The sequence below is a fragment of the Blautia sp. MSJ-36 genome (assembly GCF_018917985.1).
Taxonomy (GTDB): Bacteria; Bacillota; Clostridia; order Lachnospirales; family Lachnospiraceae; genus Blautia_A.
This window is the reverse complement of the sequence record NZ_JAHLPQ010000003.1, coordinates 115,343-173,013: the sequence shown is the minus strand read 5'-3', so window position 1 is coordinate 173,013 and position 57,671 is coordinate 115,343. Positions and strand designations below refer to the sequence as shown.

Genomic DNA, 57,671 nt, shown 5'->3' with positions numbered 1-57,671 from the left:
ATAAGGAGAAAATGCAATATACCCCGCTTCTTTTCCATCCACAGAAGCCTTCATAACCGGTGCGCGGAACAGATTTGCCCGTACATTTACTTCTCCGCCTTTGCTGATAAATGGAATTTTATATGTCACATTTCCACCATAGAACGGATAACCCTGAACGGTAAGGTCACTGAAGGCTGCCTTGTGGCTCACTGCATCCAGCACCTGGTCTCTTCCCACAGCTTTCACGGAAAACTCTCCCAGCAGGAACATTGCTTCAATATTCACTTTGGAATTATAAGGAATCTCCACAACCAGCTCATGTTCTCCTGCTTCCATCTGCGGAAGCGGAACTTTGCGGATACAGTGATCTACATACCATCCTTCCGCGCGGTTTTCCACAGTTTTCCCATCCAGGAATATTTTTGTTTTCTCATCATTTTCCATGGCAAGGAAAGTTCCTTCCATCAGAGCTTCTGTATGAATATGGAAGCGCAGGGACAAAGTATGTTCGAATCCTTCCACCCTGTCATTGGTCCATGGCTGTGCAAACGCCTCCATACGAAGTGGATATCCCAGCTTCTCACGGAACTGATTGTCAATGCGGAGAATCTCTTCCTCCGACTGCCACTCCCCGCCGTCAAAAGCATATTCAGCCAGATCCAGAATACTTACATTCGGTTCACTGCGGACAATCTCCACCTGATCTGAGATCGGAAGTTCATGGATTACTGTTTTCTCTGTGCTGTCCGTTTTTTCGGACTCTGTTTTTTCATCTGCAGATTCCAGCCACAGAAGCAGGCTGTCATGGTCAAACATGCTTTGCTTCAGAATGGTGTCCCCTTTATGGTACTCTGCTTTCACCGGATAAATTTCACCGGTCATTGCATCATATACGGTCACATTCCATGTTCCACAGATACGGATGCGGAGTTTTTCCTCCCTTGGAAGATCCTGACTTTTCTTACGTTCCTGCAGCTCGTTGATAATAATGCAGGCATCGGAAACTTTTTCCGTGCGGTTTACATGGCAGAGGAACAGCCATCTGTTTTTGCCTTCTTCCCTCATCTGATAAATCAGATTCGTGGAAGGTTTTCCGTCGGCCTCCAGAACCTCTATATCTCTTGCATCCTTTACTGCCTCCAGCAGACGGTACTTACTGAATGCCACAGTCTCACACTTCTCTGCCAGCTTCGCACCTCTCTGTCTGACGGATAGGCATCTGCATATTTCGGAAGCTGTCCTGCAAAGATCACCCGGCCGCCTCTTTCCTTAAATTTCTCAAGGATCTCCAAAGTAGAGCTTCGAAGTGTCAGGCAGTTCGGTACCAGAACTGTATCATATTTCATTACTCCCACCTTCAGAAGTTTTTCCTCTTCCTGTCCCTGATTCAGATCCGGAAGCAGAGATTCTGAAATAAAATCAAAATCAACAGTGCCATAAAGCAGCCATTCGATCATATGGATAAAGTTTTCATCCATCTCCTCACGGATCGGTGCTGTCTGTTCCTTTGGTCCCCAGAAAAGCCAGTAAGACTCTACCGGATGGATCACTGCCAGCTTCACATGTGGCACACCTCTTGTGAGGGCTGTATTAACTCTTGCAAAATAATTTTCCACAAGGGGATATTCTTTATACCACGGTGACTGGTAGCTGATAGAAGCCGGGTAATCACGTTTTGCCTCGCCTGCCATGGAAGTCCAGGTCAGATGTGGTACACGGACTGTTACTCCCAGAGCTGCCTGCCAGTCCCCCTGAAGCTTATGGCCCCGGAAATCAAAATCCCAGTTTGTAACACCATAAAGCTCACTTGTCATTCCTTCTCTTCCAAACTGGTGCACCGCGCTCTCCGCCTGTTTTGCGGTGGAAAGCTCTCTTCTGTCACAGAGCATATCAATTCCCGGAATTTCAAAGGAACGGTAGGAACGCATAGCTTCCCCAAGGGCCGCTGTCTGCGTTTCCAGAGTCGGCTCTTCCATCATATGTCCGGTCAGGGCAATGCCATGTTCCTTACACCAGGTTCCCACCGTATCCGCAAAAGCATCTGCAAAACGCTCTGCAATGTGGTCATGATATTCATAACGGATTCTGGAAACCGCCTCTCCTGGAAGCTCCCAGAACAGCTCCGGAAGATGCTTAAGAAGGCTGTGTCCATATGCAGCCTGGAAAGTTTTTTCCAGATCATCGGTATATGGAATGGTCACATCCATCCGCTCATCTGCAAAATCCAGGCACTGTTTATGGGAAAACTGCGGCTCGTCTGTAAAGATGGCAGGGATGGTTTTCCCGAACTCCTCTCCCAGATTTTCATAATACTTCTCATGGGTTACCTGGATAAAACGTTTTACCGCCTCTTTATCCAGAGTGTTCAGATACGCTTCATTGTTAAACCAGGGATTGTCCCCGGATACTTCAAGATAGGCAAACCATTCCTGAAATCCCTCTTTCAGCGACGCATCCTCATCGATCTTTTCATACTCTGCAAGGTAACCATCCTCCAGCCGTACCTGATATCTTCCAAGGAATGTGCGCTCATTGCTTCGGATCGCCTGTCCGGAAGAGCGAAGCTCACTGTTTCCGATCTCCTTTCCGTCCTGGCACTCCGGAGTAAAAAGCAGAAAACGGATTCTGTATTTGTGATCTCTTGTTACCAGCCCGCCGCCTGCTCCGGATGGCCAGCGGTCTTCATCATACAGCCAGGTCAGCATATCTTTTTCCCTGCTTTTTTTCCAGGAATATTTTACCAGATTCAGAAACTCTTCGCCCATGTAAGGATTGTCCATTCCTGTACGGCAGTGGATATGTCCGCCCCCCATGCCCATCGCTTTCAGGGCATCCAGCGTATTGTCGATCTCGGCTTCTGTCATCTTACAGTTCCATGCCCAGAACGGAGCCGCCCGGTACTCGCTTCCCGGATTTTGAAATTTTTCTTTTGTCAGTTTTTCCCCATTGTGATATAGCATACCTTCATCCTCCATTTTTTATATGATCCCAAAATTTTCTTTCTCCACATATTCCGATGGCCTTACACCGGTGTAGGAATAAAAGATCCTGCTGAAATAAAACTGGTCTTTGTATCCCACTTTTTCTGCCACATCTTTCACATACATCTTCTCTTCTCTGAGAAGAAGTTTTTTCGCCTTCTCCATGCGAAGCGACGTCAGATAAGTATTAAAGGACGCATCTTCATATTTTCGGAAAAGCCTGCTCAAATATGTCTGCGAAACTCCTACGGCCTTGCTTACGCTGTGCAGAGACAACTGCTCCGACATATGTTTACGGATGTACTCTTTCACACTTTCAAAATATTCTTCCGTATCTGTTTTCTGTGTGGATGCCGGATCTTCTTTTACATCCTTGAAAAAGATATCGGAAATTCCGGTGCAAAGCTGCTCCACATTTTCTGCGGTGGAAAAAATATCATCCATAAGAAATTCCGATTCCCGGTAATCCCGGTTTCCTGCATCGTAGCGCTGAAGCAGATAACCAATCTGCCGCACACGCCCTTCAATCCACAGCTGAGGACGTTCCTCCTGCACCCATCTGTGAATCAGCGATTCCGTATCTTTCTGAAGCCGGTCGTACTTCTGTTTACCCGCCAGATATTCCAGTTCTTCCAGATATTCGTAGTCCTTTCCAGGTCTTCCGCCTGGATTCGCCGACGGGGTTTCCTCCAGGATCAATGTCTGATTTTTTCCCAGGATAATAGAAGAATCCAGCTTCCGGTAAAGCTCACGCACCATTTCTCCAATCTGTGCTGCAGGAACGGATTTCTGCCGGATAACAGACGTCACATATGCAGCTTCCGGCTGTTCTTTCCCAATACGCCTTCGTATCATCTGCTCATAATCTTCATCACTGACCAGCTCGCCCGGACATAGATACAGCGTTTCCTGGGTATCACGTCCATACGCAATCATCATCTCATTGATGTCTGAAAAGACTTCCTTTTTTCCCCGTTCCCCATAACGGCTGGGAAGCCCGTTCAGTCTTACAATGGCCCCGTAATAACATTCTGACTGAAAATATCTCCGTAGTGTTTTTTCATCTATGGGAATCTCATTTACCATTTTGTGCATCAGTGTGTTTCGTTCTTTATAATATTTCTGCCTCAGCTTTTCCTCTATTCTGGTAATCAGTTTGGAAAATTCCGAAGGCACGATCGGTTTCAGGATATAATCGCACACCCCAAATGCGATAGCCTGTTTTGCATATTCGAATTCCTGATATCCACTGACAATGACACTGATCACTTCCGGATAACGCTTTTTTGTTTCTTCCACAAGCTTCAGGCCATTCATCACCGGCATCTGAATATCTGTAATCAGAACATCCGGTTCTCCTTTTTCTTCCATCAGCTCCAGCGCTTCTTCTCCGTCATAGGCGGTTCTCATAATCTCAAAATCACTGTATTTTCTTTTTATGATGTTGACAATGAGACTAGCTGCCATAGGCTCGTCATCAACGACCATCACCTGATACATCGGTTCCTTCCTCCTTTTCCGATACTCCTATGATGACACTTAATCCTTCTTCCATGTTGCGTATCCGGAATACCGCTTTTCCATTGTACAGAAGAAACATTCTTGCATAGGTGTTTGCCAGCCCCATTCCGCCGATTTCCATCTCTATACTGCTTCCCCTGGACATAATCTTTTCCCGGATTTTTCTCATTTTTTCGTTTAATTCTTCACGTACTTCTTCTGTTGCCCCCTGTCCGTTATCCCGGACTTCAAAGTACCAGCCGGTTTCATCACGCCAGCCCTTTACCTGAATTTTCATGATATTTTTGCTGTTATTATATCCATGCTGTATACTGTTCTCTACCAGCTGCTGCAACACGATCTTGGGAAGCTGTTCCTGTTTTACGGATTCTTCGCAGTCCACCTTCACTTCCAGACGATGTTCATATCTGGATTTCAGAAGGAAAATATAACGGTCAAGATACTCCAGTTCTTTTTCTACTGTGGCATACCGTTCCTTCGTACTTGTGGAATACCGTAACATTGCTGCCAGACATCCGCAGATTTCACAGATTTCCTCATCTCCGTCCATCACACCTCTGCTGGAAATCACATTTAGCACATTATAGAGAAAATGCGGATTGACCTGGGCCTGCAGGGTATCAAACTGGGCCTGCAGCTGCAGAAGGGACATTCGTTTTTCTTTTACAATGGATTCGTTCAGTCGACGCATCAGGTTCTGGTATGCGATTCCGACTGCCCGCACTTCATCATCTGTATCCGGAACTGCAAGCTCTGCATCCATATTCTCGATTCCCGTATTTTCCATCTGATCCTTTAACGCAGTCAACGGCCTGGAAAGCTTACTGGCAATAAAGATTACCACACCCATGGAGATCACAAAACAGCCTATAGCCATTCCCAGAGCGATCATCACAGCCTCTTTCATGCCCGCAACGATCTCTGTCTTTTTCTCCAGGGCAACTACACGGATTCCATAATTATCGGATATCTCTGATGCTGATGCCCACATGCTTGTGTCTGAAGAAACAGTAATGGAATCCTTTTTTGTTACTTCCGGATGTTTTTTTATGTAGCTTACCAGATCGCCGGTCAGTCCCTCGGACTGATACAATACTTCTCCTCCCGGAAGAAACGCCACAACTTTAATATCGGAATCCGGAACCTCAAATATAGCCTTCAGTTCATCCGTAGCATACTGTACTTCAATATATCCGAAATCTCCGCCCTGAACTTTTCTTGCCAGGGAAAAAACTTCCTCGCTTTTTCGTATTCCCCAGCCATCCATATGTGGTGCTATCAGGATCGGTTTGCCGTGCATTCTGGCTGCTGAATCCAGCCATTTGATATCGGATGTATTCCTTGCCTTATTGGTAATTCTTTCCCCTGTATTTGTACTGGATACCACATCACCTGACTCATTAAAAATAATAACTCTGTAAAAATTACTGTTTACATAATACATAGTGAGCCCGGAACTCAGTGTATCCAAAAGATCATTATGCTCGATAGCCTTACTGACGGTATTCTTGCCATAGCACTTCGGCAAAGTCTTCATAGCATTGAGCATATCCGGATCTGACAAGATATAGTCTGTCACATGCTTCATGGAATCCACGGTAAAATCAACATTAGCAGACGTCTGTCTGGAATAAAATTTTAAAGTCTGAGCAGCTTTTTCTGATAATCTCCGGGAATTAAAGTTATAGCAGACCACTCCCAGAATTGCAGATATAAAGAATATTACAACAGAAAAACCTAGGATCAGTTTTGTACGGAATTTCATAAGAACACCTCTCATTTCATCTGTATATAGCAATAAACAGATACCCCGCCTGTACAGCAGAGTATCTGTTTTTCCCAGTTGCACGGCATCTTAAATCTTACCATACAAAACTGATCTTGCATATTTGGTAACCTGTTTTACATCAGCCTTTGACAGCTCCGGCTACCATACCATCTACGATCTTCTTGTTGAAGAACAGGAAGAGGATCAGCATTGGAATGGTGATAAGCAGTACATCTGCAAACAGCAGATTGTAGGAACTGGAATATCTTCCCATGAAATTGTAAAGAGTAAGCTGAACTGTTACGTTGTCATTTCCGGGAAGGAAATACAGCGGGTTTGTAAAGTCATTGAAGATCGTTACCGCATTCAGGATAATGATCGTGGAGGTAACCGGTTTCAAAAGAGGGAAAATAATCTTTACAAACAGATTGCTTCTCGTACAACCGTCAATATATCCGGCCTCCTCAAGCTCTACCGGGATCGTATTCATAAATCCCTTGTAAAGCATGATGGTAAACGGAATCTGAAGTGCTGTCTCAACCATGATCATACCAAACATGGTTTTGTAAATATGAAGTCCCTGCATAACCCAGATGGTAGGAAGGATCGCAGGAGGGATCATAAGACCTGTCATAACAAGTGTATCCACGATCTTTACAGGTCTGTCAGATCTTCTCTGAAGAACATAACCTGCCATGGATCCTACAATGATCAACACGATCAGGGATCCTATCGTAAGGATGATACTGTTCTTAAATGCTGTGATGATCTGATAATTATTTGCGGAAAATACTTCTTTGAAGTTACTCCACATCCACTCCGTCGGAAGGGAAAGTCTCAGAAGGTTTGCTTCTTTTCTGTCCTTCAGTGCATTGATCAGCATGAAGATAAACGGTACTGCAAAAATGAGAATACCGAAAACACATCCAAGGATGTCTCCTAATAAGGTAAGTCTTTTCTGTTTTTTCATTTTAGTTGTACACCTCCCTGCTGTTAAGGAACTTCTGAAGCGGGAATGCGATGATCGCAATTACCGCAAACATGATAACGTTTCCTGCTGTAGACAGGCCGAAGAACCCTGCCGCATACTGCTTGTAAACAACGGATGCAAGTACGTCAGTTGCAAATCCAGGACCACCCTTTGTCATAGCCCAGATCAGGTCAAAGCAGCGAAGTCCGCCGATCAGGGAAAGTGTGATAATGGTATTTGTTGAAGAGCGGACCAGTGGCATTACGATGTTTCGGATGGTCTGCCAGCGGGTTGCACCGTCAATGGAAGCAGCTTCATAATAGCTGGAATCAATAGATGTGATACCTGCAATAAAGATTACTGTGGAAATGCTGACACCCTTCCATACATCAACCGCAATTACGGAAAACAGGGCAAGATGTGTATCACCCAGCCAGTTAGGTCCGGAAATTCCAATAGCTGCAAGAACTGTGTTGAAAAGTCCCTTGCTCGGATGCATCAGTGCTTTGAAAATAATACCGATTGCTACCGCACTGACAAGGTTCGGGAAGAATACAAGAGATCTTAAGAAATCTTTTGTTTTGATCTTACTTGTCAAGAACAAAGCGATAAAGAATGCAATGATCACCTTCAGTCCACTTGTAAGAACTGCATAGATCAACGTATTTTTTACAGATATACTTAAGGAGTTTTCACTGAAGAATGTTTTATAGTTATCAAGGCCGCAGAATGTAAATGATTTCAGGTCCCATACAGTTAAGCTGAAAAACAGTGATGTCACCATCGGGATGATGAAGAAGATCACAAAAATCAGTACTGCCGGAAGAAGAAACCATAAACTGTATATTTTCTTTTTGTTCATGCTTCATTTCCTTTCCGATTTCCAGATGTCTGGCTGACATTAAAGCTGGCCGCCTGAAACACAGGCGGCCGACATACATTTACTTATTTCCAATCAAGTCCAAGCTGTGTTGCCTGTTTCTTGCAGTCCTCATCGTAAGCCTTTGCAGCTTCCTCTGCTGTAGACTGTCCTGTTGCAACCTCAGAGCAGATATACTCGCAGTTTGTTCCTTTTACAGATGTCTGGAACTCCATTGCAACATTTGTTTTTCCTGTGTCAAAGTATTTCTCCTGAGCCTCTTTAACTCCGTCATATGCGTCATCCGGAAGCTCATATCCTTTGATACAATATGGGCCGTCTGGTTTCTGTGCTTCTGTGAATGCGTCAAGTGCCTCATCAGATGTATAGAACTCCATAAATCTTAAGATATCATCTTTTTTGTCGCTGTTAGCGTTTCCGTAAATAGCTGTTGGCTCCCAAACTGTAAGGCCATGGTTGTCAGCATCATCTCCCGGAACACCCATAACACCGATCTTATTTACATCGTCTCCGTAGAGCTCATAGATGCTGGAAAGTGCCTGAGAAAGGATGAACCAGTGAGCACCCTCGCCGTTTACAAGCTTATCGCATGCATCTGCGTATGTAGTTGCTGTGTAATCCTCGTTAAAGTATGGCTGAAGGTCAGCAAGTTTCTGGAAGCTCTTAAGACCAGCCTCTGTTGTAGCGTATTTAGCTTCACCAGCTTCGAATTTCTCTGAGAAATCCGGCTCTGCTGCAAGTACATTGTAGTGATCTCCAAGGTATGGAACCTGAATTGTCCAGGAATCTCCAAGAGATCCGATCACTGCTGTCTCACCAGCATCTTTCAGTGTATCACAGTTTTTAAGGAAATCTTCCCATGTATCCGGAACCTCGAGATCATATTCCTCATAAAGGTCTTTATTATAAAGGATACATCCGAGGTTTGTAGCTGTAAGCGGAACACCATATACTGCAGTATCCGATCCGGCACTTACTGCAGATGCAAATGTATCGTCAAGACGGCTTGCCCACTCTTCGCCGGAAATGTCGATAAAGTTGCTCTCCGGATCAAGCTCGTTGAGCTTAGCTCCTGAATTGTATCCACAAAGATCTGTCATCTCGCCGGAAGCAAGTCTTGTTTTTACCTGGTTGTCTCCGTCACCGCCTGATGCACGAAGCTCTGTCTCAATGTGGATACCTGTCTCTTTCTCGCAGAGATCAAATACTGCCTGATATCCGGCAGATGCTGTATCAGAATCAATCAGGAACGTAAGAGTAGCCTCCTTGTACTCCCATTTGCTGTCGGAATCTTTGTCGTCAGCTGCAAGTACGCTTGTTGCACCTGCCAATGTTGTTCCCATCATTGCTGCACAGAGCAGAATACTGAGCATCTTTCTTTTCATGTTTCGTCCTCCTTTATTTTGACGTTCTCCGTTATTTGATGATGCTATTTTAACAATTTGGACACAAAAAATACATGGATTATCCAATCCTTCTGCATGGATTATTGAGCACTTTGCATATGTAGCATGTACTTTTTTCGTCATGTGGACGACATTTTACATGGAAAAAGAGCCGCCCTGTTGTGATATCTTACCCAAAACATGGACGGCTCTGACATTCCAGTTTCTTCTATATTATATTGCAGCGAAACAATATATCCCGTCAGCACTCGGCTGGCTGCCGGATATCCCGAAAATAGGTATACTGTGCTACATGCTTATCTGCATTTCATTTTCTTACAGAATATCGATATGTTCTCCTGCAAGTGCCTTGTTCATGCTTCGTACTGCACAGAATTTACCGCACATAGAGCAGGTATCCTCATGTTCCGGTTTACGGTCATTCCAGATACGTTTGGCTGTTTCCGGATCCATAGCGCATTCCCACTGCGCTTCCCAGTCAAGCTTTCTTCTGGCATCTGCCATCTTATCGTCGATCTCACGGGCTCCGCGGACACCTTTTGCAATGTCTGCCGCATGTGCAGCAATCTTGGAAGCCATGATTCCCTGTTTCACGTCTTCAAGGTTCGGAAGTGCAAGATGCTCTGCCGGTGTTACATAGCAGAGGAATGCAGCTCCGGACATAGCTGCTACTGCGCCGCCGATTGCAGATGTGATATGGTCATATCCCGGTGCAACGTCTGTTACGATAGGTCCTAATACATAGAACGGTGCACCCTGGCAGATGGACTGCTGCACTTTCATGTTTGCTTCTACCTGATCAAGCGGAACGTGTCCCGGTCCCTCAACCATAACCTGGACATCTTTTTCCCATGCACGTTTGGTCAGCTCGCCAAGACGTACAAGTTCCTCGATCTGACATACATCTGTTGCATCAGCCAGGCATCCCGGACGGCATGCATCTCCAAGGGAGATGGTTACATCATACTCACGGCAGATGTCAAGAATCTCATCATAATATTCATAGAACGGGTTCTCCTCGCCTGTCATGCACATCCATGCAAAAACAAGGGAACCTCCTCTGGAAACGATGTTCATTTTTCTCTTATGGTTGCGGATCTGGTCGATAGTTTTTCTGGTGATTCCGCAGTGAAGCGTTACGAAATCTACGCCATCCTGTGCGTGAAGTCTTACTACATCGATGAAATCCTTGGCTGTCAATGTGTCAAGGTCTCTCTGATAGTGGATAACGGAGTCATAAACCGGAACCGTTCCGATCATTGCCGGACACTCGCTTGTCAGTTTGCGGCGGAATGGAATGGTGTTTCCGTGGGAGGACAGATCCATAATGGCATGTGCGCCCATGTTTACAGCTTCCATAACTTTCTGCATTTCCACATCGTAATCCTTGCAGTCTCTGGATACACCGAGATTTACATTGATCTTGGTGCGGAGCATGGAACCTACACCTTCCGGATCAATACATTTATGATTTTTATTTGCACAGATAACGACTTTACCGGATGCTACCAGTGGAAGAAGTTCCTCTGTTGTCATTCTCTCTTTTTTGGCTACAACTTCAAGTTCAGGTGTGATGATGCCTTTACGGGCAGCTTCCATCTGTGTACTATAATTTCTCATGTAAAAAAATCTCCTTTCGTGTCAACATCTGATGTCTGATTTTGGAAAATACACAAAAAACCGGCTGTCGCAACGCGTATGCATTACAACAGCCGGCTCTTAATCTTTCGTACTTAAATGAAAATCCTGTGTACTTCAAAATGTCTTCTGTACTCTCTGATCTTCTGTATCTTTAAGAATCCTTCGTGCATATGTCCCTACGTTGGCATTATCCAAATCAGGTTATGGGTCAAGACATTTACAGTCTACTCTCAGCTCGCTTCAGCGGGCCCCCCTGTTTTCATATGTTGGGGACTTTTGTCGTCCATGAGATTATTATAGTATAACAGAAAAAATTTGTAAACCGCATTTCTGCATTTTATGACTTTTTCTTTCGACAAAACCTGAACTGTGTTGATTTTTCTTATGCTCTCTCCCCACAGTCCGCCATACATGTACAGATCGTTTCTTTATGATTTCTGCAATTGAATCTTTTACCCTGATGTGCCAGAAAGGCCAGCAGTTTTCGAAAATATTTCCGGCGCTTTTCTTTTTTCTTCCGTTCCTTTTCAAACTGAGTTTCAAATCCCTGATTGATTATTGCTCCGATCATGGAATATGTATCATCATATTTCATACTGCTCTCCTCCTTTTATTCTGCATGGATGTTTTTTTATTTATCTACATCATAGCGGAATGTCGGAGTTGCTTCCATGGTCTGAAATAATCAATTTAATTGACTTTATTTATTCTTTCTTCTGTACTGGCTCGGTGTGTCCGGTCTCTTCTGCTTTCCGGAATACTCACATTGTTTCCGTGGCGTCTCGTCAGCTCCACAAAAAACAGTGTAAGAATGTTGCAGATAATCCTGTCCGAAAAACTGTCACCTGTTTTCTGCTCTCTGTACATATCCAGAATGTAATTGCGGATAACCGTATCATTCTTCGTATGAAAAAGAAGGTAGCGAATTTTTTCCCGGGAATACAGATTCCCCACAAAAAAACTGGAAATCTGGGTTTTATCACGGACTGTATTATAGAAGATGTCCATGAATGTACTGCGGCGGATCAGAATATTCAGAATGATGCTGTCATCCTCCACCGCCAGAATTCCGTGTCTGACATTCGGAGCAATCAGACACAGATCTCCGGCTGTCAGTTTCTCCGTGGAATCCTGAAAAAAATTATTGCAGTTCCCGGACCAGATCTTTATACTCTGTTTTTTCTCGTTCCATATCTAAGCTTCCATTTTCCTCGGAATACCACCTGATTACTGTGCTGGCTATTTTCCATGCGTACCGCTTAATTCATCTCTTCGGTTTTCCAGCAGTTTTTCATTTGCTTTTTCATACTCGTTGAATTCTGCGGTAATCTGATCATCTGTTTTGGACGCATCCGGGTGATACCAGCTTTTTGCCTGGAAATAAGACGCAATCTCTGCAGTCTGGAATGCTCTTCCGTGGCGGGCAAAGATTTCGTTGATTGCATTCTGGATATCATCCAGGCTTAACCCTGCAATTTCATCTGCGCTGAGATATCTGACATTAACATCCGGCAGTATGTATTCTGAGGAATCTGATGTGGAACTGCTCTGCTCTGTAGAAGTGCCTCCACCTGAAAATTCCTCAATATTCTCCGGTATTTCTCCTGTTTTATCTTCCACCGTACAGGTAAATCCATCCTGAATATCTTCGGAAGGATCTGCCATCCACTGATTGAGACCTGAAGGTGAGCAAGCCGTACCTTTCGTCATCCGTAAAATCGGATACAATTCAGAATTGGCGTCTACCGTCATATTTTCAAAGAAAACTCTCGGACTTGCAAAGCCAAGAGAACAGAATTTATCAATGGAATCTCCGGCTTCTCCCTCAAAATTTTCCCAGAACATATCAATGGGCGATCCGCTGAAATAAAGGCTGTCCGTCTCATCAATCGGATTTAAATTTCCATCTTCCAGCCGAACTCCTTTAAAAAACCATTCCTGTCCTGTTGCGATCACGCCTTCATCGTATGCTTCGTAATAAAATTCATAACTTCCCTTATACTTCCGGAAGAAAACAGAATCCTCTTCTTTTACACATCTTTCATCAAGACTGCTGTAATCGAACTCCTGATACTCCGAAGCGCTGACGATTTCCTGATCCGAAGTAATCTCCCAGGATTCTCCTGATTTTCTCAGCATCTGAAAATGCACTCTGCCATCATAGATAACGGCAAAAATTTCCGGGCTGCCATCCCCGTCAAAATCTTTCGGAAATGCCGCCAGGATTCCGCTGTCTGTATCCGGAACCAGACCGGAACTGTTATCTTCGTTTCTGTGAAGACTGCGAACATAACTCTGATTTCCCATATATCCCAGTCCGCTTATCTGAGATACCACATTGACTGCATCGGAAGCATTATTAACAACCGACGAAATTCCGGAATCTGCCTGCTGCTTTTCTGCTGATACTGTACTTCCCGGAATGACAGATAAACACATTCCTGCAGACAGCGCTGCAATGATATATTTCTTTTTTCTCATACTTTCCCTCCCTGTTAGACATTCAGGGTATCCATCCGCTTTGTACTGCCTGCTGGTACAGATCATCCATTCTGTCCATTTCCATATCGTTGGCATTTGAAGACAGCTGTTCCTGATAGAGTTCTTTTGCCTTCTTATAATATTCCTGAAATTTGCTGTAGTCTCTTGTATCTTCTGCTTTTTTCCCCTGGACTGCTACTTCCAGAAAAGCCAGGTTTTTGTAAGTGCGGTAGTCTTCTCCGTAAGTTTTCAGCATTTCCTGAAGTTTTTTCTGTGCATTGGCATAGTCATCCATATTCTGGTAAAGAACTGCAATATTACATGCCGTATCGTAGTCTCCCATTCCACGGGATTCAATCTGGTCAAAAATCTCCAGTGCGCTCTGATAATAACCGGAATCTCCGGTGTCTGCGCCAAGATCACTGTATACCTGTGCCAGTTCTTCCAGTATTCCGATGTTATTTTCTGACGGAAGTTCTTTCCTTGCCTTTTCCAGGAACTGTGCCTGCTGTTTTTTGCTGTCAATGCTGTCGTTCTGCTTATCCATGCATTTTACAGCCATGATATAAGAACGCATCTGAATATAGGAATCTCTGCTGTTCTCGGCACAGTCCCTGAAAATTTCTTCCGCGCTGCTGTAATCTCCGGTATTGTACTGGATTTCTCCTTTTACATAAGAAACATCCGCAGTGCTGAGGCCTTTGTCCGCTGCTTCATTCAGAAGTTCTTCTGCCTTGTTTGTGTTTCCACAGTAAGCTTCCGCAATGGCATAATCACGGTAATAACTTCCATTTTCGGAATTAATGCGGATGGCCGATTCATATGCATTGGATGCGTTTTCATACTCTTCAAGCTGAGAGTAGGAATCTCCCAGAAGATAATAGACACTGTCCAGAGAAATATCCCGTTTTATTTTTGAATCAGCCAGAATGGTATCATTGATATATTTAACACAGTCCCTGTATTTCTTTTCACGGTTAAGAGCCTCTGCTTTATCCAGATAAGCGTCTGCTTTGTCCGGATAAATCCGGATTGCCTTCTGATACCAGGTATCCAGATCTTCATAATTGCCATCGCTGATGCTCTCTTCCATTTTTGAGACTGCTTCTTTATAATCTGCCTGTCTTTTTTTATCGATCTGATTATATCCGACCAGAAGAACCGCTGTACCCATAACTAAGCAGCCTGCTATAATTCCTGCAATCATGTGTGTTTTTTTCGGCCCGGTGTTATCTTCAGTCAGCTTATTCAGATCCGCATAGAGCTCTTCTGCACGCTGATATCTTTTTTCAGGGTCTGGTTCCAGGCATTTCATCACAATCGCAGCCAGTGTCTTGTCTGTTTCCGGCTTTAATTCCAGTAATGGCCGTACACGTCCGTTCTGGTCCATAACAGGCTTGCTTCCTGTAATAAGGTGATAGATTGTCGCTCCCAGGCTGTATATATCCGCTCTTCTGTCAATTTTTTTCCAGCGGAAACGATCCGTTTCACGTTCATTATACCGGATTGCCGCGATCTGCTCCGGCGGCGCATACCCCGGAGTATATCCGGTTACATACGCAGCTCCGCCTCCAAGACTGAAGGAAATATTAAAATCAATGAGACAGATATTTCCATTCGGCATCAGCATAATATTTCCGGGCTTCAGGTCGCTGTGAATCACCGCCGGATTCTGATTATGAAGATATGCCAGGGTTGCTGCAATCTGTTTCATCCAGATAATAATAGAACGTTCCGGAAATACGGTTCCTGCATCCAGGTACTGCTTGAAAGATTTTCCGGGAATAAATTCCATAACCGTATAAACACTGCCATTATCTTCCACAAAGTTGAATACCTGCGGGAGGCAGGTGTGTTTCAGATTTTTAAGCACATCTACCTCTGTCCTGGTATTCATCAGATCCTGGATATCTGTATTGACTTTTTTCAGGACTACATATTTATTCAGGTTTCTGTGATACGCCTTATATACCGTGCCACCGTTTCCAGCTCCGATTTTTTCTATGATCTCGTATGTATTGTCGATATATTTCTGCATTTTCTGGCAACCGTCCTATTTGCTTTTTGCTGTGAGAGTTCCGCTTCCTGCCGGCATCTTTACAGTCAGAACCGCCAGATCGGTACAACCCTCTGTACCGGACAATCCATCTCCAAGAGGATCCGGAATATCACTGAGATCCTGATATGGATTTTCTGCATATCCACGTGCCTGCAATGCTTCTGCATTACTGCTGTTCCAGCTTCCTGTAAGGCCGGATGGCTGCAGGCTGGCAGCCAGACTATCCTGTCCCTGTCCGTTTGTAACAGAACCGGAAGCACAGAGAGTTACACTGTCGTCAGATTCTACCTGATAAACTTCAACAGCAGTTGCTGCCTCCGGTGTTTCATCACCGGAATCATATCCATAACACCAGGTTGCAAAACCGATTTCAATTTTTCCCTGATAATTCATAAGGAAACAGTCCTGTGTATTTCCATAGGACAGGCTTTCCATCGGGGTTTTCATTCCTGTTGATGTCATCTGGGAAGTCTTTAATTCCACGGTTCCGTTTTCTTCCTTATAAATTCGGAAACCCAGACTTCCGCTCTTTACCTCCACTACAAGAAGTTCTTCTGCTCCGTCTCCGTCCAGGTCTCCCCTTGTTTCTGCCAGACGTCCGGTCAGAGCGGAAGCAGATGTCTCCCCGTATGTAAATGGAATCTGTGTATCTGCCCAGCTGACAGGTGGAAGTTCTTTCGCAAGTGTATTGTTTACATAATCTTCCAGAAGATCTCCGGTGCCAGAAGGTGTTTCGGCTGTCTCTGATGTACCTTCTGTTCCGGATGTTTCATCGGTTCCTGATGTTTCATCAGTTCCAGAATTTTCATCAGTTCCAGATGTTTCGGAATCTTCGCCGGTTTCTTCTGTTCCGGATGTGTTCGTATCTTCTCCATCTTCCCTTGCCACCGGAATTCCGTCGACTTCGGTGTCCCCGGCATTATCGCCTGTGTCCGTATCTTCTCCCGGATCTGGTGTTTCCTCTGCGTCATCTCCTGTCTCCGGTGTTTCGGTTACGGTTGGTTCTTCTGACGGATCTTCTGTCGGATTCGCTTCACCTGTTATGATCGGTTTACCTGTCGGGTCGATGATCTGTACGATCGGTTCTTCTGTTATTGTTGGTTCTGCTGTTACGGTTGGGTCTCCCGTTACATCTGGTTCTCCTGTTACGTCCGGGTCACCTGTCACATCCGGATCACCTGTTATATCCGGATCGCCTGTCACGTCCGGATCACCCGTCACATCTGGTTCACCCGTTACACCTGGAGCCGGGCTTATAGTTACTTTACCCATATGTACGTCTCCATCATCGCCACCCCGGTCACGTCCGGGATCACCTTTCTCTTCCGGCGTAGGTGTCACTGTAGGATCCTTCTTCACAACGATTACCGTATTATCCGTATGATTTATGACCGTATTAACCGTCTGGTCAATCTGGTTCAGTTCCAGATTATATGTAGTTTTGTTCTGTACGGCCAGCTGTGACCTTGTCTCTTTGGAGGCCAACTGAATTTCCCTTGCTTCTTCTCCGTCTGTCACATTTGCGCTGGCTTTTCTCAGGTATTTCACTGCCTTTTCCGGCTGTTTTTTCTTATTGTATACTTTGGCCATTCCAGTGGCTGCTTTTGACGATTTCGGGCTGATTTTCAACGCCTTGGCAAACTTCACTTCTGCTTTATCATAGTTGGCTTCTGCCAGATATTTGTTTCCAAGATCAATCTGTTTTCCGACTCGCGCCGCATTGACCTTATCCGGCACTCCCAGCACAACAATCATGACAATGACCAAAGCCCACAGAACACCTGCTGCTGCCATTATGATAATATAAGGCGCCTTGTTTTTTTTCTTTTTCATACCTCTCTCCTTCTTCCAGATCCCCTGCAAATCTAATGGTTATATCTGATTTTCATTATAAAACTTCCTCTGTATTATTGTCCAGCAAAAAACAGTGTACAGATTTCTCCATACACTGTCTTTTTATAAGTGATATAAAACTCCCCTTTGTTTTTCACTTGATTCTTTTATCTGACGCACTCCTCTGGCAGTTCACAGCTCCCTTTCTGTTCTGCCAGACGTTCTGCTCCGGCACGGCGGATTCCCGCAAAAATGGAACCTGCAATGTTGTGCCATACGCTGAAGATCGCTCCCGGAAGTGTTGCCAGCGGATTGGCCGCAAAATTGGCCGCTGCCAGCGAAACTGCCAGGCCGCTGTTCTGCATGCCCACTTCAATAGCTATGGCAGTTGTCCTTGCATACTCCACATGGAATATTTTTGCAGCAAGAAGTCCCAGCATCATGCCACAGAAATTGTGGATGGACACAACTCCCAGAACCAGAACTCCGCAGCTTACGATCTTTTCTGCATTTACTGCCACGATCCCTCCAATGATCATGACAATGGCCACAACTGATACCAGCGGCATAACATCCGATACCTTATCCACATGCTCTCCAGTAAGACTTCTAAGAAAGACTCCCAGAAGAACTGGTATCAGAATTACTTTTACCACAGAAAGTACCATCGCCCAGAAAGATACTTCCACCCAGGCGCCTGCCAGGACATATACAAGAAACGGCGTCATCAGTGGCGCAGCCAGTGTGGAAACAATGGTCATTCCCACAGAAAGGGCCACATCTCCTCCTGCAATGTAGGTAATTACGTTGCTGGCCGTTCCTCCCGGGCAGCAACCTACCAGGATCACTCCCAGGGCCAGATCTGCCGGAAGGTTCATCACCTTACACAGAAGCCAGGCGATCACCGGCATAATGGTATACTGAGCCACCGCACCGATCACCACTTCCTTTGGTCTGGAAAAAATAGCCCGGAAGTCTTCCATCCGTATGGTAAGTCCCATTCCAAACATGATCACGCCCAGAAATACCGACGTATAATTCGTCATCCAGGAAAATCCATCCCGCCAGAAAAAGGCCAGGCAGGAAAAGGCGATGATAATGATTCCTATATATCTGGATGCAAAGCTGCTGATGGTTCCGATTTTTTTTAAGATTTTTTCCATATATTATACCTCGTAGCTGAAGTTGTCGATCAGTCTTGTTTTTCCGATGTAAACAGCCATTGCTACGAGAACATCCCGGTCTGCTTTTTCAACCGGCTGCATGGTAAGTGCATCTACCATGGAAACGTAATCAATTTTTGCAAGAGGCTCTGCTTCGATTACTGCTCTCATTTTTCCCAGAAGTTCTTCTGCGGCGATTCCTGTGTGAATGGTTTCCTGTCCCAGTTTTACTGCTTTTGACAGGCAGAGTGCTGCTTTTCTTTCCTCCTGGCTTAAGTATGTATTTCTGGAGGATTTTGCAAGTCCGTCCTCCTCGCGGATGATCGGGCAGCCTACGATCTCAATGTCGAAGTTTAAGTCACGCACCATCTTGCGGATAATCGCCAGCTGCTGCGCGTCTTTCTGTCCGAAATATGCTCTGTCCGGTGCCACAATGTGGAACAGTTTGGTCACAACGGTGCATACGCCTTTGAAATGGATCGGGCGTGTTTTTCCACAAAGTGTTTCAGACAGGGTGTCTATGCTTACAAATGCGTGGGGATCGTGATACATCTCGGAAGGTTCCGGGCAGAAGATCAGGTCTGCTCCCAGACTTTCACAGAGTTTGCTGTCACGCTCAAAGTCTCTTGGATAGGCTTCCAGATCTTCGGTCGGTCCAAACTGTGTAGGATTGACAAAATCCGATACTACTACAATGTCGTTCTGTTCTCTGCACTTTCTGATCAGGCTTGCATGCCCTTCATGGAGAAATCCCATGGTTGGCACAAGGCCTACAGTTTTTCCTTCTTTTTTCCACGCTTTGATCTGTTTTCTTGTTTCTTCTACTGTTTTTGTTACCTGCATTGTTCTCTCCTCTTTTCCGGTTCTGGGACCGGTTTTCTTTATAGATTTCGAGATAGCCTCTTTTCTGAATTCACCTTCGTCTTATTTCTGTATGTGTCTTGATTTCTTCTGCTACAAAATTCTGTCAGGCCATATCTTTCAGCAGTCCGTGTTTTTCATAATTGGTCACTCTGCTGATTTTGTTCTCTTCATCTACAAATACAACTGCAGGCTTGTGAGTACGTGCTTCTTCCTGCTCGTACCCTGCGTAAGCCATGATGATGATCTTGTCACCGGTGCTTACACATCTTGCTGCTGCTCCGTTCAGGCAGATCATACCGCTTCCGCGCTCTCCGCAAATGGTGTATGTCTCGAAACGGCTGCCATTGTTCACATCTACGATCTGAACTTTTTCATATTCCAGTATTCCGGCAGCTTCCAGCAATTCTTCATCCACAGTGATACTTCCCACATAATCCAGTTCCGCCTGGACAACGGTTGCTCTGTGGATCTTTCCTTTTAACATCTCTATTGTCATCTTATATAAGTCCTTTCCTGCAGGGAATGATTTTCTGTGACACAAAAAAAGGCGCTCCAGGGTACACTTCGACCCTGAAACGCTTCTGATTGATTCCCTGTATGTTGAGTCCTGTTTATATCATTAATACAGGCTCTTATCTTTTATAATATAAGATTCCAGTGATTTCAGCCAGAGTATAGTTTTGAGTCCAAATACTATCTCTGTGGGGTATTATGGCATTGTGGCACTGATTTGTCAATAAAAACTGCTGCTATGATCTGCCACGAAGCCATTCTTCCATCGCACTGTGTACCGGAATAGAAGGTGCCGCGCCTTTGGCTGAAACCGCCATTGCGGAAGCTGCCGATGCTTCTCTCAGTGCCATTTCCACTGATTTTCCCGCACAGAGCGCTGCCAGGAAATATCCGCAGAAAGTATCTCCTGCTGCTGTTGTGTCTACAGCATTTACTTTAAATATCGGATGAGAATAAAATTCTTCTTTATATCCGTAGAGAACCCCGTCTTTTCCAAGTGTCATAACAATGGCTGCTTTTGGATACTTCTTTTGAAGTGCTTTCAAAATATCCCGGAAATCACCTTCTGCGGAAGTCCCTGCCAGAGCTGCTGCCTCCAGTTCATTTACCATAAAGATATCCACCAGTTCCAGCGGAAGTTCTTCCGGATTTTTTGGAATTGGCGATGCGTTAAAAACAACTCTGCAGCCTTTTTCATGACTGAGACGGATAATTTCCCCAACCATATTGATCTCATTCTGCAGAAGCACAAAATCTCCGGCTTCTGCTTTTTCCAGCACACTTTGGATATATTCTTCTGTATACATGCGGTTTGTTCCCGCACTGACAATAATACGGTTCTGTCCCTTACTGTTTACTTCTATAAAAGCACAGCCACTTTCTGTATCCATCATTCGCAGACAGGAAACATCCGCACCGGCATCTGCAAGGATCTCTTTCAGAAAAAGACCGTCACTGCCAACAGCTCCTGCATGCAATACCTGCGCGCCTGCCCGGGCTGCTGCTACTGACTGGTTCAGCCCCTTTCCACCGGCATTGACACTGTATCCCGTTGCCATGATCGTTTCTCCTGGCTGAACAAATTCTTCCACACTGCAGACCTTGTCAATATTTAAAGAACCAAAATTAATAATCTTCATAATATTTGCCATCCCCCCTGTTTTTTCTTAGTATATATTTTCACACAAAAAAGTCCGCAATACAAGCCACAAAAAGCCCCTTCATACAGCAGTTTTCACACCATATAAAAGAGCTTTTTCTTCAAAAGTAATTTTGTTTTTATTTATGCAAATGCACATCCAGCTGATTATAAGGAATCTCAATTCCATAATAATCAAAATCTTCCTTGATCCGCTGATTCAGTCTCCATCTGGTTTCCCAGTAACGGTCCGTGTCTACCCACACACGGAAGCCCATGATCACGGAACTTTCTGCCAGTTCGTCTACAAATACCACCATCTCTTCGTCTTCTCTGGTATCCGGATCTTCGGTGAGAATATCTTCCAGGATATTCTTGGCTTTCTGGATATCTGCATTGTAGGAGATTCCTACCTTGATCTCCAGTCTTCGCTGATCTCTGGCTGTTACATTGGTGATGGTCGTATTGGAAAGAGTACCGTTGGGGATCACGATGTGCTTGTTATCAATAGATAACAGGGTTGTATAACAGATCTCGATCTTGGATACGGTTCCCTCACTTCCATCCTGTCCGTTGACAATGATATAGTCTCCTACCTGGAAAGGCTTGAACAGAAGGAGCATCATTCCTCCGGCCAGGTTGGAAAGTCCACCCTGCAATGCAAGACCCAAAGTAACACCGGCAGTTCCAAGAAGTGCTGCCAGGGATGATTCTTTCACACCAAAACTTGTAGATATGTTAAAGAGCAGAAGTATGTAAAGCACGATCTTGACCAGGGATGACATAAACTGCGCCACACCTGTATCCAGTTTGGATTTTGTCAGTGATTTTCTAACAAACTTAACGATCCATTTAATTACCGTGCTGCCCACCCAGAAAGCAACAATGGCCAGAACAACTTTGATTCCGAATTTTGTGATGTCCGGAAGATAATTCTCAAACATCTGCTTATACTGGCTTACCTGGTTTCCTACCTCCTGCACTGTCTGTACAGTACTGTCCAAATAAAATCCCTCCTGTCTGATCATATTTCTGATATAGCCGGACTCTATAATCCGCATCTGGTAATATAATAATACAGCAGCGTTTTTTTTCTGTAAAACCGATTTCTCCGGTTCTGCGAGATAGAAATAATAAACCGCTGCTGTATCTGTATTATCATTCTGTTATATTTTTCTTTATTTATTAATTCCCTTCATGGAAAGGCTGATCCGCTTCTTCTTCATATCCACACCAAGGACACGAACATCCACGATATCTCCCACGCTGACTGCTTCCAGCGGATGTTTGATGAATTTCTCGCTCATCTCGGAAATATGAACCAGACCGTCCTGATGAACTCCGATATCTACAAAAGCACCAAAGTCAATAACATTGCGGACAGTTCCTTTCAGTACCATGCCCTCTTTCAGATCTTTCATATCCAGGACATCGGTACGGAGGATCGGTTTTGGCATCTCATCTCGTGGATCTCTGGCCGGTTTTTCCAGCTCTTTTACGATATCACGAAGAGTTGGCTCACCGATTTCCAGCTCTTTCGCCAGTTTTCCGTAATCGCGGATCTGTCTGGAAATGCCGGTAAGTTTACGCTCTGCCACATCTTCCGGTGTGTAACCGAGTTTTTCCAGGAGTTTTTTTGCTGCGTCGTAGCTCTCCGGATGAACACTGGTTGCATCCAGAGGATTTTTGCCCCCTGTGATCCGTGTGAAACCTGCACACTGCTCAAAGGCTTTCGGACCAAGCTTGGCAACTTTGAGAAGTTCTCTTCTTGTCTGGAAACGGCCGTTTTCCTCACGGTAAGCGACGATATTTTTTGCGATGGCCTTGCTGATTCCGGAAATGTATTCCAGAAGGGATGCGGATGCCGTATTCAAATCCACACCGACCTTGTTTACACAGTCTTCCACAACACCGTTCAGCGCTTCCCCCAGTTTCTTCTGGTTCATATCATGCTGATACTGGCCCACACCGATGGATTTCGGGTCGATCTTTACAAGCTCTGCCAGCGGATCCTGAACTCGTCTTGCGATGGATGCGGCACTTCTCTGTCCCACATCGAAATTCGGGAACTCTTCTGTTGCAAGCTTGCTTGCAGAATATACGGAAGCACCTGCCTCGTTGGTGATCACGTACTGAACTTTTTCCGGGATCTCCTTGAGAAGTTCCACGATAATCTGCTCGGACTCTCTGGATGCAGTTCCGTTTCCTACGGAAATCAGGGTTACGTGATATTTACTGATGAGTTTTTTCAGGGTTTCCTTGGCTGCACGGATCTTGGTCTCGTTGGTTGGCGCTGTTGGATAAATCACGGTGGTATCCAGAACTTTTCCGGTCGGATCTACCACTGCCAGCTTACATCCTGTACGGAAGGCCGGGTCCCATCCAAGAACGACCTGTCCTGCGATTGGAGGCTGCATGAGAAGCTGCTCCAGATTTTTGCCAAAGACATGGATGGCACCGTCTTCTGCTGCCTCTGTAAGAGCGCTTCGGATCTCACGCTCAATGGCCGGTCCGATGAGACGTTTGTAACTGTCCTCAATGGCTTCCTTCAATACCGGTGTGGTATTAGGATTGTCACGGACGATCACCTGTTTCTCCAAATAACGGATAATCTCTTCCTCCGGTGCAAGAATCTTCACAGTAAGGAATTTCTCTTTCTCGCCACGGTTCAGGGCAAGGACACGATGACCTGCAAGCTTCTTCACCGGCTCCTCGAAATCGTAATACATCTCGTATACGGACTGCTCTTTCTCATCTCTCGCAGTAGAGCAGATCGTTCCTTTATCCATAGTTCTCTTACGGATGTTGATACGATAGTCCGCCTCATCGGAAATATGCTCTGCAAGGATATCTCTGGCGCCGCTGATGGCTTCTTCCACAGTTTTGACTTCTTTTTCTTCGGAAAGAAATGCTTTTGCCTCTTCTTCAAGAGGTTTCTTCGTCATCTGAAGAAGAATGATATCAGCCAGCGGTCCCAGACCTTTTTCCCTGGCGATGATGGCACGTGTACGGCGTTTCGGGCGGTATGGGCGGTAAAGGTCTTCTACCACAACAAGTGTCTGAGCTGCCTCGATCTGTTTCTTCAGTTCCGGAGTCAGCTTGCCCTGCTCCTCAATGCTTCCGAGAACCTGGGCTTTTTTGTCCTCAAGATTTCTTAAATAGGTAAGTCTCTCGTTAAGGTTACGAAGCTGTTCGTCATTGAGAGTACCGGTTGCTTCTTTACGGTATCTGGAAATAAAAGGAATGGTGCAGCCTTCGTCGATCAGTTTGACTGCTGCCTCGACCTGCCATTTCTCAACGTTCAATTCTCTGGTAATTACCTGAATAATATCCATTTTTATCTTTCTCCCGTTGTTTCAAATTTGCCTGAGGCTGCATTTCCCTCTTTACACAGCTTCTGACATTTATCAAAGATCAATCTGTGCGATCACGTCTTTCAGAGCATTAGCGCTTGCGTGAAGCTTCTCTGTCTCCTCCTCGGTCAGAGGAACACGGACAATTCGTTTCACACCATTCGGTCCGATGGAAGCCATAGTGCTAAGACATACGTCTTCAATGCCATACTCTCCGTGAAGCATGGTTGATACACTGACTATTGTATCAGATGCTGCAAGAAGAAGCGAGCAAAGTCTGCAGACAGATACGGCTACCGCATAAAATGTGGCACCTTTCTTGGCAATAACAGTTGATCCTGAAGTATGAACATACTCCAGAACTTCCTCTCTGTCAAGTGGCGGCAGATCTTTCTGATCCTCATGAACGATCTTGTCAAATTCATCAAGGGTCGCACCTGCAACAAAGGCTCTTGACCACGGTACAAAGGAGGTATCTCCGTGCTCTCCGAATACATAGGCGTGAATATTTTTCTCCGATACGCCATAGTGCTGGGAAAGTCTGCAGCGGAGACGGGCAGTGTCCAGTGCAGTTCCGGAACCAAGGATCTGACGCTCCGGAAGACCGGAAATTTTTGCAAATGCATACGTCATAATGTCACATGGATTACTTACAATAATATAAAGCGCCTTAGGAGCCACCTTTACGATCTCCGGAGTGATACTTTTCATGATGTTGACATTAGTCTGTGTCAGCTCGATACGTGTCTGTCCTGGCTTTCTGGCAATACCGGAAGTGATGATGACAATATCAGAATCAGCTGCATCCGGATAATCTCCTGCCACGATGGAGATCGGTTCACGGAAACTGGTTCCCTGGTCAATGTCCATGACCTCGCCCTCTGCCTTCTGTTTGTTGATGTCGATCAGGACGATTTCTGAGGCAATGCTCTTCTGTGATAAGGTGTAGGCGATGGTTGCACCTACGCTTCCTGCTCCGATGATCGTAATTTTACTGCTCATGTTTGTTCTCCTTTCAGCGTTGTTTGTCACATAAATAACAATTTTAATTACACACATTCAAACATAACATAAAATATAGTTGTATGCAATAAAATTATGGCTGTATTTTCCAGGATGTTTTGCGTTAATTATTGATGTAATTCAAATTTCTTTTTATATATTCTGTCTTTTTTTTTATTATTCTGTGTATTGATCTGTTATTTTTTTGTCGATATAAGGGTAAAAAGGTAGAATATCTCCTTATACATGAACATAAAAACCCCGGGAACTTCCTGGATTATGTGAAGTTCCCGGGGTTTTTGACTTAGTCATAACCGAATAACTGCTTTGCAGTTAATTCGGTTATTTTTTTGCCTGTGCAAGCGCTTTCTGTGCTGCTCCCAGAATACCCTCAGATGAAAGTGTTGCTCCACTGACGGTATCAATACCATCTGCAGTCTGATTTGCCATGATCTGAGGATAAATGGTATTCCATGCCTCATTAAAGAATTCCGGAGTATCATTATTCGTCTGTGTAATCTCAACAATCTGACCTCCTGAGATGGTTACGGTCAGTCTTGTTTTTCCGCCATATCCAAAAGCTGATCCCTGATAAGTTCCATCGATATACATTCCTGCGGGGGTCGGTTCCGGCTCTTCGGTAGGCTCCGGTATTACATCAGGATTCTCCGGATCTGGAGTCGGTGTTACATTTGGATCTTCCGGATCGATTGTCGGTTCCGGTGTTGCCGTTGGAACCGGCGTTGCGGTCGGCTTCGGCGTTGCCGTTGGTTTTGGTGTTGCCGTTGGCTTTGGTGTCGGTTTCTTTGTCGGAGTTGGAGTTACTTTCTTACCATATTCCGGATTAAGTGCAGACTTCAGAGCCTTTTTCACAGCATTCAGAATTCCGTTGGAAGAGTAGGTTGCTCCGCTGACGGTATCAATATCGTCTACATAATCCGTTCCCACAATCTGCTCTTCCAGCACACTCCATGCTTTTTCGAAAAACATCGGAGTATCTGAGTTTTCCTGTTTTACCGCTGTGATAATTCCATCCTTGATGGTTACAGTCACTTTTACATCTCCGCTGTAACCTTTTGCGGATGCTTTGTATGTACCATCCAGATATTTTTTCGGACTGTCAGGATCTGGATTTGCAGTTGGCTTTGGTTTCTTTGAAGGGGCTTTTGTTGGCGTTGGTGTGGAGGTCGCCACAGGTGCAGGGGTGACCTGCTGGCTGCTTCCATCTGCCGCTGCCTGGGATAATGCATTCTGAACTGCCTGGATAATTCCGTTGGAAGAATAGGTTGCGCCGCTGACTGCATCCACATTTGGTGTATTTCCCGCAATCATTCTGCTGATTACGCCCTGTGCGGACGCAAAATAGGAAGCAGTTTCGCCGGAAGCGTCCAGGATATCAATGGCTGCAATCTTTCCACCGCTGATGGTTACACGGACGCGGATGGTTCCGCCGAATCCGGTTCCGGAGCCTTCGTAGGTTCCGTCTTTATATCCATTTGCCGGAACATCTGCTACAGGAGTCTGGGTAGAGCCCTGTCCGGCTGCACTGGCATTATTTCTGGCTGATTCTGATACGGTTCTTTTTCCTGAGCTTTTTTTTGCTGCTGTTTTTTTCGTACTTTTCTTGGATGTGCTTTTCTTTGACGTACTGCTCTTTTCTGCTGCTGTACTGTTGTTGTCTGTTGGATCAGAAGTCTCCTCATAACCGAGATATTTTTCCAGTTCAGAAGCAGACATGACCATTGTGTCTGCTTTCTGGACAGATTCCGTATTTGCATCGGAGCCCTGCGCTTTTATACCTGAAAATACAAGTGCCGCAATTACAGCAGCTGCAGGGATCAGCTTCGGCCAGGGTACTTTTGGTGTGCCATTTTCAGCTGGCTTTTTATCTTTTAAATCTTTTTCCATAATTCTTTTTCTCCCCTCTTTTTGTGCGGCTTCTGTCAGGTATATGCTTTTTCGGGCGTTTCCAGTCATTTTCCGAACCGCCACAAAAAATGAGCAGACCTCTGCCGCAGATATTTCCGTATACCTGCGGCAGAGGTTCTTACTCTTTTATGAACCGTTGTATTATTTAACAGTTACCACAAATTTCTTTGTAATTCCGTTGCATTTAACGGTGATGGTTGCCTTACCTTTTCTGATTCCTTTTACAACACCTTTGCTTGTTACGGTTGCAACTTTCTTGTTGCTGCTTATGTATGTAACTTTGGAAGCTGGTGCTGCTTTGGATTTGATGGTTGTTGTTTTTCCTTTTGCAATAGTTGCAGAGGATTTTGTAAGTGTAAAGGTCGGGTTCTTAACTGTCAGCTTGTAGGTTGCTTTCAGTTTTCCGCTTGTTGCTGTAATTGTTACAGTTCCGGCTTTGATTCCCTTTACGGTACCTGTCTTGCTGTTTACAGTGGCAATCTTTGTATTGCTGCTCTTGTATGTTACAGAAGATACTCCGGCCAGTGTTGCTTTTACAGTGGCTGTTTTTCCTTTGTAAACAACTGCAGATTTCTTTGCAAATTTTACAGATGGAGCTTTTACAGTTACTTTGCAGGTTGCTGTTGCGTTTCCGCAGTTTGCAGTGATCACTGCAGTTCCGGCTTTCACACCTTTTACAACACCTGTGCTTGATACTGTTGCTACTGCTTTGTTGCTGGTTGTATATGTTACTGTCTTAGCTGTATCATTTGAAGTTGCCTTCAGAGTAACTGTTTTTCCTGTGTAAATGGTTGCAGATGTTTTGTCAAGAGTAACTGTCACTTTTACAAGAGCTGCTTCTGCTGCCTTAAGATGCTCAAGTGCCTCATCAACCTCTGCCTGTGTTGCATCTTCTCTTGCAAGAAGCTCTTCTGCCTCCTGAAGCTCTGTCTGCATTGCTGCCCAGGTCGCTTTTGTATAATCGTTCTCAGCAAGTGCTTTTGCTGTTTCAACCTCTTTTGTAAGAGCAGTTGTATCTGCCGGCTCTTCAGATGGTTTTACAATATTTGCGTCTGTAGCATGTACCACAAAACTGTAGTCTGCATAGCCAAGTGCGTATACTGTCAGTCTCCAGTATCCGGTTCCGTCTGTTCCTTCCGGAAGCTGGCATCTTAAAGAATCGGTAAGTCCAAGCTGGATTCCCATGGATTTATGCATCCAGTTATCTGCCGCAAACTTGGTTCCGAAAGATCTCAGCACGTTTGTTCCTGTAGCGTCATCTCCACAGTAGTCCCAGCGTACTGCCTGCATATTTGCTCCAAGATCTCCATATCCTTCTCCTGTGATATCCACACGGAGGAATTCTCCGTAACTTCCGCTTGCTTCTTTTACTGTTGGTGTTACATTTGCTGCTGTTTTCTGAGCCTGATCCTTGATTCCGGAATCTGCTCCTGTTTTTCTTGCCTCAAATGTAAAGCTGTCACCGTTTTTCACTGCATATTTCAGACCGTTGGTGTCTGCTGTTACTGCTGCTGTTGCTGTATAGGAGCTCAGCTGTACTTCGCCATATCCGCCTTCCAGCACGCCATCATTGGTAACTACGTTGTATTTCTGGCAGAATGCATCATAATCTTCTGTTTTTACGGCAACCGGGATATATTTCAGGCCATAAACTTCATAGTGATGCATATCTACAGTTGTTCCGTCTGCTTTTGTGATAGTTCCTCTGTTAAATCCTACAGTTGTTCCATCTGTCAGCTTAATGGTATTCTGATCTACCCATGCCGCAATCGGATATCTGCTTCCGTCTTCTGCCACAATGGTTGTCTCTGTCTGGAAGCTTCCTCTGTGAAGTCCGTGGTTTGTAGTTGCTCTTGTTACCGTATCAAAAGCACCTTTGTCAAGTTCATTATGACCATCCACTTCCTCAGAAGAAGTTGTATCTCCTGCTGCATATACGCCTTCGTTTGCCCAGTACTCTGCCCAGGTCAATCCTGCGTATACATACTGATATTCTCCCTGAAGTTCGTCAGAGTCTGCAAATGCCTCTGTCTCGTCTTCTGCTGCTGTAAACTCATCTACACCAGAAGTCTCTTCCTCAGTATTCTCTGCTGCACTTTCCTCTGTGATCTCATCAGCGTTCTGGTCCTCTGCCGCGATCTCTTCTGCATCAGCAGCCTCTCCCGCAGCTGCCTCGTAGTCGGAAACCTCTGCAGTCTCTTCCTCATCGCTCTGCTCGGTTTCGTCTGCTACAATGCTGCTGTCCAGGTCTGTTGCCATTACAGCTGTAGGAAAACTTGTTGCTGCCATTGCAAGACTTAAGATGCAGGGAGCCGTTTTTTTCAGTAAATTCCACTTATGCATTACTTATTCCTCCTAAAAATATGAAATATTTATAGAAACCTTTCCAGGGGTCACTATCGTAAATACCACAAACTACTCCACCGTCTGTGTTTATTCAATGATATCCTCCACGCTGTAGGAATCCGCAAGCAGGCTGAACCGCTCTTTCATCCCTTCCGTGAGATACACATGATGGTCTTCATCCACAAAAAGTCCGTCTGCACCGTAAGTTTTCAACAGCTGGGCACCTTTTTCCACACCCAAAACGAAACATGCTGTGGAAAGTGCGTCTGCCTCAAGACCTGTGTCACAGACTACCGTAACTCCGGTCACTCCGCTTTTTGCCGGATAACCGGTGGACGGGTCCATAATGTGGTGATACCTTACACCATCTTCGATAAAATATTTCTCGTAATCTCCGGATGTGGAAAGAAATTCTGTGCCATTTAAGGCAACCACACCAAGATAATCGTCATCATTTTCAGCACGGGGATCTGTCACTGCCACATTCCAGGAAGAACCATCCGGTTTGCTTCCATAGGTCATGACACTGCTTCCCCCAAGGTTCATAAGTGCCGCTGTTACATCTTTCTGGTTTTTCAGATTTTCAAGAATCAGGTCACAGCCGATTCCTTTTCCGGCTGCGCCAAGATCCAGAGAACATCCTTCATCCATGTGGATCGTGTTTCCATCAAGAGAAATTTTCTGATATCCGGAGTCCTTCAGAACTTCCTGAATCTCATCTTCTCCCGGAATTCTCTGATTTTCTCCCCCGATATCCCACAGACGGATCAACTTCCCGATCGTCGGATCAAAAACTCCGTCCGAGTCTTTCGCAATCTTCAGAAGGCGCTCCAGATACCCGGAAAGTTCCTCGGAAATCTCCGTATCTTTTCCGCTGTCCGCGTTCACCTTGTAGATCTGGGACTTCTCATTGGTCCAGGAAAGAAGGTTTGTCTCCACATCTGTCAGTACAGATGTCAGTTTACTGTTTATATCGTCGCCTGTGGTATAAAGTGTTTCTGACACCACAGTATCCATTGCAAAATCTGTATCCGTATATGTCTGTATATCCTTTTCCGAAGCAGCCATGCACAGCGCTGGAAACAGCATTGTGATTCCTGTAACTGCAGCCGTTGTAAGAAAAGCTTTCTTTTTCAGAGCATGATATCCCATCAATTATTTTCCTCAGTTGTTCCAATGTGAATATTTTTTCTCGGGCAGGTTGCCGCACATGCATGGCAGCAAAGACATTCGCCGGATCTGGCTGTGTCCCCGTCAATGTCCAGATGAGCCGGACATCTTTTTTTACAGAGGCCGCATTTTGGCGGACATTTCTCACGGTTTCTCTGAAACAGTGCTCCCGGAAGGATCGGCATTAATGCAAAAACCGCTCCCATAGGGCAGAGAAACTGGCAGAAAAAACGTTCCTGTGTACACATTCCCACCATGATCAGAACCAGGATCACAATTCCCACCAGATATTTACTGTTCGGGAGACGTCCTGCAGTAATCATGGAAAAAACATCCCACGGGCTGGTTCCTGTAAGCTTTCCGTATACTCCTGTGAGGCAGGAAAGTAAAATCAGGGCCAGTACGATATATTTGACTTTCTGAAATCTGTGAACCATTTTTTCAGAAAGAGCTGGTTTCTTTTTTTTGTGAAAACATTTCGTCCAGATCCAGGAAAAACCTTCATATACGGCATCTCCGAAAGATCCGAAAGCACATGCATATCCGCAGAAATGTCTTCCGAAAAAGCAGGTAAAGATCAGAAGCACTGCTGTTACAGTCAGAAAGGAATTCCACTCCACCGGCTGACCGGCTGCAATGGCGAGAAAAATGGATTTGATTCCCGCAAAAGCTGTGGAAAACAGAGACGGAGCAGCAATAAAAAATGCCAGCTGTATCCCTGCGCGTATCAGCCTTACTTCCCGCTGTCTTTTTTTCATGAGTTTTCCGCCTTTCCAAGTGCTTCATCCACTGCATTCAGGATTCCGGTAGAACTGAATGTTGCTCCTGATACAGTATCCACATCTGTACTCTGGGCGCTTAAAATGGAATCGATTACACTCTCTGCCTGTGAAAGATATGCGCTGTCCTCACCTGGTGCGCTGACTACATTAATGGATGTAATTTCATCACTGGCAAGTGTCACTTCCACCTGAATGGTTCCACCGTATCCATCGGCCTCTCCTGTGTAAGTTCCATCTTTATATACGTTATCCGCATCAGCGGCATCATCGGATGCACTGTTGTCATCTGTGGAAGCGCTGTCTGAAGTATCTGCAGATGTACTGCTGTCTGATGACGCGGAAGCTGCCTGATTCTGCACACGGTTTGTATAAATCGTCTCCAGTGCACTGAGAAGTTCACTCTGCTGTTCCTGAAGAGTGTCTACCTTATCTGTCAGAGCCGCGATCTCTTTTTCATTTTCTTTGGCTTTCATGCTGTTGCTGTAAAAAAATACAGCTATGATCACCAGCAGTAATGAGATCACTCTCATATAAAAATTCTGGTTTTTCATCTCTTTTCTCCCCTGTTTTTTAAGTTATATATCTTTTACTTATTTTTATAAATTAGTTCTGTTTAAATTCTTTTCGTAGATTAGATATTGCTAACTTACAGCTAGGTATTATATCACCTGATTTTTTTCTTGTCTATACTTTTTGTTAGTACGTGGTAACTTTTTTTCTCAGTATCTTTATCTTTTTCTGCAATTCTGCCGGACACCGGTTAGATATCCTTAACTTATATTTGCCTTTTGAATGGGAGTATGATATGATTTTTTCTGAATCTGTGACAGAAACGGAGTTTTTATTTTGAAGAAAAAAGAAGTGATTTTTATTGCCGGGATTCTGGTTCTGGCCGGTATTCTCTGGCTTGGTTTTCAAATCGCAGGGAAACGTTCCCACAATACGATCCGGATTACTGTTGACGGAAAAGAATTCGGAACTTATTCTCTTTCCCAGGATCAGGTTATCCATATCGGGGACACCAATGTCTGCGAAATCAAAGACGGAAAAGTTACCATGACCGAAGCAACCTGCCCGGATCATTACTGTATGAAACAGAAGGCTGTGGATGAACATGGCGGTTCTATCATCTGTCTTCCTAATAAAGTTGTGATCGAAGGAGAAAATACTGCGGAGGATTCAGACTCGGAGAGTTCACCGAAAATCGATGCGGTGACGTAAATGCGAGAACTGCTTATCATCTGAAGACACTGGCGTTTACCAGTGACACAGTGGCATATGGAAGGATTTATTTATGAAACGAAAAACAGCTTATCTTGGATTATTTTCCGCAGTGGCGATTATTTTTGGATATGTAGAGTCTCTGATTCCTGTGTTTGCAGGGATTCCTGGAATCAAACTTGGACTTGCAAACCTGGCAGTACTTTTTATACTGGACCGGTATTCACTCCGCGAGGCAGCTCTTGTGTCCGTTGTAAGAATACTTGTGATTGGGTTTATGTTCGGGAATCTCTTCAGTATTTTGTATAGTCTGGCTGGCGCTGCGCTCAGCCTGACTGTGATGGATCTTTTGAAAAAACATTCGGGGTTCAGTCTGATCGGGATCAGCGTGGCGGGGGGTGTTACTCACAATATCGGGCAGTTGATCGTTGCCATGATTGTGGTGAGTAATACAAGTTTGATGGTCTATGCACCTGCGCTGCTGGTGGCAGGAGTCCTGGCGGGGGTTCTCATAGGAATTTTGACAAAGGATGTCGTGGGACGACTTCCTTTGAACCTGTAGTGTGTGTATGTTTTTCTTTTTGGATTGTGATTTTTACTTTATGAAAGTAGGAAATGTATATTTTTCTTTTTGGGATTATAATTTCACTTTATGAAGTGCGTTAAATATGTATGTTTTTCTTTTTTGGATTATAATTTTCACTTTACGAAAGTGGATAATTTGCGAGAAGGGGAAGCACTCATAGTTGCGAAGGCCGTCTCCCCTTCTCGCGCTCTTCCCCTCCTGGCCACGCCGCTGTTGTGCGTTGTGGAATGTGTAAATGTATCGGCTCAGTCCTGTATTCTGCTGTACTGACAGCGTCAGGCTGAGCCGATTGTTCGTTCAGGGCGGACGGGAAAGCGGCCTGCATAGCAGGCCTGTTCCCTGAATTACGGCGTATAACTTGTATAGCTGTTATTTCACTGTTATTCAGAAACAGGTCTGCTTCGCAGACCGCTTTTCGTACGGAGCGAATAAAAAGGCTTCGCCAATAAATTTACGTAGCATAAATCGGCTCAACTTTCCGCAGCCGACACCGTAGAATCCATCGCCCCGCTAATACCTTTACACATTCCCACAACCTGCAACAATTGCGTGCCCGGAAAGGGGGAGCTCGAGGGGGAAAAGCGGGCTTCGCAACTTTGAGTGCTTTCCCCCTCGTAAATTGCCCCATGCCAAAATGGTCCACCCCGGAAGGGAAAAAGTCTACGCCTCGGTTTCATCCAGAAACTGCACCGCCGGAGGCTCATCAAACTCCCCTGAAATATTCCGATAGAAAACCGCCATGCACGTTTCTATATAAGGCACCAGCCAGATCAGTGCCAGATACAATGTAAACATGGAAAAAATAACCCACGGTATAAAACTTAAAAGCATCTTCAGATACTCCCAGTAATGCCCCTTCATAAGCTTCGCACTGGCTTTCAGTGCCTGCATTCCTTTCATGTCCGGATTATCGGACAGAATATAATAACTCATGGTAAATGGCATAGCTACCAGCAGGTTCAGCACGAACCCCAGAAGTGTGAGTAGCATGTAAGTCACTGCCCAATTCATCTGTTCTTCCACGGTATTTCCCATATCACTTGTAAAGGAAAACCACGCCAGTGGAAGGGACGTCACCAGATTGATCAGTGCCAGCACAAAGGATGCCACGATTACATGATCCGGCTGGTGGCTGAAAAAGTACAGAAGATCTCCGAAAGAATACGCTTCTCTTCTGGAAATATTCAAGTAAATCCGGTAGAGTCCTGCGGAAAAGACGCAGATCACCAGAGAAAGGATAAAACTGAATACTTCTCCTCCGATGATTGCATACAGGGAATCTCCCGGAAAAAGCGCTGTGGAAATGTAGCTTGAGATCACGCTCATCGCCGCAACCGCAATGCTTCCGATCACAGGGACCGTAAAATTACCGGCCAGTGTTTCCCGTGCAAGCTTCTTACAGCCCTTCAGATTTTTTCTCATAAAAATTCTCTCCTTATGAACGATTAACATCGCTCCGTTATAGAAGGCGGAGACTTATACCTAGCCTCCGCCCTGTCATTCATTTCTTATTTTGTTTAATCTGCAAGATTAAACGCATCATGTACCGCATTCATGGCACGTACGCCATCTTTCTCATTGATGAGAACAGTCACACGGATCTCAGATGTCGCGATCATATTGATGTTCACGCCCTCATTATAAAGGCTCTCGAACATTTTTGCGGCAACACCCGGATTACTCATCATACCAGCTCCCACGATGGAAAGTTTGGCGATGTTTTTCTCCGCATGAAGCTCATCATAGCCGATGCGTGCCTGGTTGGATTCCAGGACTGCCATTGCATCGTCCAGATCATTTTTATCAACAGTAAAGGAAATATCCTTGGTTCCGGCACGGCCGATAGACTGAAGGATCATATCCACATTGATATTTTTCTTGGCCAGGGTATCAAAAAGCTTAAATGCTACTCCTGGTGAATCTTTAAGTCCGATCACAGCAATACGTACTGCATCTGTATCCAGAGCAACACCGCTGATCAGCATTCTCTCCACTGTTACTTCCTCCTTTACCACAGTTCCTTCGCTGTTGTTGAGACTGGAACGTACCACTAGCGGTACACCGTATTTCTTCGCCATCTCCACAGAACGGTTATGAAGCACTCCCGCACCCAGAGTTGCCAGATCCAGCATCTCATCGTAAGTGATCTCCTTAAGCTTGCGGGCTTTCGGAACCTTACGGGGGTCAGCAGTATAAACGCCATCCACATCGGTATAGATCTCACAGGCATCTGCATGAAGCGCTGCTGCAAGAGCTACGGCTGTGGTATCCGAACCTCCACGGCCAAGTGTGGTGTAATCATTATATTTATCAATGCCCTGGAATCCTGTAACCACAACAATTCTGCGGTTATCCAGTTCTCTGCGGATACGTGCGGCATCGATCTTTTTCAGACGGGCACTGCCGTGTGCGCTTGTTGTGTGCATAGCCACCTGAAATGCATTCAGGGAAACTGACGGTACTCCCAGGCTGTCCATAGCCATGGCCATCAGTGCTACCGACATCTGTTCTCCGATGGTAAAAAGCATATCCATCTCACGTTTCGGAGGTTTGTCGTTGATATCTTTCGCCATGGTGATCAGCTCATCGGTATATTTACCCATTGCGGAAAGCACGACCACCACGTCGTTTCCTTTTTTATAATCTTCGATACATCTTCTGGCAACATTAAAGATACGCTCTTTGTTTGCCACAGAAGTACCGCCGAATTTTTTTACGATTAACATGTTCTTATTTCTCCTCAGGCATCAATCCTTTACGCGGATCATTGCCAGTACTTTTCCGGTAAGCTTACTGATCTTCTCTTTATATTCAGCCTGCTTCATCACCGGTGTAATAAATCCGAATTCGTCCGGAAGGTCATCCGGCTCGATAGTCTGTACATCACCGAAAGCTTTTTCTACTTCATCCATAGTCGTATCAGACACACGTACAAAGAAGCGTCCCTCTACTTCATCCATATCCATGAGTTCCAGAGCATAGCTGCTCCAGTTTGTCATGATGTTTCTATGGAGATGTTTTGCCTCATCTACAACGTCAGCCACTACTGCGCTGGCAGTTGGAAGTTTACCTGCTCCACTTCCGTAGAACATGGCGTCTCCAAGAACATTTCCGTGTACAAATACTGCGTTGAATACATCATTTACACTGTAGAGCGGGCTCTCCTGTCCTACCAGGAACGGCGCTACCATCGCATAGAAGGAATCTCCAACTCTGCGGCTTGTGGCAAGAAGTTTAATGGTCATGCCAAGTTCTTTCGCATATTCCATGTCTGCCGGTGTGATCTTTGTGATTCCTTCTGTATAAATATTCTCGTAATTCAGGAATTTTCCGTATGCAAGGGAAGAAAGGATGGCGATCTTACGGCATGCGTCAGCACCCTCTACATCTGCAGTGGGATCTGCCTCTGCGTAACCCTTCGCCTGAGCCTCTTTCAGAACAGTGTCAAAATCACAGTTCTCTGTGCTCATCTTGTAAAGCATGTAGTTGGTTGTTCCGTTGAGGATTCCTGTGATCTCATCGATCTCATCTGCTGTCAGTGAAGAATTCAGCGCACGGATGATCGGGATACCGCCGCCACAGCTTGCCTCAAAAAGGAAGTTGATATTTTTTTCCCTGGCGATCTCCATAAGCTCGGAACCATGTTTGGCTACCAGGGCCTTATTGGATGTGCTTACACTCTTTCCTGCCTGAAGAGCTCTTTTTACAAAGGTATAAGCAGGCTCGATCCCGCCCATAACCTCAACGACAATATCCACTTCTGGATCGTTTACGATCACTTCATAATCATGAACCAGAACTTTCTCAACCGGATCTCCCGGAAAATCTCTTAAATCGAGAACGTATTTGATGTTGATCTCATCTCCGGCTCTTTTGTTAATGCTCTCATGATTGGTGTTGATTACTTCAACAACTCCGCTTCCTACTGTACCGTAGCCTAATACTGCTATGTTTATCATATGCTTACTCCCTGCCTAAAATTTTCAAATAGTGTATACCGTCTCTCTGTTCAATATCCTCCACCATAGCTTCTGCGTCGCCTTCTCCCGGAAGGATGTCAACGCTCAGCGTCAGTGTTGCAACTCCGTTAATGGGAATACTCTGATGTATGGTCAGGATATTACCGTGAAAACGGGCAATCGTCTGCAGCACCATTGATAAAAGTCCCGGCTCGTCGTCCATCTGAATGATAAAGGTGATGGTCTTTCCCCTGGTCTCCTCGTGGAAAGGAAAAATATCGTCCTTATATTTGTAAAAAGAGCTGCGGCTGATCCCGGTCTTTTCAGCAGCTTCCTGAACAGTAGCCACACGGTTGGATTCCAGCAGCCTCTTGGCCTCAACAACCTTAAGAAGTACTTCCGGCACTGCCCTCTCTCTTACTACATAGTATTTTTTCTTCTCAACCTGTTTCTGCATAGCAACCTCTCTAGTTGCTGTTCACATTGTGTGCAGCAACCTTTCTGTCCGTTTCATAAAGACAACTGTTTTTGTACAAAAGATATATTATCATAATAAAAGAAACTCCACAAGCGCTTTTTTGCCTGCGGAGTCCTTTTCTCTGTCTTTATGGGGTTCCGTGACAGTAATGTTATTCTTTCTTTTTCGCCAGCGCGATCCATTTCAGGTATGCATTGATAAAGAGGTCAATGCCACCGTCCAGAACTGCGTCAACATTACCGGTTTCTTCATTGGTTCTATGGTCTTTTACCATGGTGTATGGCTGCAGGACATAGGAACGGATCTGGTTTCCCCAGCCGATATCTGTCACTTCGCCTCGAATGCCGGAAAGTTTCTCCTCAGCCTCCTGCTGTTTCAGAAGATACAGTTTGGCCTTCAGCATCTGCATGGCCTTATCCTTGTTCATGTGCTGAGAACGTTCATTCTGGCACTGTACCACGATTCCTGTAGGGAAATGGGTGATACGGATCGCAGAGGATGTCTTGTTGATATGCTGTCCACCGGCACCGCTGCTTCGGTAGGTATCAATACGGATATCATCGTCATTGATCTCAACGTCCAGATCTTTCTTGATATCCGGCATAACATCGCAGGATACAAAAGATGTCTGTCTCTTTCCTGCCGCATTAAACGGGGAAATACGTACAAGACGGTGAACACCTTTCTCGGATTTCAGATAACCGTAGGCGTTCTCTCCGTTTACCTGGAAGGTTACGGATTTCACACCGGCCTCATCACCGTCAAGGTAATCCAGTACTTCCAGTGCAAATCCTTTTTTCTCCGCCCATCTGCTGTACATACGGTAAAGCATTCCGCACCAGTCGCATGCTTCTGTTCCACCGGCTCCTGCGTTCAGCTTGATGATGGCATTCTCTCCGTCGTACTCTCCGGAAAGAAGTGTCTTCACACGGATGCTGTCAAAGCTTGCCTGGAATTCGTCCAGCATTTCCTGGATCTCAGGGATGATCTCCGGATCATTCTCCTCATATCCCATCTCGATCATGGTTTCCATATCTTCCATCTGTGTTTCCAGATTATGGTATGTCTCAATGTCATCCTTGAGACTCTTTAACTGTTTCATTTTCATCTGAGATACTTCTGCATTATCCCAGAAATCAGGCGCTTCCATCTCGCGCTCTAATTCTTCGACCTTCTGCTCTTTGTTAGCGAGGTCAAAGTGAATCCCTCACTTCCACTAATGGCTCTGTGTATGTTGCAAGAATACTCTTGAACTGATCTAACTCAACCACAGCTTCACCTTCTTTCTATATATTGATGCAGGAATTCCTGCCTGTCTTATACAATACCATATGACCATGGAAATTACAACGAAAACGTGGTCCTGACGTTTCTATTTTATCTGCGACAGTTTATAGATATCCCCTCTTCGGTGCTTCAGAAGCGGCAGCTGTTCCCGGACTTTTTTTACTTCATCCAGATCCAGTTCCACAACCTTCACGTCAGGCTTTTCTTCCATTTCCATGAGGACTTTTCCCCAGGGATCTGCGGCAATGGAATGGCCCCAGGAATGGTATCCGGCGTTCAGATCTCTGGCAGGTGCGGCTCCGATGGTGTATACCTGGTTGTCCACAGCTCTCTGACGGAACATCAGCTCCCAGTGGAGAGGCCCTGTTGTCATGTTAAAAGCAGCCGGCACGATGATCACCTCTGCGCCCTGGTCCACCATCAGCCTGGCAAGTTCCGGGAACCGGAAATCGTAGCAGATGCAAAGGCCCATCTTTCCGAATTCTGTGTCAAAAACTGTCACCTGATCTCCCGGTGTCAGGGTATCCGATTCTTTAAAATACTGGCCACCTTTTACATCAATGTCAAAAAGATGCATTTTCCGGTGTTTCCCGATCTGATGCCCATTTCTGTCAAAAACATAGGATGTGTTGTAAATACGACCGGCTTTGTCTCTCTCCGGCATACTTCCGGCTATGAGATAAATTCCACGCTCTGCTGCCAGCCTGGAACATTTTTCCCAGGTATCCCCACCTTCGGCTTCCGCATACTCAGGAAAGTATTTGTTCTCGTAGGGACAGCAGAACATTTCGGGCAGAACTGCCAGGTCGATTCCCTGAAGTTCCGGACGGGCAAGAATTTCCGCTGCCTGAGTGATGTTACGGGATTTATCCATATATACGTGTGTCTGAAGAATTGCTGTTTTTATAACTGCCATACAACCACATCCTTTCTCTGCTCTTATACAAAAATAGCCCCACCATATCATCAGGTGAGACTATTTTTATCTTCATTCTCAGATCTTAGCTGCCTTACGTCCGCAGCACTGTTTATATTTCTTGCCGCTTCCACATGGGCATGGATCGTTTGGATATACTTTATCTTCTTTTCGCTGAACCGGTTTCTTCGGGCCGGCGCTGTCATCTTTGTTTGTGCCGGTTACCTTGGCAACCTGCTCACGCTCGATCTTCTGCTCTACGTGAACATGATACAGCATACGTACGGTATCTTCCTGGATAGAACTGATCATGTTGTTGAACATCTCGAATGCGCTCATCTTGTACTCAACAACCGGGTCTCTCTGGCCATATGCCATCAGGCCGATACCCTGACGGAGCATCTCCATGTCGTCGATGTGATCCATCCACTTGCTGTCGATACATTTCAGAAGAACTACTCGTTCAAGCTCACGAAGCTGCTCCGGTTCCGGGAACTCTGCCTCTTTCGCTTCATAAAGCTTCACAGCCTCTTCCTTCACGATGTGCTTGATCTCGTCTTTCTTATGACCTTTTACCTTCTCTGCAGTCAGAGGGTGGATCGGGATGATCGGAGTGATCGCAGTATTGAACTCATCAAGATCCCACTCCGAAGAATCCATATCATCTGAGAAGCACATATCTGTCATGCTGTCTACGATATCTGTGATCATCTTATAGATGGCATCACGCATGTTCTCACCGTCAAGTACCTGACGACGCTCCTCGTAGATGATCTCTCTCTGCTCATTGTTAACCTGGTCATAGTCGAGAAGATTTTTACGGATTCCGAAGTTGTTGAACTCGATCTTCTCCTGTGCTTTCTCGATGGCATTGGAAAGCATCTTATGCTCGATCTGCTCATTCTCCTCAACGCCAAGGGATGTGAACACTTTCATCAGTCTCTCGGAACCGAACAGACGCATCAGGTCATCCTCAAGAGAAATGTAGAAACGGGATTCACCCGGATCTCCCTGTCGTCCGGAACGTCCACGGAGCTGGTTATCAATACGTCTTGACTCATGACGCTCAGTACCGATGATCTTCAGACCGCCGGCCTCTCTTGCCACATCGTCAAGCTTGATATCGGTACCACGGCCTGCCATGTTGGTTGCGATGGTAACGGCATCTGCCTGTCCTGCCTGTGCTACGATCTCAGCCTCAAGCTCATGGAACTTGGCATTCAGTACGTTATGCGGGATTCCCTCTCTCTTCAGCATTCTGCTGAGAAGTTCGGAAGTCTCGATGGTGATCGTACCAACCAGTACCGGCTGATGTTTTGCGTGAGCTTCCTTAACTGCCTCTACAACGGCATTGAATTTCTCTTTCTTTGTCATGTAAACGGCATCATCAAGGTCTTTACGCTGTACCACACGGTTGGTCGGAATCTCTACAACGTCCATGCCGTAGATATCACGGAACTCTTTCTCCTCAGTAAGGGCTGTACCGGTCATACCGCCTTTTTTGTCATATTTGTTAAAGAAGTTCTGGAAGGTGATGGTTGCAAGAGTCTTACTCTCTCTCTTAACCTTAACATGCTCTTTCGCCTCGATTGCCTGATGAAGACCATCAGAGTAACGACGGCCCGGCATGATACGTCCGGTAAACTCATCAACGATCAGAATCTCATCATCTTTCACTACATAATCCTGATCTTTATGCATCAGGTTATGTGCACGAAGTGCAAGGATGATGTTATGCTGGATCTCCAGATTCTCCGGATCTGCCAGGTTCTCGATATTAAAGAATTTCTCAACCTTCTTGATACCCTGCTCGGTAAGGTTGACAATCTTATCTTTCTCATTTACAACGAAGTCACCGGTCTCGATAACTTCCTCACCCATAATGGCTGCCATCTTGGTCATCTCATGGCTGGCCTCACCACGCTCCAGCTGCTGTGCAAGGATATCGCACACTTCATAAAGCTTGGTGGATTTTCCACTCTGTCCGGAAATGATCAGCGGTGTACGTGCCTCATCGATCAGGACGGAGTCGATCTCATCGATGATACAGTAGTGAAGATCTCTCTGAACAAGCTGTTCTTTATAGATAACCATGTTGTCACGAAGGTAATCGAATCCAAGTTCGTTGTTGGTAACGTATGTGATATCACATCCGTATGCAGCACGACGCTCTTCCGGTTTCATGTCGTTGAGTACCACACCTACAGTCAGGCCAAGGAACTCATGGACTTTACCCATCCACTCGGCATCTCGTTTAGCCAGATAGTCGTTGACGGTTACGATATGGACACCTTTTCCCTCAAGGGCATTCAGGTATGCAGGAAGTGTGGAAACAAGAGTTTTACCTTCACCTGTTTTCATCTCGGCGATACGGCCCTGGTGCAGGATGATACCACCGATGATCTGTACACGGTAATGCTCCATTCCAAGTACACGCTTGGCTGCCTCACGTACAGTGGCAAATGCCTCCGGAAGAAGATCATCCAGTGTTGCACCTTCTGCAAGACGTTTCTTATATTCTCTGGTCTTGTCCCGTAACTGCTCGTCGGTAAGCTGCTGCATCTGGGACTGATAGCTCTCGGTTTTCTCAACCAGCGGCATGATACGCTTTACCTCACGCTGGCTGCGGGTTCCAAATACTTTTGAAAAAACATTCATGTTTCTGCTCCAATCATTTTATTCGAAATAGGACGTTTAAGTCTCTCATCTATCCGATTCAGGATCATTCCAGGACACTGTTCGTTCCAATCATCATAATCATTCCAGTTCTCTGTTGATATCCAGATCACATATGGTATATATTCTACCACTTTCCAGTTATAAAAACAATGAACAATTAATTAACAAATCGTGTCCGGAACTGTTCTTCTGCCCTGAAAAAAGCTCCGGGAATCTGCAGATTTTCCACGCAGATTCCCGAAGCCATTCTTATACGTTCAATATTCAGTTTTTATAAAAGATCATTCACTCATGATCTTCTCACAGAGACTTCCGCCTAAAACTCCGGCTCGATCAGTCCGTAAGTATTACCTTTACGTTTGTAAACTACGTTAACCTGCTCTGTCTCAGCATTGAAGAATACAAAGAAATTATGTCCAAGAAGCTCCATCTGTACGCATGCATCTTCCGGATACATTGGTTTGATTCCGAATTTCTTGGTACGGATGATCTTAACTTCCTCATCCTCTTCATAATCCTTATCAAGGTATGCTTTCTGGAAGTTTGTGGATTCCTGCTGCTTGTCAACGATCTTGTTCTTGTATTTACGAAGCTGACGCTCAATTACCTCTTCAACCAGATCGATGGATACATACATATCATTGCTTACCTGCTCGGAACGGATAATGCTACCTTTCACAGGAATTGTTACCTCGATCTTCTGGCGATCCTTCTCAACGCTTAAGGTTACTGAAATCTCAGTTTCAGGAGTGAAATACCTTTCAAGTTTACCAAGCTTGTCCTCAACAGCTGTTTTAAGTCCTTCTGTTACTGCTATATTCTTTCCACTAATAATAAATTTCATGACTTCCATCCCCTTTGCTGTTTTATGTTGCTATTATAACACATTAAGTTGAATTTTAACATCACTTTTCAAAAATTTCACAAATTTTTTCTGAATTTATTCAATATATTCCTGCAAAAGGATTTTTTTATCATGAATATGCAACTATTCTACTTCATCTCTGCCAGAACTTCAAATGGTATGCTTCCGCCAAAAATATCCAGGGCACTGCCAACAGTCACGTCCAGTCTTCCCTGTCCTGCCCTTCGAAGTTCCTCAATATCTGCCATGGAGCCGACACCGCCTGCATAAGTTACCGGATGAGCTGTATACTGTCCCAGAAGTTCCGCAAGTTCTGTCTCAACACCATGAGCCTTTCCCTCCACATCCACTGCATGGACCAGAAATTCATCACAGTAACTTCCAAGCTTTTCCATCAGTTCCAGTGTCACGATCTCTTCTGTAAATTTCTGCCAGCGGTCTGTGACAATATAATAATTACCGTCTTTTTTGCGGCAGCTTAAGTCCAGTACAAGATGTTCTTTTCCTGCTGCATCCCGGATCTTCTCCAGATTTTCCCAGGATATCACTCCGTTTTTGAATACGTAGGAAGTTACGATCACATGGCTGGCGCCGGCCTCCAGATACTCCGCCGCATTCTCCGGACAGATCCCACCCCCGATCTGAAGTCCTCCGGGATATTTTTTCAGGGCAAGAAGTGCCTGGGCTTTTGTCGCTTCATAGTTTGGAGAATCTTTTCCATTCAGAAGAATCACATGACCACCTTTTAAGCCGGCCTTCTTGTAAAGCTCCGCATAAAATGCCGCATCCTGCTCTGACACAAAATTTTCTGCTGCCTGGTCACCCTGATCTTTCAGGCTTCCTCCTACAATCTGTTTTACTTTTCCGTTATGTATATCAATGCATGGTCTGAATTTCATAATCCTGTCCTCCGTTTTCTTTCCATGCACTGATCATAGCATCTGTAACAGTTTTATGCAATGCTGTGTTAAAATATCTGTAGCAGCAGATTACCTCACAACTGCTGGTCACAAAATGTCCCGTAACCTTATCTGCCCTCTACTGCATTCCCTACTGCATTGCCGATATCATCCACCGCATTACCTACGCCGTCGCCCAGATCCTTCACACTGTCACCCAGCTCACCGGATACGGTTCCGTCATTTCCGGTTCCATTTGTGTCTGTAGTTCCGGGCGCTGCTGTTCCGTTATTCCCGTCTCCTGTCGGCGTTACGGTAACATTTCCACCGGCCATCTCGTTGTTATCTGTACCAGAATCTTCGATGATCCCGCCATCGTCCATCACACCGTCATTGTCTGTCTCGTCTTCCATAATTTCATTTTCTGTGGCAGTATTTTCGTTTGTATCTTTTTTCTTATCTTTCTCATCTTTATTTTTTTCGTCCACAGTTTCATCCGCATTGTTTACCTCTGTACCACAGGCTGTAAATGTACACAGAGACAGGGTGAGCATAGTGCCAAAAAGAATCGCCTTCCATTTTTTCATATGATCTTCTCCTTTTTCTGAAAAATTCTGTATTCCTAATATGTCACTTTTTCCAGCATTCTATCCTGGCAAAAATTTCAAAAATACTGTAACACGGACATTCGCATTCCGTTCCACTACTTGCTCATGAATGAAATTGCTTCACAATTTCATTCAAAAAAAGACGGGCTACGCTTTTACACGAAACCCGTCTTTCATTATCTGTATTTTATTCTGTTATAGCTCATTCTGTCAAAATCAACCGATCACGTCACTCATATCGTAACGTCCTGCCGGTTTACCTGCAAGGAATTTAGCTGCTTCTACAGCGCCTTTTCCAAAAATAGCCTTAGAATATGCGGTATGCTTAAACTCGATCACTTCGTCCTGGCCTGCAAAAATGATCTCATGCTCACCTACGATGGTTCCACCGCGGACTGCGGAAATACCGATCTCCTTGTCATCACGTTTTTCACGTTTCTGGCTGCGGTCATATACATAATGATACTTGTTGTCCATAGCTTCATTAATGCTGTCTGCCAGTGCAAGTGCGGTACCACTTGGTGCGTCAACTTTCAGGCGGTGATGTTTCTCAACGATCTCCATGTCAAATCCTGCAGTTGCAAGAACCTTGGCAGCATCCTGAACGAGTTTCAGAAGTGTATTGATACCAAGAGACATGTTAGCAGATTTCAGCACTGCTACTTTCTTGGATGTTTCTTCTACTTTTGCAAGCTGCTCCTCACTTAAGCCTGTGCTGCAGAGAACAACCGGAATCTGGCGTGCGGCACTGTACTCAAGAAGCTTGTCTGTTGCTTTTGCAGAAGAAAAATCAATGATCGCATCTGCCTCTACCTGGCATGCGTCAATATCAGTGAATACCGGATAGCTGTTTTTTCCCTGGTCTGCAATGTCGATACCTGCCACGATCTCTGCATCCGGATCTTTCTCCACGATACCGCTGATTACCTGGCCCATATGTCCGTTACAGCCATGCATGATGATTTTTACCATAGTATATTCTCCTTTACCTTCCGCTTACAGTCTGATTATTTCGCAAGCTTAAGGCCGAATTTCTCGATCTCTTTTGCAAGAGCTGCCTTTGTGTCTTCTTCCATCTCGCAAAGTGGCATACGAAGCGGTCCTACGTTCATTCCCATAAGGTTCATAGCTGTCTTAACAGGAATCGGATTTACTTCGCTGAACAGTGCGTTGATCAGCGGAAGAGCTTTCAGCTGATCCTCTGTTGCTCCCTTGGTGTCACCGTCGAAATATTTCATGACCATGTCATGTGTAAACTTCGGTGCAACGTTGGAAAGTACGGAAATAACACCAAGTCCGCCAAGAGAAAGAATCGGAAGTACCTGATCATCGTTTCCGGAGTAAAGCTCAAGCTGTCCGTCTGCCAGAGACATCATCTTGGCAATCTGGGAAAGATCTCCTGTTGCTTCCTTGATTCCGACGATGTTCTTTACATTCTTTGCAAGGTAAGCTGCTGTAGCCGGCTGGATGTTGCAGCCTGTACGGCTCGGTACATTGTACATGATGAGCGGAGTTTCCGGAACTGCATTGGCAATTGCTGTGTAATGAGCGATAAGTCCCTTCTGTGTAGCCTTGTTATAATAAGGTGTTACAATAAGAAGAGCGTCTGCACCATAGGAAGCTGCTTCCTTGGACATCATGATTGCTGTCTCTGTACAATTGGAACCTGTTCCTGCGATTACAGGCACACGTTTGTTAACTTTATCAATTGTGAACTTGATTGTCTGAAGGTGCTCTCCGTGTGTCAGAGTAGAAGATTCTCCTGTTGTTCCGCAGATAACGATGGCGTCTGTGCTGTTCGCGATCTGATCCTCAAGGATCTCCTCAAGTTTCTCATAATTTACCTTACCGTCTTCATGCATAGGTGTTACGATTGCAACGCCTGTTCCTTTAAAAATTGCCATTTGTCTTCCTCCTTCTTTCTTCTGTGAACTGTTGCTTATTCCCGTTCCTGGCCAGTCAGCTCTGTTGTCATTGTGGTAACACTGTCCACATATGGTTTCAGTGCTTCCGGAAGCCAGCGTCCGGTCATAACTATGTGCATACTTTCATCCTTCTGCTTAAGCATATCGATGATCGTCTCAACTGGAGCGATTCCTTTATCCATAAGCCCGAGGATTTCATCCAGCAGCAGAAAATCACACTCTCCGGTAGCAATTACCTTCCGTGCAAAATTAAGGCCGTTGAGGATATTGGTTCTCTCTTCTGCCTTTTCCTGCTCACTCAGGTCATTATAGCAGGTGTCCATTTTTTCGAAACGGAAAATCTTGAAATCAAGATTATCCAGTTCCTCAAGAAAATCCAGTTCTCTGCGTTCCCTGCCCTTGAGAAACTGTATGATAATCACACTTTTTCCCTGTGCGGCAAAACGCAAAGCCTGGCCGACAGCCAGTGTCGTCTTTCCTTTCCCGTTCCCGCAATAAACCTCTGTTATTTCTCTTTCCATGATTCTTCCTCTTACTGTTAGTGAAACCGGTAATTCCCCATTTTTTTAATTTTTCTTATATTACCGCAGATTGGATGGAAATGCAAGTGTTACCTTAATGTTCCCACCAATATTCCATAACCTGTCCAATGTTACTCAACATATTCCAATTTACTTACCGAAACTTCATAGGCTATCCTTTTTTCTGTCTCATTTTCACTGATTCGTTTCATATATTCCCTGCTCTGAATTCTGCCCCAGATCAACACATGTCCGCCTACTTCAAAAGCCGAAGCATATCTTGCATTTCTTCCCCAGCATATGCATGGTATGTAATCGGATTTTCCATAAGGACGGTTGACTGCCATCAGAAGATCTGCAATCTCCCTTCCAAGCGGAGTTTTTCTGTATACAGGCGGTTTGCAGATATACCCGTCCAGAAAAATCTGATTGACCGGTATGGATTCCTCTCCCTCTTCCACAAATTTCACTTCCCTGGCAAATACCGAAAGCACAAGTCTGTTTCTCTTTTCCTCATGACGGTTATAGGACCGGAACTGTCCATGGATCTCGATATACTCCCCAACATAGTCCTGGGTGATATCGATCAGCCGCTCGGACACCATCACCGGAATCCTGTCCTCCGAATCGCTGAGACGTTTTACCAGAATATCCATCATATAAAAACCTTCTCCAAAAACCTGATGGCTGAAGGTAAATCCGGTGGCAATGCGCCCCATAACCGATACCTGATTGTTTTCAATAATTTTATCTGCCATAATAAGTAGCTCTCCTTCCTCTTCGTGTATTTCGTCTATACCAATGTATGTGCATTTGGGGTATAATATGTCTGGAAAATGAAAAAGTAAAAATATTTTTTTATATCTTGTAATCTCACGAAAATGTGATAAACTGTAAATTTGGACATCATTTTTAACAAAAAGATTACTTATATATGGAAAGAAAGGATTTGGATTATATGAAGACCAAGCGTGAAGATGTTCGTAACGTGGCCATTATCGCCCATGTCGATCACGGTAAAACAACACTTGTTGACGAGCTTTTGAAACAGAGCGGTGTTTTCCGTGAGAACCAGGAAGTCCAGGAACGTGTCATGGACTCCAACGATATTGAGCGTGAGCGCGGCATTACGATTCTCTCCAAAAACACCGCAGTTCATTACAAGGGTGTAAAAATCAATATCATCGACACTCCAGGCCATGCGGACTTCGGCGGCGAGGTAGAGCGTGTGCTGAAGATGGTAGACGGCGTTATTCTTCTTGTGGACGCCTTCGAGGGTGCCATGCCTCAGACTAAGTTTGTACTTCGTAAAGCTCTCGAACTGAACCTGCATGTTATTGTCTGCATCAACAAGATCGACCGTCCGGAAGCACGTCCGGAAGAAGTTGTGGACGAAGTTCTGGAACTTCTCATGGATCTGGATGCATCCGACGAGCAGCTGGACTGCCCGTTCCTGTATGCCTCCGCAAAAGCCGGCTATGCAGTTCGTAACCTTGAGGATAAACCTGAGAATATGGCTCCGCTTTTTGAAACCATCCTTGATGCAATTCCTGCTCCGGAGGGAGATCCGGACGGAGATACACAGGTTCTTATCAGCACCATCGACTACAATGAGTATGTAGGCCGTATCGGTGTCGGTAAGGTTGAGCGCGGAACCATTTCCGTAAACCAGGAGCTGATGCTTCTGAACCATCATGACCCAGACAAACACGAGCGCGTAAAGATCAGCAAACTCTACGAGTTTGACGGTCTGAACAAGGTTGAAGTTAAGAGCGCTACCATCGGAGCCATCGTTGCAATCTCCGGTATCGCAGATATCCACATCGGTGATACACTCTGTGCAGGAGACAACCCGGAGTCCATTCCGTTCCAGAAGATTTCCGAGCCTACAATCTCCATGAACTTCCTTGTAAACGACAGCCCGCTTGCAGGACAGGAAGGTAAATACATCACTTCCCGTCACCTTCGTGACCGTCTCTACCGTGAGCTGAACACAGACGTCAGCCTTCGTGTGGAAGACACAGATACAACCGAGTGCTTCAAGGTTTCCGGACGTGGTGAGCTTCACCTTTCCGTTCTTATTGAGAACATGCGCCGTGAGGGATACGAGTTTGCAGTCAGCAAACCGGAGGTTCTCTATCACACAGACGAGCGCGGACGTAAACTGGAGCCGATTGAGATCGCATATGTTGACGTTCCGGAAGAATTTTCCGGTACTATCATCCAGAAACTCAGCGAGCGTAAAGGTGAGCTTCAGGGTATGAGTACAGCAAGCGACGGAACTGTACGTCTTGAGTTCTCCATCCCTTCCCGTGGACTGATCGGATTCCGTAACGAATTCCTTACCTCCACCAAGGGTACCGGTATCCTGAACACCATGTTTGACGGATACGCACCATACAAGGGAGACTTCCCGTACCGTAAACAGGGTTCCCTCATCGCTTTCGAGGCAGGCGAGACTGTAACTTACGGTCTTTTCTCCGCTCAGGAGCGTGGTACTCTCTTCGTCGGATCTGGCGAGAAGGTTTACAGCGGTATGGTTATCGGACAGAACGGAAAAGCTGAGGATATCGAGCTGAATGTCTGCAAGACCAAACACCTCACCAACACCCGTTCCTCTTCTGCAGATGACGCACTGAAGCTTGTTCCGCCAAGAATCTTAAGTCTTGAGCAGGCCATCGAGTTCATCGACCAGGATGAGCTTCTTGAGGTAACACCGACAAGCCTTCGTATCCGTAAACGTATTCTGGATTCCAGGGACAGAAAACGTGCTGCATTCCGCAAGAGCTGATCATTTTTGACCAGTTATTGATTTTTTACTGGAATCTGACAACGTTTTACAGTTAAAAAAAATCCGGATATATCTTTAACACGTTTTATTCCACTGCCATATGGGACATTCGTTCCCATATGGCATTTTTTTATGTAAAAAATCTCCTGGTTGTCCCGGATTGCAGTTTTCTGACAGCTATCTGCCCTTTTCTCCACGGTCTGAGCGAAAAAATTGTTTTAAATTATTCTGAAAACTCAAATAATTCCAAGTTTTTTTATTTCTTATGGTTTGGCACTTTACCGCGATATGATATTTTTGTGAATTATTTATCAAAATTCTTCGTTATTTTCGTTAATTATTTATCATATTCGCTATTGACGTCTGGAATCTGTTAAATTATAATGTGTTCATGATTGATTGACAAAAGTTTAACGTTAATGTTTTAACTGCATGATACGTTTTATCTTTTGCCCGCCCCTCATATGTGTGCATGTTTTTTGTCAGTGCTGACAAATATTTAACATGTTTTTTGTGCACAGTGCTGAATTTAAAGATTTTTTTGAAAGGATTTTTCAATAATTCAGCGTTCTGCGGAGTGAAATTTACAGTATTTTCCCCTGATTTTCTGTTCGTCATTTTGCACATAGCGGCAAAATTCAGAATTTGCGTTTTTTTCTGAATTTTGATACTATATAATCATCGAAACAGAAAATTCAATCAGATTGAATCAACAAAGAAACGCAGCGCGGGGACTTACAAAAACTCTGCAGCATCTGCCGGCGAAAAAAACAGGCCCGCAGAACCACAGATCATTATCATATGAAAACAGGAGGATTCCACATGGCAAAGAAAGAAACTATCCCTACCATCATCGACACTCCAGAAGCCCTGACCGCGAAAATGGCTGCAATGAAAGAAGCACAGAAGATCTTCGCTACCTACACACAGGAGCAGGTTGACAAGATCTTTAAGGCAGCTGCTACTGCCGCTGACAAAATGCGTATCCCACTTGCCAAAATGGCTGTTGAGGAAACAGGCATGGGTATCATGGAAGACAAGGTTATCAAGAACCATTACGCAGCAGAGTATGTTTACAACGCATACAAGAACACACAGACATGTGGTGTTGTAGAAGAAGACAAGGCATACGGAATCAAGAAGATCCTGGAGCCTGTAGGACTGATTGCCGCAGTTATCCCGACAACCAACCCGACTTCCACAGCAATCTATAAATCTCTTATTTCCCTGAAAACACGTAACGCGATCATCATCAGCCCGCATCCGCGAGCTAAGAAATCTACGATTGAAGCAGCGAAAGTTGTTCTGGAAGCTGCTGTTGCTGCAGGTGCACCGGAAGGAATCATCGGATGGATCGATATCCCGAGCCTTGATCTTACCAACATGGTAATGCAGAACGCTGATATCATCCTTGCAACTGGTGGTCCTGGAATGGTTAAGGCAGCTTACTCCTCTGGTAAACCGGCTGTTGGTGTTGGACCTGGAAATACACCTGCCATCATTGATGACAGTGCAGATATCCGTCTTGCAGTTAACTCCATTATCCACTCCAAGACATTTGACAATGGTATGATCTGCGCTTCCGAGCAGTCCGTAACTGTTCTGGAGAGCATTTATAAAGAAGTTAAAGAAGAGTTCCTTTACAGAGGATGCTACTTCCTTAAGAAAGACGAGATCGAGAAAGTCAGAAAGACAATCCTCATCAACGGTGCGCTGAATGCCAAGATCGTAGGACAGAAAGCTGCTACCATCGCTGAGATGGCAGGCGTTACTGTACCGGCTGAGACCAAGATCCTCATCGGTGAGGTTGAGTCCGTTGATATCAGCGAGGAATTCGCACATGAGAAACTTTCCCCTGTACTTGCTATGTACAAGGCTAAGAATTTTGACGATGCTATCGCAAAAGCTGAGCGTCTTGTTGCAGACGGCGGCTATGGCCATACATCTTCCCTCTACATCAACGTAAATGAGACAGAGAAGATGGATAAATTCGAGGCAGCTATGAAGACCTGCCGTATCCTTATCAATACTCCTTCTTCCCAGGGTGGTATCGGTGACCTTTACAACTTCAAACTTGCTCCATCCCTCACTCTTGGCTGCGGTTCCTGGGGCGGTAACTCCGTATCCGAGAACGTTGGTGTTAAACACCTTCTCAATACCAAGACTGTTGCTGAAAGGAGAGAGAATATGCTCTGGATGAGAACACCGGAAAAGGTTTACTTTAAGAAAGGCTGTATGCCGGTTGCTCTTGATGAGCTCGGTACTGTTATGGGCAAGAAACGCTGCTTCATCGTAACAGACTCCTTCCTCTACAAGAACGGTTACACCAAACCAATCGAAGATAAACTGGATCAGATGGGCATCGTTCATACATGCTTCTCTGATGTAGCACCAGATCCATCTCTCGCTTCCGCAAAAGCAGGTGCCAAAGCTATGACAGCATTTGAGCCTGACTGCATCATCGCTCTTGGTGGTGGTTCCGCAATGGATGCCGGCAAGGTTATGTGGATGCTTTATGAGAATCCGGACGCTGACTTCTCCGATATGTCCATGGACTTCCTGGATATCCGTAAGAGAGTTTACACCTTCCCGAAGATGGGTAAAAAAGCTTACTTCGTAGCAATCCCGACATCTTCCGGTACAGGTTCCGAGGTTACACCTTTCGCCATCATCACAGATCAGGATACCGGCGTTAAATGGCCGCTGGCTGACTACGAGCTCCTTCCGGATATGGCGATCGTAGATACCAACAACATGATGAGCGCACCGAAGGGACTGACCCGTGCTTCCGGTATCGACGTTATGACACATGCCATCGAGGCTTACGTTTCCATGATGGCTTCCGATTACACAGATGGTCTTGCACTGAAAGCAATCAAACTGGTATTTGAGTATCTGCCACGTGCATACAAAGATGGCAACGATGTAGAAGCAAGAGATCATATGGCTAACGCTTCCTGCATGGCAGGTCTTGCATTCGCCAATGCATTCCTCGGCGTGAACCACTCTCTCGCTCACAAACTTGGTGCTTTCCATCACCTGCCACACGGTATCGCAAACGCAGTTGTTCTTCTGGATGTTATGCGTTACAACAGCGCTGAGGTTCCGACCAAGATGGGTACCTTCCCACAGTATCAGTATCCGAAGACACTTGCCCGCTATGCTGAGATCGGCCGTTCTGTAGGTCTTACAGGCAAGAACGATACAGAAGTATTCGAAAAACTTCTTGCTAAACTGGATGACCTGATGAAGACAATCGAGATCATGCCTACAATCCGTGACTACGGCGTAGATGAGAAATACTTCCTGGAGACTCTGGATGAGATGTCCGAGCAGGCCTTCAATGACCAGTGCACCGGCGCTAACCCGAGATATCCACTTGTATCCGAGCTGAAAGATATCTATCTGAAAGCATACTACGGAGAAATGCCAAAGAAAGAAGAGAAAAAAGCCAAATAAATGTGGAACACCCTTCTAAGGGAACACAGCCGGGAGTTTATTCACTCCCGGCTGCGTTTCCTTTGCTTATTTCCCTCTTACCAAAGATCCCCGATACAGTTCTATATGAACAGGCTGTACCGGGGATCTCTTATGTAACCGCTTTGTGATTATCGTTTATTTTCGTTCATTTATTTCAGACCATACTCTGCCGCAAGTTTCTTAAACTCCGGAAGAGAATTTACAATGGTATCATAAGATACGCAGTATGCCAGTCTCACGTAACCAGGGCATGCGAAGGAGCTTCCCGGTACCATGAGGATGTTATATTTCTTGCCGGCCTCGCAGAAGGCTTTTTCGTCTTCAACCGGAGATTTTACGAAGAGATAAAATGCACCCTGTGGTTTGATGCACTCAAATCCGCACTCTTTCAGGCCATTGTAAAGTGCCTGGCGGTTCTTATCATAAGCTGCAAGATCTGTCTTTGCATCTACACATTTCGCAACTACTTTCTGGATCAGGGACGGTGCATTTACACATCCAAGTGTACGGTTTGCGATGGTTGCCGCTGAGATCAGCTCTTCACTTCCGTCTGCCTCATCCGGAATTACCAGATATCCGATACGTTCTCCAGGAAGGGAAAGAGATTTGCTGTAGGAATATCCCACAACTGTATTGTCATAATATTTCGTCAGGTACGGAACTTCCACGCCATCGTAAGCCAGTTCACGGTATGGCTCGTCAGAGATCAGGTAAATCACGGTTCCAAACTCTTTCTGCTTTGCTTCCAGAATTGCGGAAAGTTTCCTGATTGTTTCTTCTGAATATACAACTCCCGTCGGATTGTGTGGTGTGTTTACAATAACTGCTTTTGTCTTCGGTGTGATCTTCTGCTCAAACTCGGCAAGGTTTGGCTGGAAAGTTGTGGTATCCGGAGAGATTTCCACAAGGACACCGTCATAATTGCGGACATATGCACCGTATTCCAGGAAATATGGTGCAAAAACGATTACTTCTTCTCCCGGGTTCAGGACTGTCTTCAGAATTACGTTCAGGCCGCTTGCAGCACCCACCGTCATGATCAGGTTTTTTGCAGAAAATTTTGTATCGAAACGTCTGTTTAAGGACTCTGCAATCGTCTGGCGTACATCCTCAAAACCTGCATTGCTCATATATCCGTGAAGAACAGTCGGATCGATATTGTTTACAAGCTCAATAATTGCTTCACGAACACTGTCCGGTGCCGGTACACTCGGATTTCCAAGGCTGAAGTCAAAGACCTTATCTGCACCGTATTTTGCACGGAGACGGTTTCCTTCCTCAAACATCATACGGATGGCAGAATTGTTTTTTACGTAGGGTTTCATTTTTTCTGATATCATTTCGTGTTCTCTCCTTATTTCTGCGTCATCATTTTCACTGTTTTCTGACAATCTTGTTTATAATTGTACCCCGTTTCTGTCTGACGTGTCAATACTTTATCAAATTAAAGTGTCCATACCAAAAAATCCCCGGAAAGGTACTGCCATTACCAGGGATTATCTTTGTTCACATTTTATCTTTTTATATTTCCCAGCTTCGTCCTCACACCCCACACAGCCAGCGAACTTCCCACCAGCGCGACCACGAACCCGGCCAGGACATCTGTTGGATAATGGACACCAAGATATAATCTTGAAAATGCTACCAGTGCTGCCAGGACTACTGCCGGGATTCCGATTTTCTTGGGGAGCATCCGAAGCATTACCAGGGCAACGGCAAAGGATGCTGTGGTGTGGCCTGAGGGGAAGGAAAAATCCGTCGGTTTGGCGATCAGCGGGATCAGGGCTTCGATTTCCGCAAAGGGTCTTGGCCTTGCTACTATGTTTTTGAGAAGCAAATTGGTAACAATTACTCCGAAAATCAGGGACAAAACTGCCGCATAACCTGTTTTTCTTGTCTTTGGAATGGCAAGAAGAACAACTGCACAGAGGATCCAGAACCATCCTCCGTTTCCCAGAAATGTAACACCCTTCATAAATGGTGTCAGAAGATCTGTTCTTAAATGCTGCTGGATCTGAAGAAGGATTTCTCCGTCCAGATTCTGTACTGACTGTAAAAAAATATTCATATGTATTCCCTTCTCTTTCTGCTGCGACAGTCAGATAAAATACCCAGGCTTGTCTTCCGCCGCACATTCTTTACTGTTGATTATTATACCGTACATCTCTTGATTTTCTGAGAACAAAAACTAAATATTTTATAAATAAAACGCCCCTGCACTGTCCAAACCATCACACAGCACAGAGGCGTCTCCTTCCCGTTATGTCAAGCGGATATTCGCAATCCGCTTCGCTACTTGCTCATAACCAAATAACTGCTCCGCAGTTGATTTGGTTAAACTTTCTATATCAACTTTTCTTTTTCTTACAGGATGCCTGCGCTTTGTATTTTATGCTTTACGCACCGCGCTCAGCTTCCCGCTCCTTGTAATGATGTGCTTCCTCCAGCATCATATCTTTCACCTTCATCAGTCGGATCTGAGTGCTTCTCTCGTTCTCATCCAGCTTCATGGTGATGTATTTGATGTTTGCCTGTGCTTCCGGTATGATGACATGTTCCAGAGCGTTTACACGACGCCTTGTTTTTTCGATCTCAGACGCCATCAGCTGACAGGCTTTTTCCACTTCTGCCAGGCGGAGCATATCCGGCAGGATATCCGCCAGGGATTTTACCGCTCCGTCCAGATCACTGGAGGTAAAAGCAAAACCATAGGAATAGATATCGTTGGCATCCGGTGTTCTTGTTTTATATTCAAAAACAGGAATATCCACACTCATGACATTCTTTTTGCCGGTTTCCAGATAGACTTCCTGCTTGGGAGCCATCAGGGCGGTGTTCAGAGTCTCCTCCGACATTCCGGCTTTTGCAATGACAAAATTGGTGTTGGCACTTCGGATACCAGCCTCTACTTTTTTACGCAGCTCCATGTTCTCGCGCACCAGATCCAGGAACTGTCGCATCAGCTCGTCCCGTTTATCCTTCAGAAGCTTATGGCCACGTACTGCAGTCACCAGCTTCTTTTTCTGCTTCGTAAGCTCCATACGGGTAGGATTCACCTGTGTTGATGCCACAAATCATCCCCCCTTTATACTTTTCCGTAATACTGGTCAAGGAATTTGTCATCGATACGTTTCAGCTCGCTTCTCGGAAGAATGGAAAGCAGCTTCCAGCCGATGGCCAGGGTTTCCTCGATATCACGGTTTGCCTGATAGCCCTGGGAAACATATTCCTTCTCAAAAGCATCCGCAAATTTCGCATAGATCAGGTCAATGTCAGAGAGGGCAGCCTCACCAAGAATGGTCATCAGCTCTTTGGCCTCTTTACCACGGGCATATGCGGCAAACAGCTGGTTCATGGTGTTGGCATGGTCTGCTCTTGTCTTGCCCTCACCGATACCTTTATCTTTCAGTCGTGACAGAGACGGAAGAACATCAATGGGCGGTGTGATTCCTTTACGATAAAGCTCACGGCTCAGAATGATCTGTCCCTCTGTGATGTAACCGGTAAGGTCAGGGATCGGATGGGTCTTGTCATCCTCAGGCATGGTCAGGATCGGAACCATGGTGATACTTCCTGCTTTTCCTTTCTGACGACCTGCACGCTCGTAGAGAGAAGCAAGGTCTGTATACATGTATCCGGGATATCCACGACGGCCCGGAACCTCTTTACGTGCT

47 protein-coding genes (2 of these 47 running past the window's edge) are annotated in these 57,671 nt (G+C 45.2%); 4 read left to right on the top strand and 43 right to left on the bottom strand.

Features of this window, described 5'->3' with window-relative positions; genetic code table 11:
• From KQI39_RS17280 to KQI39_RS03955, 25 genes are all read right to left on the bottom strand, one after another.
• Positions 1 to 1,149 carry the 5' portion of a hypothetical protein gene (locus KQI39_RS17280; RefSeq protein WP_253293058.1) on the bottom strand. The gene continues 219 nt to the left of window position 1, outside the view, so 1,149 of the gene's 1,368 nt are visible here — the first part of the coding sequence; its start codon is at positions 1,147 to 1,149; its stop codon lies beyond the left edge, outside the window.
• Positions 1,113 to 2,942 (bottom strand): glycosyl hydrolase, encoded by a 1,830-nt coding sequence (locus KQI39_RS17275; RefSeq protein ID WP_253293057.1) that lies wholly within the window; start codon positions 2,940 to 2,942, stop codon positions 1,113 to 1,115. The genes KQI39_RS17280 and KQI39_RS17275 overlap by 37 nt, the downstream gene beginning before the upstream one ends.
• Before the next feature lie 18 nt (positions 2,943 to 2,960).
• Complete coding sequence (locus KQI39_RS04065) at positions 2,961 to 4,463, bottom strand: response regulator (protein ID WP_216416758.1); 1,503 nt, start codon at positions 4,461 to 4,463, stop codon at positions 2,961 to 2,963.
• A complete protein-coding gene (locus tag KQI39_RS04060) occupies positions 4,441 to 6,249 on the bottom strand; it encodes a sensor histidine kinase (RefSeq protein WP_216416755.1) in 1,809 nt (602 codons plus the stop codon). The genes KQI39_RS04065 and KQI39_RS04060 overlap by 23 nt, the downstream gene beginning before the upstream one ends.
• A 142-nt stretch (positions 6,250 to 6,391) precedes the next feature.
• Positions 6,392 to 7,222 (bottom strand): carbohydrate ABC transporter permease, encoded by an 831-nt coding sequence (locus KQI39_RS04055; RefSeq protein ID WP_216416752.1) that lies wholly within the window; start codon positions 7,220 to 7,222, stop codon positions 6,392 to 6,394.
• A gap of 1 nt (position 7,223) precedes the next feature.
• The gene (locus tag KQI39_RS04050) at positions 7,224 to 8,084 is read right to left on the bottom strand and encodes a carbohydrate ABC transporter permease (RefSeq protein ID WP_119239679.1); all 861 of its coding nucleotides are present in this window, start codon (positions 8,082 to 8,084) and stop codon (positions 7,224 to 7,226) included.
• Between the two features lie 83 nt (positions 8,085 to 8,167).
• Positions 8,168 to 9,487, bottom strand: coding sequence for an ABC transporter substrate-binding protein (locus KQI39_RS04045; protein ID WP_216416749.1), 1,320 nt, complete (start codon positions 9,485 to 9,487; stop codon positions 8,168 to 8,170).
• Positions 9,488 to 9,823: 336 nt separating this feature from the next.
• A complete protein-coding gene (thiC, locus tag KQI39_RS04040; protein WP_173762000.1) occupies positions 9,824 to 11,128 on the bottom strand; it encodes a phosphomethylpyrimidine synthase ThiC in 1,305 nt (434 codons plus the stop codon).
• Positions 11,129 to 11,531: 403 nt separating this feature from the next.
• Complete coding sequence (locus KQI39_RS04035; RefSeq protein ID WP_173761999.1) at positions 11,532 to 11,744, bottom strand: hypothetical protein; 213 nt, start codon at positions 11,742 to 11,744, stop codon at positions 11,532 to 11,534.
• A gap of 95 nt (positions 11,745 to 11,839) precedes the next feature.
• Positions 11,840 to 12,208 (bottom strand): hypothetical protein, encoded by a 369-nt coding sequence (locus KQI39_RS04030; RefSeq protein WP_216416746.1) that lies wholly within the window; start codon positions 12,206 to 12,208, stop codon positions 11,840 to 11,842.
• A 180-nt stretch (positions 12,209 to 12,388) separates the two neighbouring features.
• Positions 12,389 to 13,630 (bottom strand): YARHG domain-containing protein, encoded by a 1,242-nt coding sequence (locus KQI39_RS04025; protein ID WP_216416744.1) that lies wholly within the window; start codon positions 13,628 to 13,630, stop codon positions 12,389 to 12,391.
• Positions 13,631 to 13,652: 22 nt separating this feature from the next.
• Positions 13,653 to 15,668 (bottom strand): serine/threonine-protein kinase, encoded by a 2,016-nt coding sequence (locus KQI39_RS04020; RefSeq protein WP_216416741.1) that lies wholly within the window; start codon positions 15,666 to 15,668, stop codon positions 13,653 to 13,655.
• Positions 15,669 to 15,683: 15 nt separating this feature from the next.
• The gene (locus KQI39_RS04015; RefSeq protein ID WP_216416738.1) at positions 15,684 to 17,522 is read right to left on the bottom strand and encodes a tetratricopeptide repeat protein; all 1,839 of its coding nucleotides are present in this window, start codon (positions 17,520 to 17,522) and stop codon (positions 15,684 to 15,686) included.
• A gap of 167 nt (positions 17,523 to 17,689) precedes the next feature.
• Positions 17,690 to 18,685 carry a bile acid:sodium symporter family protein gene (locus KQI39_RS04010; protein WP_216416734.1) on the bottom strand — a complete coding sequence of 332 codons (996 nt, stop codon included), beginning with the start codon at positions 18,683 to 18,685 and terminating at the stop codon, positions 17,690 to 17,692.
• 3 nt (positions 18,686 to 18,688) lie between these two features.
• Positions 18,689 to 19,528, bottom strand: a complete 840-nt coding sequence (gene panC / locus KQI39_RS04005; RefSeq protein ID WP_021977422.1) for a pantoate--beta-alanine ligase — start codon at positions 19,526 to 19,528, stop codon at positions 18,689 to 18,691.
• Positions 19,529 to 19,652: 124 nt separating this feature from the next.
• Entirely contained in the window at positions 19,653 to 20,045 is a 393-nt protein-coding gene (gene panD / locus KQI39_RS04000; RefSeq protein ID WP_216416732.1) for an aspartate 1-decarboxylase, read from the bottom strand.
• A gap of 253 nt (positions 20,046 to 20,298) precedes the next feature.
• Positions 20,299 to 21,201 carry a ribokinase gene (locus KQI39_RS03995; protein WP_216416729.1) on the bottom strand — a complete coding sequence of 301 codons (903 nt, stop codon included), beginning with the start codon at positions 21,199 to 21,201 and terminating at the stop codon, positions 20,299 to 20,301.
• Between the two features lie 139 nt (positions 21,202 to 21,340).
• Positions 21,341 to 22,204 carry a mechanosensitive ion channel family protein gene (locus KQI39_RS03990; protein ID WP_330653938.1) on the bottom strand — a complete coding sequence of 288 codons (864 nt, stop codon included), beginning with the start codon at positions 22,202 to 22,204 and terminating at the stop codon, positions 21,341 to 21,343.
• Between the two features lie 174 nt (positions 22,205 to 22,378).
• Positions 22,379 to 24,535 (bottom strand): Tex family protein, encoded by a 2,157-nt coding sequence (locus KQI39_RS03985; RefSeq protein ID WP_216416723.1) that lies wholly within the window; start codon positions 24,533 to 24,535, stop codon positions 22,379 to 22,381.
• Positions 24,536 to 24,607: 72 nt separating this feature from the next.
• Entirely contained in the window at positions 24,608 to 25,555 is a 948-nt protein-coding gene (locus KQI39_RS03980; RefSeq protein ID WP_021977417.1) for an L-lactate dehydrogenase, read from the bottom strand.
• Between the two features lie 342 nt (positions 25,556 to 25,897).
• Positions 25,898 to 27,463, bottom strand: a complete 1,566-nt coding sequence (locus KQI39_RS03975) for an FMN-binding protein (protein ID WP_216416720.1) — start codon at positions 27,461 to 27,463, stop codon at positions 25,898 to 25,900.
• A 162-nt stretch (positions 27,464 to 27,625) separates the two neighbouring features.
• The gene (locus KQI39_RS03970) at positions 27,626 to 29,827 is read right to left on the bottom strand and encodes a penicillin-binding Tp47 domain C-containing protein (protein ID WP_216416716.1); all 2,202 of its coding nucleotides are present in this window, start codon (positions 29,825 to 29,827) and stop codon (positions 27,626 to 27,628) included.
• Between the two features lie 90 nt (positions 29,828 to 29,917).
• Positions 29,918 to 30,982 (bottom strand): FAD:protein FMN transferase, encoded by a 1,065-nt coding sequence (locus KQI39_RS03965; protein WP_216416714.1) that lies wholly within the window; start codon positions 30,980 to 30,982, stop codon positions 29,918 to 29,920.
• Complete coding sequence (locus tag KQI39_RS03960) at positions 30,982 to 31,758, bottom strand: 4Fe-4S binding protein (protein ID WP_216416712.1); 777 nt, start codon at positions 31,756 to 31,758, stop codon at positions 30,982 to 30,984. The genes KQI39_RS03965 and KQI39_RS03960 overlap by 1 nt, the downstream gene beginning before the upstream one ends.
• Positions 31,755 to 32,333 (bottom strand): FMN-binding protein, encoded by a 579-nt coding sequence (locus KQI39_RS03955; RefSeq protein ID WP_216416709.1) that lies wholly within the window; start codon positions 32,331 to 32,333, stop codon positions 31,755 to 31,757. Before KQI39_RS03955 ends, KQI39_RS03960 begins: the two co-directional genes overlap by 4 nt.
• 295 nt (positions 32,334 to 32,628) lie before the next feature.
• On the opposite strand from KQI39_RS03955, the gene KQI39_RS03950 reads away from it, so the two are divergent.
• Positions 32,629 to 33,003: a NusG domain II-containing protein gene (locus KQI39_RS03950; protein ID WP_148445258.1), complete on the top strand. Its 375-nt coding sequence runs from the start codon at positions 32,629 to 32,631 to the stop codon at positions 33,001 to 33,003.
• A 73-nt stretch (positions 33,004 to 33,076) separates the two neighbouring features.
• Entirely contained in the window at positions 33,077 to 33,565 is a 489-nt protein-coding gene (locus tag KQI39_RS03945; RefSeq protein WP_216416706.1) for a Gx transporter family protein, read from the top strand.
• Between the two features lie 684 nt (positions 33,566 to 34,249).
• Here the strand turns inward: KQI39_RS03945 and KQI39_RS03940 are convergent.
• The 14 genes from KQI39_RS03940 to KQI39_RS03875 form a co-directional block, all read right to left on the bottom strand.
• Positions 34,250 to 35,011: a DUF975 family protein gene (locus tag KQI39_RS03940; protein ID WP_216416703.1), complete on the bottom strand. Its 762-nt coding sequence runs from the start codon at positions 35,009 to 35,011 to the stop codon at positions 34,250 to 34,252.
• Between the two features lie 95 nt (positions 35,012 to 35,106).
• Positions 35,107 to 36,315: an aspartate kinase gene (locus KQI39_RS03935; RefSeq protein WP_118061804.1), complete on the bottom strand. Its 1,209-nt coding sequence runs from the start codon at positions 36,313 to 36,315 to the stop codon at positions 35,107 to 35,109.
• 21 nt (positions 36,316 to 36,336) lie between these two features.
• Positions 36,337 to 37,548: a homoserine dehydrogenase gene (locus KQI39_RS03930; RefSeq protein ID WP_216416700.1), complete on the bottom strand. Its 1,212-nt coding sequence runs from the start codon at positions 37,546 to 37,548 to the stop codon at positions 36,337 to 36,339.
• Positions 37,549 to 37,552: 4 nt separating this feature from the next.
• Complete coding sequence (locus KQI39_RS03925; RefSeq protein ID WP_118061802.1) at positions 37,553 to 38,005, bottom strand: ACT domain-containing protein; 453 nt, start codon at positions 38,003 to 38,005, stop codon at positions 37,553 to 37,555.
• A gap of 172 nt (positions 38,006 to 38,177) precedes the next feature.
• A protein-coding gene (gene prfB / locus KQI39_RS03920; RefSeq protein WP_148445268.1) for a peptide chain release factor 2 occupies positions 38,178 to 39,297 on the bottom strand; the annotation gives its coding sequence in 2 pieces (ribosomal slippage) (positions 38,178 to 39,221 and positions 39,223 to 39,297; 1,119 coding nt in all).
• 101 nt (positions 39,298 to 39,398) lie between these two features.
• Positions 39,399 to 40,229 carry a carbon-nitrogen hydrolase family protein gene (locus tag KQI39_RS03915; RefSeq protein ID WP_216416697.1) on the bottom strand — a complete coding sequence of 277 codons (831 nt, stop codon included), beginning with the start codon at positions 40,227 to 40,229 and terminating at the stop codon, positions 39,399 to 39,401.
• Between the two features lie 78 nt (positions 40,230 to 40,307).
• A complete protein-coding gene (gene secA / locus KQI39_RS03910; RefSeq protein WP_216416693.1) occupies positions 40,308 to 42,887 on the bottom strand; it encodes a preprotein translocase subunit SecA in 2,580 nt (859 codons plus the stop codon).
• A 337-nt stretch (positions 42,888 to 43,224) separates the two neighbouring features.
• Positions 43,225 to 43,752 carry a ribosome hibernation-promoting factor, HPF/YfiA family gene (gene hpf, locus KQI39_RS03905; RefSeq protein WP_118512672.1) on the bottom strand — a complete coding sequence of 176 codons (528 nt, stop codon included), beginning with the start codon at positions 43,750 to 43,752 and terminating at the stop codon, positions 43,225 to 43,227.
• A gap of 149 nt (positions 43,753 to 43,901) precedes the next feature.
• Entirely contained in the window at positions 43,902 to 44,672 is a 771-nt protein-coding gene (hisA, locus tag KQI39_RS03900) for a phosphoribosylformimino-5-aminoimidazole carboxamide ribotide isomerase (protein WP_216416690.1), read from the bottom strand.
• A gap of 128 nt (positions 44,673 to 44,800) precedes the next feature.
• The gene (locus tag KQI39_RS03895) at positions 44,801 to 45,259 is read right to left on the bottom strand and encodes a hypothetical protein (protein ID WP_216416688.1); all 459 of its coding nucleotides are present in this window, start codon (positions 45,257 to 45,259) and stop codon (positions 44,801 to 44,803) included.
• A gap of 237 nt (positions 45,260 to 45,496) precedes the next feature.
• Entirely contained in the window at positions 45,497 to 46,252 is a 756-nt protein-coding gene (gene dapB, locus KQI39_RS03890; RefSeq protein ID WP_118061798.1) for a 4-hydroxy-tetrahydrodipicolinate reductase, read from the bottom strand.
• A 35-nt stretch (positions 46,253 to 46,287) separates the two neighbouring features.
• On the bottom strand, positions 46,288 to 47,184 hold the full coding sequence (dapA, locus tag KQI39_RS03885; protein WP_021975800.1) for a 4-hydroxy-tetrahydrodipicolinate synthase: 897 nt from the start codon (positions 47,182 to 47,184) through the stop codon (positions 46,288 to 46,290).
• Positions 47,185 to 47,219: 35 nt separating this feature from the next.
• Positions 47,220 to 47,726, bottom strand: a complete 507-nt coding sequence (locus KQI39_RS03880; RefSeq protein WP_216416675.1) for a cob(I)yrinic acid a,c-diamide adenosyltransferase — start codon at positions 47,724 to 47,726, stop codon at positions 47,220 to 47,222.
• Positions 47,727 to 47,857: 131 nt separating this feature from the next.
• Complete coding sequence (locus KQI39_RS03875) at positions 47,858 to 48,484, bottom strand: single-stranded DNA-binding protein (RefSeq protein WP_021975802.1); 627 nt, start codon at positions 48,482 to 48,484, stop codon at positions 47,858 to 47,860.
• A gap of 200 nt (positions 48,485 to 48,684) precedes the next feature.
• On the opposite strand from KQI39_RS03875, the gene typA reads away from it, so the two are divergent.
• Positions 48,685 to 50,517 carry a translational GTPase TypA gene (gene typA / locus KQI39_RS03870; RefSeq protein ID WP_216416834.1) on the top strand — a complete coding sequence of 611 codons (1,833 nt, stop codon included), beginning with the start codon at positions 48,685 to 48,687 and terminating at the stop codon, positions 50,515 to 50,517.
• An 822-nt stretch (positions 50,518 to 51,339) separates the two neighbouring features.
• Complete coding sequence (adhE, locus tag KQI39_RS03865) at positions 51,340 to 53,976, top strand: bifunctional acetaldehyde-CoA/alcohol dehydrogenase (protein WP_216416672.1); 2,637 nt, start codon at positions 51,340 to 51,342, stop codon at positions 53,974 to 53,976.
• A 170-nt stretch (positions 53,977 to 54,146) separates the two neighbouring features.
• On the opposite strand, the gene KQI39_RS03860 is transcribed toward adhE, so the two are convergent.
• The 4 genes from KQI39_RS03860 to KQI39_RS03845 form a co-directional block, all read right to left on the bottom strand.
• Entirely contained in the window at positions 54,147 to 55,337 is a 1,191-nt protein-coding gene (locus tag KQI39_RS03860; protein ID WP_216416669.1) for a pyridoxal phosphate-dependent aminotransferase, read from the bottom strand.
• A 173-nt stretch (positions 55,338 to 55,510) separates the two neighbouring features.
• Complete coding sequence (locus tag KQI39_RS03855) at positions 55,511 to 56,065, bottom strand: phosphatase PAP2 family protein (protein ID WP_216416666.1); 555 nt, start codon at positions 56,063 to 56,065, stop codon at positions 55,511 to 55,513.
• A gap of 328 nt (positions 56,066 to 56,393) precedes the next feature.
• Positions 56,394 to 57,068 (bottom strand): V-type ATP synthase subunit D, encoded by a 675-nt coding sequence (locus KQI39_RS03850; protein WP_021975777.1) that lies wholly within the window; start codon positions 57,066 to 57,068, stop codon positions 56,394 to 56,396.
• A gap of 14 nt (positions 57,069 to 57,082) precedes the next feature.
• Positions 57,083 to 57,671, bottom strand: partial view of a V-type ATP synthase subunit B gene (locus tag KQI39_RS03845; protein ID WP_118061791.1) — the 3' portion only. Its footprint extends 785 nt past the window's final position; the window shows 589 of its 1,374 coding nt (coding positions 786-1,374); the start codon falls outside the window, past its right edge; its stop codon occupies positions 57,083 to 57,085.

Coding starts and splice junctions, on each gene's coding strand:
- KQI39_RS17275 (WP_253293057.1), bottom strand. CDS start 2,942: ATGCTATATCACAATGGGGAAAAACTGACAAAAGAAAAATTTCAAAAT.
- KQI39_RS04065 (WP_216416758.1), bottom strand. CDS start 4,463: ATGTATCAGGTGATGGTCGTTGATGACGAGCCTATGGCAGCTAGTCTC.
- KQI39_RS04060 (WP_216416755.1), bottom strand. CDS start 6,249: ATGAAATTCCGTACAAAACTGATCCTAGGTTTTTCTGTTGTAATATTC.
- KQI39_RS04055 (WP_216416752.1), bottom strand. CDS start 7,222: ATGAAAAAACAGAAAAGACTTACCTTATTAGGAGACATCCTTGGATGT.
- KQI39_RS04050 (WP_119239679.1), bottom strand. CDS start 8,084: ATGAACAAAAAGAAAATATACAGTTTATGGTTTCTTCTTCCGGCAGTA.
- KQI39_RS04045 (WP_216416749.1), bottom strand. CDS start 9,487: ATGAAAAGAAAGATGCTCAGTATTCTGCTCTGTGCAGCAATGATGGGA.
- thiC (WP_173762000.1), bottom strand. CDS start 11,128: ATGAGAAATTATAGTACACAGATGGAAGCTGCCCGTAAAGGCATCATC.
- KQI39_RS04035 (WP_173761999.1), bottom strand. CDS start 11,744: ATGAAATATGATGATACATATTCCATGATCGGAGCAATAATCAATCAG.
- KQI39_RS04025 (WP_216416744.1), bottom strand. CDS start 13,630: ATGAGAAAAAAGAAATATATCATTGCAGCGCTGTCTGCAGGAATGTGT.
- KQI39_RS04020 (WP_216416741.1), bottom strand. CDS start 15,668: ATGCAGAAATATATCGACAATACATACGAGATCATAGAAAAAATCGGA.
- KQI39_RS04015 (WP_216416738.1), bottom strand. CDS start 17,522: ATGAAAAAGAAAAAAAACAAGGCGCCTTATATTATCATAATGGCAGCA.
- KQI39_RS04010 (WP_216416734.1), bottom strand. CDS start 18,685: ATGGAAAAAATCTTAAAAAAAATCGGAACCATCAGCAGCTTTGCATCC.
- panC (WP_021977422.1), bottom strand. CDS start 19,528: ATGCAGGTAACAAAAACAGTAGAAGAAACAAGAAAACAGATCAAAGCG.
- panD (WP_216416732.1), bottom strand. CDS start 20,045: ATGACAATAGAGATGTTAAAAGGAAAGATCCACAGAGCAACCGTTGTC.
- KQI39_RS03995 (WP_216416729.1), bottom strand. CDS start 21,201: ATGAAGATTATTAATTTTGGTTCTTTAAATATTGACAAGGTCTGCAGT.
- KQI39_RS03985 (WP_216416723.1), bottom strand. CDS start 24,535: ATGGATATTATTCAGGTAATTACCAGAGAATTGAACGTTGAGAAATGG.
- KQI39_RS03980 (WP_021977417.1), bottom strand. CDS start 25,555: ATGAGCAGTAAAATTACGATCATCGGAGCAGGAAGCGTAGGTGCAACC.
- KQI39_RS03975 (WP_216416720.1), bottom strand. CDS start 27,463: ATGGAAAAAGATTTAAAAGATAAAAAGCCAGCTGAAAATGGCACACCA.
- KQI39_RS03970 (WP_216416716.1), bottom strand. CDS start 29,827: ATGCATAAGTGGAATTTACTGAAAAAAACGGCTCCCTGCATCTTAAGT.
- KQI39_RS03965 (WP_216416714.1), bottom strand. CDS start 30,982: ATGGGATATCATGCTCTGAAAAAGAAAGCTTTTCTTACAACGGCTGCA.
- KQI39_RS03960 (WP_216416712.1), bottom strand. CDS start 31,758: ATGAAAAAAAGACAGCGGGAAGTAAGGCTGATACGCGCAGGGATACAG.
- KQI39_RS03955 (WP_216416709.1), bottom strand. CDS start 32,333: ATGAAAAACCAGAATTTTTATATGAGAGTGATCTCATTACTGCTGGTG.
- KQI39_RS03945 (WP_216416706.1), top strand. CDS start 33,077: ATGAAACGAAAAACAGCTTATCTTGGATTATTTTCCGCAGTGGCGATT.
- KQI39_RS03940 (WP_216416703.1), bottom strand. CDS start 35,011: ATGAGAAAAAATCTGAAGGGCTGTAAGAAGCTTGCACGGGAAACACTG.
- KQI39_RS03935 (WP_118061804.1), bottom strand. CDS start 36,315: ATGTTAATCGTAAAAAAATTCGGCGGTACTTCTGTGGCAAACAAAGAG.
- KQI39_RS03930 (WP_216416700.1), bottom strand. CDS start 37,548: ATGATAAACATAGCAGTATTAGGCTACGGTACAGTAGGAAGCGGAGTT.
- KQI39_RS03925 (WP_118061802.1), bottom strand. CDS start 38,005: ATGCAGAAACAGGTTGAGAAGAAAAAATACTATGTAGTAAGAGAGAGG.
- KQI39_RS03915 (WP_216416697.1), bottom strand. CDS start 40,229: ATGGCAGTTATAAAAACAGCAATTCTTCAGACACACGTATATATGGAT.
- secA (WP_216416693.1), bottom strand. CDS start 42,887: ATGAATGTTTTTTCAAAAGTATTTGGAACCCGCAGCCAGCGTGAGGTA.
- hpf (WP_118512672.1), bottom strand. CDS start 43,752: ATGAAATTTATTATTAGTGGAAAGAATATAGCAGTAACAGAAGGACTT.
- hisA (WP_216416690.1), bottom strand. CDS start 44,672: ATGAAATTCAGACCATGCATTGATATACATAACGGAAAAGTAAAACAG.
- KQI39_RS03895 (WP_216416688.1), bottom strand. CDS start 45,259: ATGAAAAAATGGAAGGCGATTCTTTTTGGCACTATGCTCACCCTGTCT.
- dapB (WP_118061798.1), bottom strand. CDS start 46,252: ATGGTAAAAATCATCATGCATGGCTGTAACGGACATATGGGCCAGGTA.
- dapA (WP_021975800.1), bottom strand. CDS start 47,184: ATGGCAATTTTTAAAGGAACAGGCGTTGCAATCGTAACACCTATGCAT.
- KQI39_RS03880 (WP_216416675.1), bottom strand. CDS start 47,726: ATGGAAAGAGAAATAACAGAGGTTTATTGCGGGAACGGGAAAGGAAAG.
- KQI39_RS03875 (WP_021975802.1), bottom strand. CDS start 48,484: ATGGCAGATAAAATTATTGAAAACAATCAGGTATCGGTTATGGGGCGC.
- typA (WP_216416834.1), top strand. CDS start 48,685: ATGAAGACCAAGCGTGAAGATGTTCGTAACGTGGCCATTATCGCCCAT.
- adhE (WP_216416672.1), top strand. CDS start 51,340: ATGGCAAAGAAAGAAACTATCCCTACCATCATCGACACTCCAGAAGCC.
- KQI39_RS03860 (WP_216416669.1), bottom strand. CDS start 55,337: ATGATATCAGAAAAAATGAAACCCTACGTAAAAAACAATTCTGCCATC.
- KQI39_RS03855 (WP_216416666.1), bottom strand. CDS start 56,065: ATGAATATTTTTTTACAGTCAGTACAGAATCTGGACGGAGAAATCCTT.